Annotated in this window: 52 protein-coding genes and 1 pseudogene (2 of these 53 only partly in view); 18 read left to right on the plus strand and 35 right to left on the minus strand. The window is 72.4% G+C overall.

The window, feature by feature from the left end; genetic code table 11:
- The 4 genes in view from ACZ63E_RS34735 to ACZ63E_RS34750 are tightly spaced (each overlapping or abutting the next) and all read right to left on the minus strand, a layout consistent with a single transcriptional unit that may run on beyond the window.
- Window positions 1–186: the start of an ABC transporter permease gene (locus ACZ63E_RS34735; RefSeq protein WP_465340455.1), read on the minus strand. The gene continues 726 nt to the left of window position 1, outside the view; only the first 186 of its 912 coding nucleotides appear in the window; it begins with the start codon at window positions 184–186; the stop codon falls past the left edge of the window.
- Window positions 183–1127 carry an ABC transporter permease gene (locus ACZ63E_RS34740; protein WP_465340456.1) on the minus strand — a complete coding sequence of 315 codons (945 nt, stop codon included), beginning with the start codon at window positions 1125–1127 and terminating at the stop codon, window positions 183–185. The genes ACZ63E_RS34735 and ACZ63E_RS34740 overlap by 4 nt, the downstream gene beginning before the upstream one ends.
- Window positions 1124–2701, minus strand: a complete 1578-nt coding sequence (locus ACZ63E_RS34745; RefSeq protein WP_465340457.1) for an ABC transporter substrate-binding protein — start codon at window positions 2699–2701, stop codon at window positions 1124–1126. The genes ACZ63E_RS34740 and ACZ63E_RS34745 overlap by 4 nt, the downstream gene beginning before the upstream one ends.
- Window positions 2698–4401: a dipeptide ABC transporter ATP-binding protein gene (locus ACZ63E_RS34750; protein ID WP_465340458.1), complete on the minus strand. Its 1704-nt coding sequence runs from the start codon at window positions 4399–4401 to the stop codon at window positions 2698–2700. The genes ACZ63E_RS34745 and ACZ63E_RS34750 overlap by 4 nt, the downstream gene beginning before the upstream one ends.
- Window positions 4402–4629: 228 nt before the next feature.
- Between ACZ63E_RS34750 and ACZ63E_RS34755 the strand changes: the two genes are divergently transcribed.
- Both ACZ63E_RS34755 and ACZ63E_RS34760 read left to right on the plus strand, forming a co-directional pair.
- Complete coding sequence (locus ACZ63E_RS34755; protein WP_465340459.1) at window positions 4630–5604, plus strand: methyltransferase family protein; 975 nt, start codon at window positions 4630–4632, stop codon at window positions 5602–5604.
- On the plus strand, window positions 5601–6527 hold the full coding sequence (locus ACZ63E_RS34760; protein ID WP_465340461.1) for an alpha/beta hydrolase: 927 nt from the start codon (window positions 5601–5603) through the stop codon (window positions 6525–6527). The genes ACZ63E_RS34755 and ACZ63E_RS34760 overlap by 4 nt, the downstream gene beginning before the upstream one ends.
- Here ACZ63E_RS34760 and ACZ63E_RS34765 read toward each other — a convergent pair.
- The 3 genes from ACZ63E_RS34765 to ACZ63E_RS34775 all read right to left on the minus strand — a co-directional run bounded on the left by ACZ63E_RS34765 (window position 6514) and on the right by ACZ63E_RS34775 (window position 9640).
- Window positions 6514–7101, minus strand: coding sequence for a TetR/AcrR family transcriptional regulator (locus ACZ63E_RS34765; RefSeq protein WP_465340462.1), 588 nt, complete (start codon window positions 7099–7101; stop codon window positions 6514–6516). The two genes, ACZ63E_RS34760 and ACZ63E_RS34765, sit on opposite strands and share 14 nt — an antisense overlap.
- Before the next feature lie 190 nt (window positions 7102–7291).
- Window positions 7292–8902, minus strand: coding sequence for an amidohydrolase (locus ACZ63E_RS34770; RefSeq protein ID WP_465340463.1), 1611 nt, complete (start codon window positions 8900–8902; stop codon window positions 7292–7294).
- Between the two features lie 3 nt (window positions 8903–8905).
- Window positions 8906–9640 carry a MoaF C-terminal domain-containing protein gene (locus ACZ63E_RS34775; RefSeq protein ID WP_465340464.1) on the minus strand — a complete coding sequence of 245 codons (735 nt, stop codon included), beginning with the start codon at window positions 9638–9640 and terminating at the stop codon, window positions 8906–8908.
- A 112-nt stretch (window positions 9641–9752) separates the two neighbouring features.
- Between ACZ63E_RS34775 and ACZ63E_RS34780 the strand changes: the two genes are divergently transcribed.
- On the plus strand, window positions 9753–10451 hold the full coding sequence (locus ACZ63E_RS34780) for an SDR family NAD(P)-dependent oxidoreductase (RefSeq protein WP_465340465.1): 699 nt from the start codon (window positions 9753–9755) through the stop codon (window positions 10449–10451).
- A 13-nt stretch (window positions 10452–10464) separates the two neighbouring features.
- Window positions 10465–11256 (plus strand): SDR family NAD(P)-dependent oxidoreductase, encoded by a 792-nt coding sequence (locus ACZ63E_RS34785; protein ID WP_465340466.1) that lies wholly within the window; start codon window positions 10465–10467, stop codon window positions 11254–11256.
- A 2-nt stretch (window positions 11257–11258) separates the two neighbouring features.
- Here the strand turns inward: ACZ63E_RS34785 and ACZ63E_RS34790 are convergent, their stop codons facing one another.
- From ACZ63E_RS34790 to ACZ63E_RS34820, 7 genes are read right to left on the minus strand one after another with little or no spacing between them, the layout of a single operon-like run.
- Entirely contained in the window at window positions 11259–11951 is a 693-nt protein-coding gene (locus tag ACZ63E_RS34790; RefSeq protein WP_465340467.1) for an ABC transporter ATP-binding protein, read from the minus strand.
- A complete protein-coding gene (locus ACZ63E_RS34795; RefSeq protein ID WP_465340469.1) occupies window positions 11948–13645 on the minus strand; it encodes a branched-chain amino acid ABC transporter ATP-binding protein/permease in 1698 nt (565 codons plus the stop codon). Before ACZ63E_RS34795 ends, ACZ63E_RS34790 begins: the two co-directional genes overlap by 4 nt.
- Window positions 13632–14492: a branched-chain amino acid ABC transporter permease gene (locus tag ACZ63E_RS34800; protein WP_465340470.1), complete on the minus strand. Its 861-nt coding sequence runs from the start codon at window positions 14490–14492 to the stop codon at window positions 13632–13634. Before ACZ63E_RS34800 ends, ACZ63E_RS34795 begins: the two co-directional genes overlap by 14 nt.
- Window positions 14493–14502: 10 nt before the next feature.
- Window positions 14503–15672, minus strand: coding sequence for an ABC transporter substrate-binding protein (locus ACZ63E_RS34805; RefSeq protein ID WP_465340471.1), 1170 nt, complete (start codon window positions 15670–15672; stop codon window positions 14503–14505).
- Window positions 15669–16064 (minus strand): nuclear transport factor 2 family protein, encoded by a 396-nt coding sequence (locus tag ACZ63E_RS34810; protein ID WP_465304533.1) that lies wholly within the window; start codon window positions 16062–16064, stop codon window positions 15669–15671. The genes ACZ63E_RS34805 and ACZ63E_RS34810 overlap by 4 nt, the downstream gene beginning before the upstream one ends.
- A gap of 11 nt (window positions 16065–16075) precedes the next feature.
- The gene (locus ACZ63E_RS34815) at window positions 16076–16837 is read right to left on the minus strand and encodes a MoaF C-terminal domain-containing protein (RefSeq protein WP_465340472.1); all 762 of its coding nucleotides are present in this window, start codon (window positions 16835–16837) and stop codon (window positions 16076–16078) included.
- Window positions 16838–16876: 39 nt separating this feature from the next.
- Window positions 16877–17839: an AraC-like ligand-binding domain-containing protein gene (locus ACZ63E_RS34820; protein WP_465340473.1), complete on the minus strand. Its 963-nt coding sequence runs from the start codon at window positions 17837–17839 to the stop codon at window positions 16877–16879.
- A 113-nt stretch (window positions 17840–17952) separates the two neighbouring features.
- On the opposite strand from ACZ63E_RS34820, the gene ACZ63E_RS34825 reads away from it, so the two are divergent.
- Entirely contained in the window at window positions 17953–20172 is a 2220-nt protein-coding gene (locus tag ACZ63E_RS34825) for an ATP-binding protein (RefSeq protein ID WP_465340475.1), read from the plus strand.
- Between the two features lie 309 nt (window positions 20173–20481).
- Here the strand turns inward: ACZ63E_RS34825 and ACZ63E_RS34830 are convergent, their stop codons facing one another.
- From ACZ63E_RS34830 to ACZ63E_RS34845, 4 genes are read right to left on the minus strand one after another with little or no spacing between them, the layout of a single operon-like run.
- Window positions 20482–20778, minus strand: a complete 297-nt coding sequence (locus ACZ63E_RS34830; protein WP_465340476.1) for a hypothetical protein — start codon at window positions 20776–20778, stop codon at window positions 20482–20484.
- The gene (locus tag ACZ63E_RS34835) at window positions 20775–21170 is read right to left on the minus strand and encodes a class I SAM-dependent methyltransferase (RefSeq protein ID WP_465340477.1); all 396 of its coding nucleotides are present in this window, start codon (window positions 21168–21170) and stop codon (window positions 20775–20777) included. The genes ACZ63E_RS34830 and ACZ63E_RS34835 overlap by 4 nt, the downstream gene beginning before the upstream one ends.
- The gene (locus ACZ63E_RS34840; RefSeq protein WP_465340478.1) at window positions 21098–21673 is read right to left on the minus strand and encodes a hypothetical protein; all 576 of its coding nucleotides are present in this window, start codon (window positions 21671–21673) and stop codon (window positions 21098–21100) included. Before ACZ63E_RS34840 ends, ACZ63E_RS34835 begins: the two co-directional genes overlap by 73 nt.
- Window positions 21622–21885 carry a hypothetical protein gene (locus ACZ63E_RS34845; protein ID WP_465340479.1) on the minus strand — a complete coding sequence of 88 codons (264 nt, stop codon included), beginning with the start codon at window positions 21883–21885 and terminating at the stop codon, window positions 21622–21624. Before ACZ63E_RS34845 ends, ACZ63E_RS34840 begins: the two co-directional genes overlap by 52 nt.
- 283 nt (window positions 21886–22168) lie before the next feature.
- Here ACZ63E_RS34845 and ACZ63E_RS34850 point away from each other — a divergent pair, with 283 nt between their 5' ends.
- Complete coding sequence (locus ACZ63E_RS34850) at window positions 22169–23140, plus strand: magnesium transporter CorA family protein (protein ID WP_465340480.1); 972 nt, start codon at window positions 22169–22171, stop codon at window positions 23138–23140.
- Here ACZ63E_RS34850 and ACZ63E_RS34855 read toward each other — a convergent pair.
- Entirely contained in the window at window positions 23135–24289 is a 1155-nt protein-coding gene (locus tag ACZ63E_RS34855) for an NAD(P)/FAD-dependent oxidoreductase (protein WP_465340481.1), read from the minus strand. The genes ACZ63E_RS34850 and ACZ63E_RS34855 overlap by 6 nt on opposite strands.
- 340 nt (window positions 24290–24629) lie before the next feature.
- Between ACZ63E_RS34855 and ACZ63E_RS34860 the strand changes: the two are divergent.
- The 3 genes and pseudogenes from ACZ63E_RS34860 (at window position 24630) to ACZ63E_RS34870 (ending at window position 31549) form a co-directional block, all read left to right on the plus strand.
- Window positions 24630–29173: pseudogene (locus ACZ63E_RS34860) on the plus strand (HAMP domain-containing protein).
- Window positions 29174–29177: 4 nt separating this feature from the next.
- On the plus strand, window positions 29178–29663 hold the full coding sequence (locus ACZ63E_RS34865) for an ANTAR domain-containing protein (protein WP_465340482.1): 486 nt from the start codon (window positions 29178–29180) through the stop codon (window positions 29661–29663).
- Window positions 29591–31549 carry a PP2C family protein-serine/threonine phosphatase gene (locus ACZ63E_RS34870; protein ID WP_465340483.1) on the plus strand — a complete coding sequence of 653 codons (1959 nt, stop codon included), beginning with the start codon at window positions 29591–29593 and terminating at the stop codon, window positions 31547–31549. The genes ACZ63E_RS34865 and ACZ63E_RS34870 overlap by 73 nt, the downstream gene beginning before the upstream one ends.
- Window positions 31550–31559: 10 nt before the next feature.
- Here the strand turns inward: ACZ63E_RS34870 and ACZ63E_RS34875 are convergent, their stop codons facing one another.
- Genes ACZ63E_RS34875 through ACZ63E_RS34885 form a run of 3 tightly spaced genes read right to left on the minus strand, consistent with a single transcriptional unit; the run spans window position 31560 to window position 34492 of the window.
- On the minus strand, window positions 31560–32444 hold the full coding sequence (locus ACZ63E_RS34875) for a cobalamin-binding protein (RefSeq protein ID WP_465340484.1): 885 nt from the start codon (window positions 32442–32444) through the stop codon (window positions 31560–31562).
- Window positions 32444–33541, minus strand: a complete 1098-nt coding sequence (locus ACZ63E_RS34880; RefSeq protein ID WP_465340485.1) for a calcium:cation antiporter — start codon at window positions 33539–33541, stop codon at window positions 32444–32446. Before ACZ63E_RS34880 ends, ACZ63E_RS34875 begins: the two co-directional genes overlap by 1 nt.
- Window positions 33542–33592: 51 nt before the next feature.
- Window positions 33593–34492: a LysR family transcriptional regulator gene (locus tag ACZ63E_RS34885; RefSeq protein ID WP_465340486.1), complete on the minus strand. Its 900-nt coding sequence runs from the start codon at window positions 34490–34492 to the stop codon at window positions 33593–33595.
- 70 nt (window positions 34493–34562) lie between these two features.
- On the opposite strand from ACZ63E_RS34885, the gene ACZ63E_RS34890 reads away from it, so the two are divergent.
- Entirely contained in the window at window positions 34563–36296 is a 1734-nt protein-coding gene (locus ACZ63E_RS34890) for a pyruvate dehydrogenase (RefSeq protein WP_465340487.1), read from the plus strand.
- Here the strand turns inward: ACZ63E_RS34890 and mftB are convergent.
- The 3 genes from mftB to ACZ63E_RS34905 form a co-directional block, all read right to left on the minus strand.
- Window positions 36293–36556, minus strand: coding sequence for a mycofactocin biosynthesis chaperone MftB (gene mftB, locus ACZ63E_RS34895; protein ID WP_465340488.1), 264 nt, complete (start codon window positions 36554–36556; stop codon window positions 36293–36295). The genes ACZ63E_RS34890 and mftB overlap by 4 nt on opposite strands.
- A gap of 20 nt (window positions 36557–36576) precedes the next feature.
- Window positions 36577–37689, minus strand: coding sequence for an NDMA-dependent alcohol dehydrogenase (locus ACZ63E_RS34900; RefSeq protein ID WP_465340489.1), 1113 nt, complete (start codon window positions 37687–37689; stop codon window positions 36577–36579).
- 85 nt (window positions 37690–37774) lie between these two features.
- Window positions 37775–39388, minus strand: a complete 1614-nt coding sequence (locus ACZ63E_RS34905; RefSeq protein WP_465340490.1) for a sigma-54-dependent Fis family transcriptional regulator — start codon at window positions 39386–39388, stop codon at window positions 37775–37777.
- Between the two features lie 216 nt (window positions 39389–39604).
- Here ACZ63E_RS34905 and mdo point away from each other — a divergent pair, with 216 nt between their 5' ends.
- The 4 genes from mdo to mftM are packed head-to-tail and all read left to right on the plus strand — an operon-like array spanning window position 39605 to window position 44410.
- Window positions 39605–40897 (plus strand): NDMA-dependent methanol dehydrogenase, encoded by a 1293-nt coding sequence (gene mdo / locus ACZ63E_RS34910; RefSeq protein ID WP_465340491.1) that lies wholly within the window; start codon window positions 39605–39607, stop codon window positions 40895–40897.
- 56 nt (window positions 40898–40953) lie between these two features.
- Window positions 40954–42060: an AAA family ATPase gene (locus ACZ63E_RS34915; RefSeq protein WP_465340492.1), complete on the plus strand. Its 1107-nt coding sequence runs from the start codon at window positions 40954–40956 to the stop codon at window positions 42058–42060.
- Between the two features lie 11 nt (window positions 42061–42071).
- Complete coding sequence (locus ACZ63E_RS34920) at window positions 42072–43541, plus strand: VWA domain-containing protein (RefSeq protein ID WP_465340494.1); 1470 nt, start codon at window positions 42072–42074, stop codon at window positions 43539–43541.
- Window positions 43538–44410 carry a mycofactocin oligosaccharide methyltransferase MftM gene (gene mftM, locus ACZ63E_RS34925; protein WP_465340495.1) on the plus strand — a complete coding sequence of 291 codons (873 nt, stop codon included), beginning with the start codon at window positions 43538–43540 and terminating at the stop codon, window positions 44408–44410. The genes ACZ63E_RS34920 and mftM overlap by 4 nt, the downstream gene beginning before the upstream one ends.
- A gap of 1 nt (window position 44411) precedes the next feature.
- Here the strand turns inward: mftM and ACZ63E_RS34930 are convergent, their stop codons facing one another.
- From ACZ63E_RS34930 to ACZ63E_RS34950, 5 genes are read right to left on the minus strand one after another with little or no spacing between them, the layout of a single operon-like run.
- Complete coding sequence (locus ACZ63E_RS34930; RefSeq protein WP_465340496.1) at window positions 44412–44804, minus strand: NUDIX hydrolase; 393 nt, start codon at window positions 44802–44804, stop codon at window positions 44412–44414.
- Window positions 44805–44817: 13 nt separating this feature from the next.
- The gene (locus ACZ63E_RS34935) at window positions 44818–45462 is read right to left on the minus strand and encodes a MadR family response regulator transcription factor (protein WP_465340497.1); all 645 of its coding nucleotides are present in this window, start codon (window positions 45460–45462) and stop codon (window positions 44818–44820) included.
- A complete protein-coding gene (locus ACZ63E_RS34940) occupies window positions 45455–46708 on the minus strand; it encodes a sensor histidine kinase (protein ID WP_465340498.1) in 1254 nt (417 codons plus the stop codon). The genes ACZ63E_RS34935 and ACZ63E_RS34940 overlap by 8 nt, the downstream gene beginning before the upstream one ends.
- The gene (locus ACZ63E_RS34945) at window positions 46705–47979 is read right to left on the minus strand and encodes an iron-containing alcohol dehydrogenase (RefSeq protein ID WP_465340500.1); all 1275 of its coding nucleotides are present in this window, start codon (window positions 47977–47979) and stop codon (window positions 46705–46707) included. The genes ACZ63E_RS34940 and ACZ63E_RS34945 overlap by 4 nt, the downstream gene beginning before the upstream one ends.
- A 41-nt stretch (window positions 47980–48020) precedes the next feature.
- Window positions 48021–48890, minus strand: coding sequence for an urea carboxylase-associated family protein (locus ACZ63E_RS34950; RefSeq protein ID WP_465340501.1), 870 nt, complete (start codon window positions 48888–48890; stop codon window positions 48021–48023).
- Window positions 48891–49053: 163 nt separating this feature from the next.
- Between ACZ63E_RS34950 and ACZ63E_RS34955 the strand changes: the two genes are divergently transcribed.
- Both ACZ63E_RS34955 and ACZ63E_RS34960 read left to right on the plus strand, forming a co-directional pair.
- On the plus strand, window positions 49054–49860 hold the full coding sequence (locus tag ACZ63E_RS34955; RefSeq protein WP_465340502.1) for a hypothetical protein: 807 nt from the start codon (window positions 49054–49056) through the stop codon (window positions 49858–49860).
- Between the two features lie 89 nt (window positions 49861–49949).
- Window positions 49950–50612: a GmrSD restriction endonuclease domain-containing protein gene (locus ACZ63E_RS34960; protein ID WP_465340503.1), complete on the plus strand. Its 663-nt coding sequence runs from the start codon at window positions 49950–49952 to the stop codon at window positions 50610–50612.
- Here the strand turns inward: ACZ63E_RS34960 and ACZ63E_RS34965 are convergent.
- Window positions 50609–51379, minus strand: coding sequence for a fructosamine kinase family protein (locus tag ACZ63E_RS34965; protein WP_465340504.1), 771 nt, complete (start codon window positions 51377–51379; stop codon window positions 50609–50611). The two genes, ACZ63E_RS34960 and ACZ63E_RS34965, sit on opposite strands and share 4 nt — an antisense overlap.
- Here ACZ63E_RS34965 and ACZ63E_RS34970 point away from each other — a divergent pair.
- Window positions 51378–51758, plus strand: coding sequence for an MmcQ/YjbR family DNA-binding protein (locus tag ACZ63E_RS34970; protein WP_465340506.1), 381 nt, complete (start codon window positions 51378–51380; stop codon window positions 51756–51758). The two genes, ACZ63E_RS34965 and ACZ63E_RS34970, sit on opposite strands and share 2 nt — an antisense overlap.
- Here ACZ63E_RS34970 and ACZ63E_RS34975 read toward each other — a convergent pair.
- The 4 genes from ACZ63E_RS34975 to ACZ63E_RS34990 all read right to left on the minus strand — a co-directional run bounded on the left by ACZ63E_RS34975 (window position 51683) and on the right by ACZ63E_RS34990 (window position 56761).
- Window positions 51683–52546: a GNAT family N-acetyltransferase gene (locus tag ACZ63E_RS34975; protein ID WP_465340507.1), complete on the minus strand. Its 864-nt coding sequence runs from the start codon at window positions 52544–52546 to the stop codon at window positions 51683–51685. The genes ACZ63E_RS34970 and ACZ63E_RS34975 overlap by 76 nt on opposite strands.
- 40 nt (window positions 52547–52586) lie before the next feature.
- On the minus strand, window positions 52587–54659 hold the full coding sequence (locus ACZ63E_RS34980) for a putative Ig domain-containing protein (protein ID WP_465340669.1): 2073 nt from the start codon (window positions 54657–54659) through the stop codon (window positions 52587–52589).
- A 107-nt stretch (window positions 54660–54766) separates the two neighbouring features.
- Complete coding sequence (locus tag ACZ63E_RS34985; protein ID WP_465340508.1) at window positions 54767–54988, minus strand: hypothetical protein; 222 nt, start codon at window positions 54986–54988, stop codon at window positions 54767–54769.
- A gap of 201 nt (window positions 54989–55189) precedes the next feature.
- Window positions 55190–56761: an acyl-CoA synthetase gene (locus tag ACZ63E_RS34990; protein WP_465340509.1), complete on the minus strand. Its 1572-nt coding sequence runs from the start codon at window positions 56759–56761 to the stop codon at window positions 55190–55192.
- A gap of 68 nt (window positions 56762–56829) precedes the next feature.
- Between ACZ63E_RS34990 and ACZ63E_RS34995 the strand changes: the two genes are divergently transcribed.
- A protein-coding gene (locus ACZ63E_RS34995; protein WP_465340670.1) for a formylglycine-generating enzyme family protein crosses the window boundary here: on the plus strand, window positions 56830–57024 show its 5' end (the start). 441 nt of this gene lie beyond the right edge of the window; the window shows 195 of its 636 coding nt (coding positions 1–195); it begins with the start codon at window positions 56830–56832; its stop codon lies beyond the right edge, outside the window.

Below are 57024 nucleotides of genomic sequence, written 5' to 3' on the forward strand. Positions count from 1 at the left end.
CCGGTGCACCGGGTCGGTCGCGCTGACGCTCGGCAGGAAGAACGGCAGCACGACCACCGCGAGCACGACCAGCCCGAGCAGCACCGAGCAGATCACCAGGGTCCGGTTCCGCCGGAACACCCGCATCGCGCGCCGCGGCGGGGGAGTGTCCACCACGGACGGCTGGTCGGCGACGGCAAGGCTCATGCGACACGCACCTTCGGGTCGAGCAGCGCATAGGAGAGGTCGACCAGCAGGTTGACCACGACGAACAGCACCGCGACGAACAACGTGACCCCCTGGATCAGCGGGAAGTCGCGAGTGGACACCGCGCCCATGAGGAGGTGCCCGAGCCCCGGCACGACGAAGATCGACTCGATGATCACGATCCCGCCGACCAGCATGGCGAAGTTGCTGCCCAGCTGCGTCACCAGCGGCATCAGCGCGTTCGGCAGGACGTGCTTCAGCATCACCCGTCGCTCGGGCAGGCCCTTGACCCGCGCGGTGCGCAGGTAGGCCAGCGGCAGCTCGCCGAGCACACTCTCGCGCAGGGTCAGCACGAACAACGCCGTCTGCCCGATCACGAGCACGGTCACCGGCAGCACGAGCGCGGGCACCGCGGCGACCGGGTCGGTCAGCAGGTCGTGGTAGCCGCTGGAGGGGAACCACCGCAGGGTCACCGAGAAGATCAGCACGAGCACGAGCGAGATCCAGAAGTCCGGCATCGCCATGCCGAGCGAGGACAGCCGGTCGAGCGTGCGGGCCACCGGGTTGCGCGGTGACACCGCCTGCCACGCCGTGATCGCCACCGAAAGGAAGAAACTGATCACCGTGGACAGCACGGCCAGCGTCAGGGTCGGCACGAGGTGGCTCGCGACGACGTCGAGCACCGGCTGGTGGTAGGTGATCGACGTCCCGAAGTCGCCGCGCAGCACGTGCCCGGCCCAGGTCAGGTACTGCTGCCCGAGCGAGCCGTCGAGGCCCATGCTCGACCGCAGCGCCGCGACGTCGGCCGGGCGCGCGGTCGGGCCGAGGATCGCCTGGGCCGGGTCACCCGGGATCAGCCGGATGACGAAGAACATCATCGTGCCGACGATGACCAGGATGATCACCAGGTCGCGCAGCCGGCGCAGCAGCACGCCGGTCATGCGGCCAGCCAGGCGTTCCAGAACACGCGGTAGAAGTCGCCGTAACCCTTGAGCCGCGGGGTGTAGGCCGCCCAGAGCTTCGACTGGCTGAGCGTGATCACCGACAGCTGCTTCCAGGTGAAGGCCTGCATCTTGTCGATGACGGTTTTGGCCTGCTCCGGTGTGGTCGAGGCGTTGAACTCGGCGAGCAGGCCGTCCATCTCGGCCGACGACGAGCCGTTGAGCGTGCCGAGGGTGAGCGCCGGCATCTGCGCGGGTGAGGTCAGCGACGAGTCGAAGAACAACGTCGTGATGTCCCAGCCGGCCGGGTCCTTGGTGAGCGTGCCGAGCATGGTGGCGAAGTCGTAGGTGTCGATCTTGGTCTTGAGGCCGATCTTGCCCAGCTCGTCCTGGATGAGCACCGCCCACTTGCCGAACTCGGGGTAGGAGTTCGTGGTGACGATGTGGATCGTCGACCCGGCGGGCACCCCGGCCTCGGCGAGCAGCTGCTGGGCGCGGGCCGGGTCGTGCTGCCGGTAGACGTCTTCGCCCGCGGTGGAGTACGACGCCTTGTTGTCCGGCGAGGCGAACGCGCCGGTCTCGATCGTCAGGTCCTTGCTGCCCCCGGTCGCCGCGTTGATCGCGGGCTTGTCGAGCAGCAGGTTCAGCGCCTGGCGGGCCCGCGGGTCGGCGAACTTCGAGCCGGGGGTGAAGTTCGGGATGATGACGTTCTGGTTGCCGCCGGGCAGGTTGCGCACCACCAGGTTCGGATTGGCCTTGAGCGTCTCGTACTGGTCGTTGGCCGGCATCGCGTGGTCCCACTGGCCGGTCTGCAGGCCGTTGACCAGCGCGTCCTGGTCGCCGACGATCTTGTAGGTGACCGTGTCGAGGTAGGCGTGCTTGGCGCCGGCCTGGCCGCCCCAGTCCTCTTCGGACCGTGACTTGTACCCGGCGTAGCGCTCCAGCACGAGCTGCTGGCCGATGTCCCAGCTCTTCAGCCGGTACGGGCCGGTGCCGATCGCCTTGTCCTGGCCGAACCCGGTGGCGGGCAGCCCGGCGAGGTTCTTCGCCTCGTAGATCTCGGTGCCCGCGCCGGCCAGCTCGTCGATCAGCGGGTAGCGCGGCCGCTTGAGGTGGATGGTGACGGTGCCCGGGTCGGGCGCGGTGATCGTGTCGATGTCCGGGGTGACCAGCTGGCCGGTCCGGTGGCTCTTCTGCCAGCGCTGGAGGCTCGCGACGACGTCCCCGCCGGTCAGCGGGTTGCCGTCCTGGAACGTGACCCCCTGGCGGAGCTTGAACGTGTAGGTCAGCCGGTCCGGGCTCGTGGTGAACGTGTCGACCAGCATCGGCCGCGCGACGAAGTGCTGGTCCACTTCGAACAGCTTCTCGTACATCATGTTGCCGATCTGCGCGGTTACCTGGCCGGGGTTGGCGACCATGTCGAGCGACTGCGGATCGGTGGGGACGGCGACGGTGAGGTTGCCGCCGCGGACGGGCGGGCCGTCGGCGGCGGCCGTGGTGCCGGCACTTCCCATGCAGCCGGCGAGCAGCGTGGCCGCGGCGGCGAGGGCGGCGAGCAGGGGAGTTCTCTTCATGGGCGCGTCGATCCTGTGTGGGGGAGGGCGGGCAGGTCGGGGTTGGCGGCGAGCAGCCGCCGGGTGTAGCCGTGACGCGGGGCGAGGCGGATCTCGTCCGGCGTGCCGGTCTCGATCAGCTCGCCCCGGTACATCACGCCGACCCGGTCGGCCACCGACAGCACGAGGCTGAGGTTGTGGGTGATGAACAGCAGGCTGAGCGTGCGGGTGCGGCGCAGGTCCAGCAGCAGGTTCATGACCTGGCCCTGCACCGAGACGTCGAGGGCGGACGTCGGCTCGTCGGCGACGATCAGCTCGGGCCCGGCGGCGATCGCGCGGGCGATGGAAACGCGCTGGCGCTGCCCGCCGGACAGCTGCGAGGGCAGCTTTCCGGCGGTGTCCTTCGGCAGGCCGACTTCGTCGATGAGGTCGGCGACGCGGCGGTCCAGCTCGGCGCCGCGCAGCGGGGTCAGCTCCTTGAGCGATTCGGCGATGATCCGGGCCGCGGTGTGGCGTGGGTCCAGTGAGCTCTGCGGGTCCTGGAAGATCAGCTGGACGCGGCGGCGGAACGCGCGTTCGGCGCCGGCGAGCCCGGCGGGCGTGATCCCGTGCGCGCCGAAGGCGATCGTGCCCGAGGTCGGCGGTTCGAGCGCGCTCACCAGCCGGCCGAGGGTGGACTTCCCGGAGCCGGACTCGCCGACCAGCCCGAAGAACTCGCCGGGCGGGATCTCCAGGGAGACCTCGCGCACGGCGTCGACCCGCCGTCCTTTTCGTCCGTACACTTTGGACACAGCGGTGATCGTGAGCGGAGTGCCTTCGTATGTCTGGTCTGGCCGTAACTTCACCGTCGGCGTTTCGAGGGTCATCGTGGGGGAGATGGTGGGGAAGCCGTCACGGCGGCTGACGCCGAGCTGGGGCACACAGCCGAGCAGCGCCCGGGTGTACGGGTGGCGCGGCCGCGTGAGCACGTCGTCGCGAGAGCCGACCTCGACCAGGCGGCCCCGGTACAGCACCGCGATCCGGTCGGCGACCTGCGCGGCGACCCCCATGTCGTGGGTGATGAACACGCACGCGGTGCCGTGGTCGCGGCGCACCCGGTCGAAGAGGGTGAGGATCTCCGCCTGAGTAGTGACGTCGAGGGCGGTGGTCGGCTCGTCGGCGATGAGCAGGTCGGGGTCGGCCATCAGGGCGAGCGCGATCATGACGCGCTGCTGCATGCCGCCGGACAGCTGGTGCGGGTACTGGCGCAGGATCCGGTCGGTGTCGGTGAGCCCGACCTCGGTCAGCAGCCGGCGGGCCTTGGCCTCGGCCCGCTTCCGCAGCGGGCTGCCGCGGCGGGTCGCCTGGCCGGGCAGGGACCCGGGTTCGCGGTAGGCCTCGACCAGCTGCCCGCCCACCCGGCGGCCGGGGTTGAGCGAGTCGAGGGCCTCCTGGAAGATCATGCCGATCCGCGGGCCGCGGTAGGCGCGCATGGCGTCGGCGGGCAGCTTCGTCACGTCCACGCCGTCGATCGTGATCTCACCGCGGGTGCGGACCGGCGCGACGAACTCGAGCAGCCGGATGATCGACAGCGCGGTGACGGTCTTGCCGCTGCCGGACTCGCCGACGACGCAGAGCGTGCGGCCCTGCGCGAGGTCGAGAGACAGCTCCCGGACGAGTTCGCGCTCGCTGTCCTCGGTGACCACGCCGACGGTGAGATCCCGGATTTCGAGCAGCGTCATGGGTTCCCCTTCCTCGCGCCCGCCGCGAAGGGGCGGGCCGGACTGCCGGGCACCGGCAGGGGTAGTTCTACGCATGTTGACACTCGTCGCCGACCGTGTCAATGGTTTTATTCTACGAACGTAGGAAGTTGAAATACGACAGTTTTTCTTTGCTGCGCGTGGAAAATCGGCACTGGACTCTTTTATCTACGGATGTAGAGTGTCCGGGTCGGACAGAAGGAGGACACCGTGACGAGAACCCCGCCCACGCCGGAACGCATCGTGGACGTCGCCGTGGGGTACATGGCGGCCCAGCAGCTCTTCGTGGCCAACCGGATCGGGCTGTTCCCGGCGCTGGCGGCCGGTCCGCTGAGCGCCGGGGAGCTGGCCGGCCGGACGGGCCGGCCGGAGAAGACCACCCGGATCCTCGGCGACACCCTGGCCGCCCTCGGCCTGCTGTCCCGTGTGGACGGCCGGTACGCGCTCACCACCGACACGGCCGCGTACCTCGGCGGGGAAGGTCTGGACCTCGCGCCGTTCCTGACCTTCCTCGAGACCATCAGCTACCCGCACTGGACGCAGTTCGCGCACACCACCGACACCGGCGAACCCGGCGACCTCGACCTCAGCGGCGATCGCTGGACCACCTTCCTCGGCGGGGTGATGGTGTATAACGCCCTACACGCTCGGCTGCTGGGGCAAGCTTTTGACTTCAGTGGTTACAAAAACCTCTTGGACCTGGGAGGGCTTTCCGCGGCCTTCGCCCTGGAGGCGCTGCAGGCCAACGACGTCCTGCGCGCGACGTTCGTCTACGACCCGCGGTCGGTGCCGTCGGTGACCGAAGCGGTCGCTTCGTTCGCGGACCGCACGAGTGTGGTCGGCTCGGCGACCCCGGACGCCGAACCGGAGGGCGAGTTTGACCTGGTGATGGTGAACCACGTCGTGCACCGGTTCTCTGTCGACGAGAACCGGGCGATCCTGCGGCACGCGCGGGCCGCGGCGGCGCCGGGAGCGCGGCTGCTGCTGCTCGACTTCTTCCTGGACGACGACGCCGAGCCGCGTCCGCTCGACGCGCTGCACGCGGGGGAGTACCTGGTCATCGACGGCACGGTGGTGTACCCGGAGGCCGATGTCCGGGGCTGGCTGTCGGGTGCGGGGTGGCGGCCGGTCGACCGGTTGACGCTGCCCGGTTCGCCGCGTGTGCTCGTCGCGGAAGCGGTGTGAGCATGAGCCTCGACCCCGCGGTGCGCGAGCTGCTCGCCCGCAGTCCCGAAGGACCCGAGCGGCCGATGACCGCCGTTGAGCTGCGGGCCGCGTTCGCGGCTTCGCGGCCGCAGCCCGGCGCGGTGGCGCCGGTCGCGTCGGTGACCGACCACTGGCTCCCCGGCGATCTCCGGGTCCGGCTGTACCTGCCCGAGGCGCCGGGCCCGGTGCCGGTGTTCCTCTGGATCCACGGGGGCGGCTGGACGATCGGCTCGGTCGACGAGAACGAGGTCGCCTCCCGGGCGGTGTGCGCGGCGGCGTCGGTCGCGGTGGCGGCCGTCGAGTACCGGCTGGCGCCCGAAAACCCCTACCCGGCAGCACCTTCGGACTGTTACGCGGTGCTGGAATGGCTGGCCGCGGGCGGTGCGGGTCCCGCGGTGACGCCGTCACGGATCGCGGTCGGCGGGGAGAGCGCGGGCGGCAACCTGTCCACTGTGGTCTCACTGATGACGCGGGACCGCGGCGGGCCGGAGATCGCGGCGCAGGTGCTGATCTGCCCGGTGTTCGGTCACCCCGATGACGGCCAAGAGTCTTATGTGGACTTCGCGACCGGTTATGGGATGACAGCGGATGCGATGCGGTTCTTCTTCGCGCAGTACGCGCCGGATCCGTCCCTTTTGGATGACGCCTACCTGCTGCCTTCGCGCGCGTCCGACCTCTCGGGCCTGCCGCCGGCGCTGGTGATGACGGCGGAGTACGACGTCCTGCGCGATGAGGGGGAGGCGTTCGCCCGGCGGCTGTCCGACGCGGGGGTCGCGGTGGACCTGAGCCGGTACGCGGGGCAGATCCACGGGTTCTACGGGCTGTACACGGACCTGCCCGCGTCGCCGCGGTCGCACGCGGAGGTGGCGGCCTACCTGCGCGGGGTCTTCACGGGCGGGTGAGCCGGTCCAGGAGGGAGCCGAGGTGGCGGTGCTGCAGGTCGACCGTGGAGAACTCGCCCGCCACCAGGCTCATCACGTTCGCGCCGGCGTTGAGCAGGACGATCTCGTCGACGAGCTGCTCGTCCGGGGTCTCGGTGACGATGTCGCCGTCTTCGCGGCCTTCGGTCAGGAAGCGGTGCAGCAGGCCGCGCCACTCGCGGACGTGCTCGAGGTACTTGTCGTGCATGCCGGGGTTGGCCAGCGACATCTGCCAGAAGATCAGCAGCACGCGCCCGGCGGTGATGCGTTCGTCGTCGATCGGCATGGACGACACGCAGAGCTCGCGCAGGGCGGCCAGCCCGCGCAGCCCGTCGAGCTCGACGTGCCGGCGCATCATGTCGAGCGCACGCTCGTAGGTGGCGGCGATGATGTCTTCCTTGCTGGGGAAGTACAGCTTGAGCGCCCCATTGGCAAACCCCGCCGCGGCGGCGATCTCCCGCATGGTGGCGGCCTCGATCCCGCCCCGCACGATCAGGTCCCAGGTGACGTCAACGATGTCACTGCGCCGCTGGTCGTGGTCGATGATCTTGGGCACCGGGCACCTCCCGCACTGGTTTCTCTACCAGTGTAGGAGAAACTACCGGCGAGTACAGCCCCGGGGCACCGAAGGCCACCTTGGGTGCGTTGAGCGCACCGAAGGCCACCTTGGGGCGTTCGGGTCCACGCGCTGCCCCGCGAAGGTCCTCGCGAAGGCGGCGCGCTACTCCACCAATCAGGCCCAGGGGTCAGCGAGCGAACACCCGCCGCCCCGCGAACCACGTCTCCACGACCTCCGTCGCCGCCACCTCCGCCGTTCGGAACGGATCACGGTCGAGCACCACAAAATCCGCCGAGCGCCCCGGGGTCAACGACCCCGTCACGTCATCGAGGCCGCAGGCCCGTGCCCCGCCCAGGGTGAACACCTCGATCGCCTCCGCCAGGGTGATCGCCTGCTCCGGCCACAGCGCCCCCGGGCGGCGGCCGTGCGGATCCTGCCGGGTCACCAGGCCCGCGATCCCCTCCCACACGTTCGGCGACTCGCTCACCGGCCAGTCCGACCCGCCCGCGACCAGCGCGCCGCTGTCCAGCAGCGCGCGGTTCGGCTGCATCCGCGACGCGCGCGGGCCGGGCAGCACCGACGCGATCGCCTCCGGGATGACCCCCGGCACCCACAGGAACGGCGAGATGTCCGCCGCCACCCCCAGCGCCGCGAACCGCGGGAGGTCGTCCGGGTGCACGAACTGGCCGTGCGCCACCTGGAACCGCGTCTCGGTGTACCCCGCCGCCCGCACCTGCGCGACCGCGTCGAGGAACTGCCGCACCGAGGCGTCACCCGTGCAGTGCACCTTCGCCGAGAAGCCCGCCGACGCCGCCTTGAGCAGCCAATCCGTCAGCTCCTCGGGCGGCATCGTGGTCGAGCCGTGGAAACACGCGCCGTGGTCGTCGTCGGGCAGGTACGGCTCGAGGAACGCCGCCGTGCGGGTCGGGGGGACGCCGTCGAGGAAGATCTTCACGAAGTCCGGCCGGTGGTGCTCGGTGCGGTAGCGGCCGGCGACCTCCAGCAGCGGCATGCCGACCGGGTCGAACCCGAATACCGGGTCGTTGACCAGCACCGACGTCACCACCCAGGCGGCCAGCTCGCCGGCGGAGTCCAGCGACCGGAGCGCGCCCAGGATGTCCGTGGACACCCCGGCGTCCTGGAACGCGGTGACGCCGTAGCCGTGCAGGATCTCGATCGCCCGCTGCGACGCGCGCCGGTGCTGCTCCGCTGTCAACCCGCCGGTGACGCGCTCGACCAGCACCCCGGCGGCCTCCAACAGCAGCCCGGCCGGCGAGCCGTCGTCGCGGACGATCACGCCGCCGGGCGGGTCCGGGGTCGCCGCGGTGATCCCGGCGAGCTCCAGGGCTCGGCTGCTCACCCAGCGGTTGTGCCGGCTGTCGTCGGCCAGCGAGACCGGACGGCCGCCCGCGGCGTCGTCCAGCGCGCGCCGGGCCGACGCGGACGACAGCGTCCCGACCAAAGTGGACGCCCACGCCCCGCCGGTCAGCCACTCGTCCGGTCCCAGCGACGCGGCGCGCGCCCGGACGGCGTCGAGGATGTCCTCGAGACCCGCCTCCGCGCCGAAGCCGAGTTCGAACAGCTCCGCGCGCCCGGCCATCGCGTGGTGGTTGTGCACGTCGACCAGTCCCGGCAGGACAACCGCCCCGCCGAGGTCGACGACCTCCGTGTTCGGGCCGCGGCCGACGTCTTCGAGCGCGGCGATCTTCCCGTCGGCGACGGCGAGCGACGACGCCCACGGCCGCGTGGCGTCCACTGTGTACACCACGGCGTTGGTCAGGATCAGGTCGGCGGCCACGGCTCAGGACCCCGCCGGGTCGAGCTCCGCCGGGTGCACGGTGGTGCTCAGCAGCCGGCCGTGCGCGCCGAAGGTGAAGTGAGTCGGACGCCCGTCGCCGTCGAGTCCGAAGAGGACACCGTGGGAGCGCAGCGCCCGGGCGTCGCGGTGGTCGGCGATCGTCACCGACGCGCACGGGATGACCTTCTCCCGCCAGGTGAAGACGTGGATCCCGGGCCGCACCCGGTAGACGGTGTTCTCGTCGGTGTCGGCCAGCCCGCGTTCGGGCCCGGCCAGGCACTGCCACGTGTACCAGTGCGGGCTGAGGTAGACGTGCTCGTAGGCGTGCTGCTCGCTGTAGACCCACAGCACCCGCCGCCCGATCAGCGCCGTGCTCGGCGCCATCGCCTCTCCGCGGACCTCGACGCCGTCGATCGTCGCCGCCCGGAACTCCTGGGTGACCCGCGGGGTGCCCGTGTCGCCGATCCGGGTGGTGATCACGAGCGCGCGGCCGTCGCGTACGTCGAGGACCAGCGAAACGGCTTCGAGGGCGTCCGGAAGGGGCTGGACGTAGTACAAGCCGTCGTCGACGAGAAACGTTTCGCCGCCGTTCCCGGTGAAGACGACGGCGCCGTCGTCGTCACGCAGAACGAACTCACGGCCGTCCAGGTCGGTGGTCACGGGCGCCTTGTTCGCGTCGAAGCCCGGCGCGAGGCCGTCGAGGGGGAGCCAGGTCGAGGTGTCGGAGAGAGTGCTCACCCCGGTCAGTCTCACGCGTCGCCGCGCCGGGCGGAACCGCTCGTGCGGGGGCGGACAACAAGGCTGCGCTCGACGCCAACCACCGGGACGTGCCCGCGGTGAGGATGGGCGCATGCGAACCGAACTGGCCGGGAAGGCGGTGCTGGTGACCGGCGGCGCGTCGGGGATCGGGCTGGCGTGCGTGCAGGCGTTCCGCGAGGCGGGCGCGCGGGTCGGGGTGGTCGACCGGGTGCCGGGCGAGGGGGTGGCCGTCGCGGACGTCACCGACGAGCCCGCCCTGGTCGCGGCCGTCGACACCGTCGCGCGGCGGCTGGGCGGCCTCGACGTCGTCGTCGGGTGCGCCGGGATCTCCGGCCCGGTCGGCAAACCCCTCGCCGAGACGACCGCCGCCGAGGTCGCCGCGGTGCTCGCCGTCAACGTCACCGGGCAGTTCCTGCTGGTCAAACACGCGCTGCCACACCTGAAGGACGGCAGCGCGGTGGTGCTGCTCGGCAGCGACTCGGCGTTCACGGCCGCGCCTGGCATGGTGCCCTACTGCGCGTCGAAGGGTGCGGTCGTCGCCCTGACCCGGGCGCTCGCGGTCGAGATGCCGGTTGTGCGGGTGAACTGCGTCTGCCCGTCGGTCGTGGACACGCCGATGGCGCGCGCGGACCTCGGTGACGTGCTCGACGATCCGGCGTTCCCGGTCCAGGCGGCCGCCGACGTCGCCCGGCAGGTTCTGTTCCTAGCGTCCCCGGCTTCCCGGCCGGTCAACGGCCAAGCCCTGCTCGCCGACTTCGGGATGTCGGCCCGCTCCGCGTTTCCCGCCTAGGAAAGGATCCACAGTGGACACAGTTGTCGCCGTCACCGGCGGAGGCACCGGCATCGGCGCCGCGGTCGCCCGCCGCTACGCGAGCGAGGGCGCGCGCGTGGTGGTGCTCGGACGCCGTCGTGAGCCGCTCGAGAAGGTCGCCGCGGAGACCGGCGCGCACGTCATCACCTGCGACGCGAGTGTGCGGGACGACGCCGAGCGCGCGGTGACCGAGATCGTCGGCCGCTACGGACGGCTGGACGTCGTCGTGGCCAACGCGGGCGGTCACGGGTTCCACTCGGTCGCCGACACCGGCGACGACGAGTGGGAGCTCGCGCTGCGGTCGAACCTGTCGAGCGCGTTCGTGCTCTGCCGCGCCGCACTGCCGTCGCTGGTCGAGACCGGCGGGCAGGTCGTGGTGGTGTCGTCGCTGGCCGGGCTGTTCGCCGGGCCGAATGTCGCCGGCTACACCGTCGCGAAGCACGCGCTGATCGGCCTGACCCGTTCGATCGCCCGCGACTTCGGCCCGCGCGGCGTCCGCGCGAACGCCGTCTGCCCGGGCTGGGTCCGCACGCCGATGGCCGACGCCGAGATGGCCGAGTTCGCCGCCGCGGCCGGCTTCGATGGTGGCCACGACGAGGGGTACCGCCGGGTGACGGCCGAGGTCCCGCTGCGGCGCGCGGCCGAGCCGTCGGAGATCGCGTCGGTGGTGCGGTTCCTGGGCTCACCGGAGTCGTCGTACATCACGGGCGCGGTCCTGGTCGCCGACGGCGGCGCGCACGCGGTGGACCTGCCGACCCTGGCTTTCGAGCGCGCCGGGATGTGATGTCACCGGCCCAGGTAGGCGGCGTGGAGCGTGGCGGGGGCGTCCAGCAGGGTCCGGGCGTCCCCCGCGTACGTGACCCGGCCGGAGGAGACCACCAAGGCGTCCTGGGCCACCCCCAGCGCGGCCTGCGTGAACTGCTCCACCAGCAGGATCGCCGTGCCCTCGGCCGCGAAGCGCGTCACCACGGGGAGCAGGCGGGTGAAGACCACCGGCGCGAGGCCCAGCGACATCTCGTCGATGAGCAGGAACGCCGGCCGCGCCGCGAAGGCCCGCGCCAGCACCACCATCTGCTGCTCGCCGCCCGACAGCAGCGCCGCGGGGGAGTCGCGGCGCTTGTCCAGCTCGGGGAACAGGTCCAGCACGGCCTCGAGCTGCGCCGACGTGCGCGCGGTCAGGCGGAGGTTTTCCAGGACCGTGAGCCCGGGGAACACCGCCCGGCCCTGCTCGATGTGCGCCAGCCCGAGCCGCGCCCGCGCCACCCGTGACTGCCGCGTGACGTCGACGCCGCCCACGTGGACGCGGCCGGCGGCGCACGGCACCACCCCCGACACCGCTTCGAGCAGGCTGGTCTTCCCGGCGCCGTTCGGCCCGACGAGCGCCGTGATGCGGCCGGGCTCGAGGGTGAACCCGACGTCGCGGATCACCGGGCCGGCGCCGCGCTTCACCGTCAGGCCCTCGACTCGCAACACGTTCACAGCAGCTCCGTTTCACCCATGTACGCCTTCAGGACGGCCGGGTCGGCCAGCACGTCCGCCTGCGGCCCGCTCGCCAGCACCTCGCCGAAGTCGAGCACCGTCAGCCGGTCGCACACCGACCGGACGAGGTCGAGGTCGTGCTCGATGAGCAGCACCGACACGCCGAACCGCGCCGGAACCTGACGCAGCCGCCGCCCGAACGCCACGTGCTCCTCGTGCGGCAACCCGGCCGCCGGTTCGTCGAGCAGCAGCACCCGGGGCCGCGCCAGCAGATGCCCGACGACCTCGACGAGCCGCCGCGCGCCGGCGTCCACCCGCGACAACGGCGTCCGCGGTGAAGGGCAGCCGAAGAACTCCAGCGCGTCGGCGACTTCGGTGCCCGGAAGCCGCCGGCGGGCGACGAACCGCACGTAGGCCCCGACGGTGAGGCCCGGCGGGACGCGGTCCTGCTGGAACGTCCGCCGCAGCCCCGCGCGGGCCCGCCGCGTGGGGGAGCCGGTCAGGGGACGGCCGTCGAGCGTCACGGTTCCGGTCGCCCTCGGCAGGAACCCGCTGATGACGTCGACCAAAGTGGACTTCCCGGCGCCGTTGGGCCCGATCACGCCCAGCACGCCGTGTTCCGGCACCGAGATGTCCACTTCGGACAGTGCCTTGACGTGTCCGAACGAGACGCTCAGGCCGCGGACTTCCAGCACCGGGCCGCCCAGCGGCAGCGGCTCGGCTTCGGCGACGTCGGTGAGCCCGAGGCCGGCCGGCCCGCGGGACCGGTGCCAGAGGTTCCGCCAGGCCGTGCCGAGGTTGCCGCGCCCGGTGAGCGCCTGGATCCCGAGCACACCGAAGATCACGAACCCCCAGTCCTGCGGCACACCCCAGCGTTTCAGCAGCTCCGGCACGGCGACCCAGAGCAGCGCGCCGAACACCGCCATGTCGATCAGGTGCGCGCCGGACATGATCGCCAACACGTACAGTGCGAGCGACTGGATCGAGGTGAAGCTCGCCGGGAACGCCAGGCCGACCTGGCCGGTGAGCAGCCCGCCGCTGATCCCGCCGAGCGCGGCGCTGACCGCGAACGCCGTCAGCTTCGACGTCCGGACGCCGGCGCCCACCGCGGCGGTGCCGCGTTCGGAGAAGGCGACCAGGTGCCAGCTGCTGCCCCAGCGGCCACGGCGCAGGAAGTGCACCACGAGCCCGCACGCGACGAGCACCAGCACCGCGAACAGGAAGTAGGACCGGTCGTCGGAGAACGCGTCCGGCCGTTCGACCGAGAGTCCCTCGGTGGCGCCCGGGAACTGGATCTGCACCAGCGTCAGGTCGGCCGCCGCGGCGAGCCCGAGCGTCACGACGGCGAGCGTGATGCCGCGCAGCCGCAGGGCGGGCAGCCCGACGAGCACCCCGGCCAGCGCCGCGGCCAGGCCGCCGAGCGGCAGCCACACGACGAACCCGCCCGGCACGCCCGCGACGTTGCATGCCGAGACGACGAACGCGCCGACCGCGGCGAAGGTCAGCTGGCACAGGGAGATCATCCCGGCGGTGCCGGTGACCACCCCGAGCCCGAGCAGGGCGATCGCCGCGACCACGGCGCTGACGCCGAGGTAGACGAAGTACCCCTCCAGCCCGACGCTCAGGGCGTAGCCCACGCCGATGGCGACGGCCGCGACGAGCAGCGGCAGCCCGAACCGCTCAGCGAGCCGCATCCCACACCTCCTTGCGCTGCGTCCACAGCAGCAGCGCCACGATGACCAGGAACGGGAGGAAGTACCGCAGCACCGACAGCCGGTCGGACTGGGCCACGGCGCCCTGGGCCATGCCCAGCACCAGGCCGCCCGCCACGGCCAGGTCGAGCCGCCGGAACCCGCCGAGCAGCGCCGCCGCGGCCGCCGGCACCACCAGCATCGCCAGCGACGTCGGGTCGTTCGACTGCGACGGCGCGACGATCGACACGGCGAGCGTCGCGATCACCCCGGTCGCCGTCCATACACCGACGGAGAGCGGCCGGGCGGGGATGCCCAGCAGCTCCGCCGTGGTCGGCCGCTCCGACAGCGCCCGCAGCCGGACGCCGAGCGTGGTGCGGGCCAGCACCGCGCGGCAGCCGAGCGCCACGAGCACCGCGAGCGCCACCGTGACCACGGTGACCTGGCTGACGACCACCCCGCCGAGGGTGAACGCCGGCCCGGCCAGCAGCGGGTGGAACGGCTGCGGCTTGTTCCCGAAGAGGATGAACGCCAGCGAGATCAGCAGCAGGAGCACGGCGACGGTCACCGCCGACCGGGTCCCGGTGTCGGCCTCGGCGAGCCAGGTCGAGACGATCCAGCCGAGCACCGCGCTCAGCAGGCCGCCCAGCACGATCCCGGCGAGCGTCGCCAGCCACTCGGGAAGTCCTAAGTGGACGGCGAGGAACACTGCGACGTAACAGCCGAACATCCCGGTGGCGGACTGCGCGAAGTTGACCACCCGCACCAGCCGCGACATGAGCGTCAGGCACACCGCGAGCACCGCGTAGAGGCCGCCGGCGGCCAGCCCGGCCAAAGCGCCCTGGAGCATGAGTGTCCTCCTAGGACCGGGGGATCCGGAGCCAGTCCTGCGCCGCCAGCTCCCACCGGTTGGTCCCGGAAGCCAGCTTGATCGGCCAGCCCGCGGTGTTGTCGTGGTGGGTCGGCGCGGGCCCGAAGACGTACGGCGTCCCGACCATCGGGTCGCTGACCGGTTTCATCTCGCGCAGCGCCTTGGTGACCGACTCGCGGGTGAGGTCACCCTTGATGCCGCGCACGACGTCGAGGAAGTACTTCGCCGCGAGGTACCCGCCTTGGCTGAACGACGTCAGCGGGATCTTGTTCTTCGTCATCAGGTCGCGCCAGTCCTTCGTCTGCGGGCTGCCGGCGTCGGTGAAGGGGTAGAACTCGGCCGGGACGTACACACCCGCGCCGGCGTTCGAGATCGCCTTCGCGTAGTTCTCGCTGTAGACGCTGGTCAGCAGCAGCCACGTGACGTCGGTCCAGCCCTGCGCCTGCGCGGCCTTGAGCTGGCCGATCGAGTCCGGCTCGACCGGGTTGACCGTGATCGCCTTGCAGCCGGCCGACCGCGCCTTGACGACGTAGGAGGTGTAGTCCGAGCCGCCGTAGGGGACGGTCGAGTCGACGTACTTCAGCTTCTTGCCGGTGATCTTCGTCCACTCGTCGATCGCCGCCTGGTACGCCGGGAGCGTGTTGCCCGCGATCTCCAGCAGCGCGCAGATGTCGGTCAGCTTCAGCACTTCCGAGCCGTAGAGCAGGGTGAGCGTCATGTCGTGGAAGGGGCCGACGTTGACCGGCGCGATGTTCGGGCTGGCGAAGCAGGCCGGGTCGACGCCGATGCCCTGCACCGAAAGGATCTTCTGCTGCTCGTAGTACTTCGAGTTGATCTCGCACTCGATGAGGCTCGACGACCCGACGAGCGCGACGGCGTCGTCGCCACCGACCACCTCGCGGGCGGCGGCCGCGGCCGCCGCCGGATCACCCTTGTCGTCGATCGCCTTGTACTCGATCTTCCGGCCGTTGACCCCGCCGGCGGCGTTGGCCGCGTCGAACACGGCTTTCGCCGCCTGCGAGGCCTCGGGGAAGGTGGCGGCGCCGCTCAGCGCGTTCACCGATCCGACGACGATCGGGCCGCCGCCGCCCGCGCCGGACCCGGCGCAGCCCGCGGCGAGCAGGGAGGCGGCCACCAGGACGGGAAGGATCTTTCTCATGAGTTCTCCCGGGCCGCGGCCACGACGGGCGCGGAGTCGACGATCTGCTCGAACGAGAGGACTTCGCCGCCGTCGAAGCGCCACAGGTGCGCGACGCGGGCGGTGAAGGACTTTCCGGTGCCGCGGTGGGTCCCGGTGTAGGTGCCGACGCCGACGACCGTCTCGCCGGCGTCGAGGAGGTCGGCGAGGGTGAAGCGGTAGCCGTCCCAGTCGCGCCCGATCGCTTCGAAGACGTGCTCACGGACTTCTTCGGGGCCGGTGTAGGTGCCCGCGTACGGGAATCCGGCGGCCTCCGTCCACTGTGTCTTCGGGCCGAGCGGGGCGAGCATGCCCGGCAGGTCGCCGCGGTCGCTGGCGGCGTAATGCGCGCGGATGACGTCCAGGTTGGACACTTGCGGCTCCTTCAGACGGGCTGGGCGTCGGGGTAGCCGACCGAGCCGAGCGGGTAGACGTGGCCTCCGGCGCGGGAGTGCTCGGACCGGCCGTCGCCGGTCAGGCCGAGGAAGACGCCGGTGGTGCGCAGGGCGTAACCGAGGTCGTGCAGCCACACGCTCGCCACGGCGATCCGGAACTCCCGGAAGCAGAAGAGGTAGAGGCCGTCGGCGAACTTCCACACGGTCGAGAGGTCCATGTCGCCGTGGCCGCGCTGCACGCCTTCGAGGCACTGCCAGGCGTAGCGCTCCGACGAGACGTAGACGTGCTCGTAGAGGTGGTCGGGGCTGTAGCGGTAGAGGTTGCGCTTCCCGATGAGGTCACGGGAGGGCCCCGGCACGTCCCCGGTGGGCGGCCCGCCGTCGGTGACCCCCGCGGAGAACCGTTGGGAGACCCGGGGAACCACGTCTTCGGCGCCGATCACGGACCGGACGGCGAGCGCGCGATGCGTCGCCGTCGAATACACGACGGTCAGCGCTTCGCCTTCGACGCTGGTGAGCGGCAGGTTCACGAAGAAGACGTCGTCGCGCACGGCGACCGCGTCGTACGGGTCTTCGACACCGTTGTGGACAACGGTTTCCGCGTCTTTGAAGCTCAGTGCGAGAACTTCACCGTCGTCGAGGGTGATCGTGACGTCGCGACCGGAGAGGTCGGCGTTCGGCAGGCGGTAGGTGGCGATCCCGGCGGCGAACTCGTCGTAGGTGCGCCAGCCGTCGGTGGGGGCTTCGGGCATGGGCCCATCGTCGGGTCGGCCCGCCCGCCCGGCGAGCGGTCACGCGCCCGCGGACAACAACCCGTCGCGCACGGTCAACTCGCGCCGCAGCTCGCTCGGCGCGCGGCCGAACGCCGTCTTGAACACCCGGCTGAAGTGCGCGGCGTCGACGAACCCCCAGCGCGCCGCGATGGCCGCGACCGGGCGGCTCGCGTACACCGGGTCGAGCAGGTCGCGGCGGCAGTGCTCGAGCCGCCGGGTGCGGATCCAGCCGGACACGGTGGTGCCCTGCTCCTGGAACAGCCCGTGCAGGTGCCGCGTGGAGATGAAGTGCTCGGCCGCGATCCGCGCCGGGGTGAGGTCGGCGGAGTGCAGGTTCGTGTCGATGTGCGCGCGGATCCGGCGCATCAGCTCGTGGTGCGGATCCGCTTGGGCGTGCGCGAGGTCGAGCTCGGTCGCGACGAGCGTGGAGAGCAGGTCGACGGCGCTGTGCGCGAGCCGCGCGCCCGCCGGGCCGGCCAGCTGCTCGAGGTTGCCGCCGAGCTGGGCGAGGAACGGCACGACGACGTTGCCGACGCCTTCCTTGCCGGACATCCGCACCGCCGTCAGCCGGCCGACGAGCTCGGCGGGCAGGTCGATCAGCCGCTGCGGGAACATCACCACGAGTGTGCGGAAGTCCTCTTCGAACACCAGCGAGTACGGCCGGTGCGTGTCGTAGAGGGCGACGTCGCCGGGGCGCAGCACGGCCTGGCGGTCGTCCTGCACCAGCAGCCCGGTGCCGGCGAGGATCAGGCTCAGCTTGTAGAACCGCCGTTCGCCGCGCGCGATCAGCTCGGGCGTGCGCTCGACGACGTGGGGCGCCGCGGTGACCTCGGAGACCTGCACCTCGTCGGCGCGGGCCGAGCGGATCCGGCCGCGGAACGTGTCGCCACCCGCGGTGACGCGCAGGGGGACGAACGACTGCGAAACCGCGGTGCGGAACTCGGTGAAGTCGCGGGCGATGAGGGTCGTGGGGGCGGACACGGGGTCACCTCGCAGCGTCGAGAGGGGAGCAGTGTCATATACGATAAGCGATACGATCTTCGCCGACAATGCTCCGGGCGCCCCGACGTAGGATCCCTCGCGGGGGGAGGGTGATGGACGCGTTCGGGACACGGTTGCGCCGGCTGCGGCGCGCGGCCGGGCTGACCCAGGAGGCACTGGCCGAAAAGGCGGGGCTCAGCGCGCAGGCCGTCGGCGCGCTCGAACGCGGCGACCGCCGGTTCCCGCACCGCGAAACGCTCGACCGGCTCGCCGGCGCGCTCGACCTCGCCGACGACGACCGGGCCGCCTTCACCGCCGCGGCCGCGCGGCCCGGAACCCCGGCGGGCACGGCCGTCGTCCCGCGGGAGCTGCCCGGCGGGGTGGCCGCGTTCACCGGCCGGGATGCCGAGCTCGAGCGGCTGCTCGGGTTCTTCGAGGCGCCCCGGCAAGGCGTGGTCGTCGCCATCGCGGGGATGGCCGGGATCGGCAAGACGGCGCTGGCGCTGGAAGCCGGGCACCGGCTCGCCCGGCGCTTCCCGGACGGATCGCTGCACCTGGACCTGCGCGGGCACGCCGCCGACCCGCCGGAGCCGCTCGACCTGCTCGACCGGCTGATCCGGGAGCTCGGCGGGGAACCGCCGACACCGTGGTCGCTCGAAGCCGCGTCCGCGCGCTTCCGCACCCTGCTCGCCGGGAAGCGGGTGCTCCTGGTCCTCGACAACGCCAGCGACGCCGGGCACGTCGCGCCGCTGCTGCCCGGGGCGGGCGGCTCGGCGGCGATCGTCACCAGCCGCGTCGCGCTGCCCGACCTGCCGCAGGCGCACCAGGTGCTGCTCGACGTGCTGCCCGAGCCGGACGCGCTGCGCCTGCTGGCCGCGGAGATCGGCGCGGACCGCGTCGCGGCCGAACCCACGGCGGCCCGGGCGGTGGCGCGGCTGTGCGGTCACCTCCCGCTGGCCCTGCACCTGGCCGGCGCGCGGCTGGCCACCCGGCCGCACTGGCCGGTCGCGCACCTCGCGCACCGGCTCGACGACGAACGCCGCCGGCTCGACGAAACGGGCGTCCGGGCCAGCTTCGGGCTGGCGTTCGGCGCGTTGGACCCGGTCGCCGCCCGCGCGTACCCGCTGCTGTCCCTGCTCGACGTCCCGGAGCTGTCGGTGGCGGTCGCGAGCCGGCTGCTCGACGCGCCGGAGCGGGAGACCGAGGAGCTGCTGGAGCGGCTCACCGACTGCCACCTCCTGACCACGCCCGCTCCCGGCTGGTACCGGCTGCACGACCTGCTGCGGCTGTACGCCCGCGAGCACGCGGCGCGGCTGCCCGCGGGCGAACGAGCCGCGGCGGTCACCCGGGTGGTGGAGCTGTGCGCGGCGATGGCGTGGCAGAGCATGGCGCTGGTCTCGGCGGCGTCGCACCGCCACGACTGGGCGGCGGGGCGGTGGACCGGCGCGGGTCCGATGTCGGCGTCGGCGGACGAGGTGTTCGGCTGGCTCGACCGGCACCAGGCGCACCTGGTCACGGTGGTGCGGCAGGCCGCGGCGACACCGGGAGTGCCGCCCGAGACGATCGCCGCCGTCGGGCTGGGCCTGTACGAGTACCACCGGGCGCGGGCGCGCTGGCGTGACGCGATCCAGGTCGACGAGGTGGCGTTACAGCTGGTCGACGGCGTCGACCCGGTGGCGGCCGCGACCCTGCGCAACGACCTCGGCGTCGCCGAAGCCGAGCTCGCCCACGGCGGTGAGGCGGCCGACTTCCGCCGTGCGCACGCCCACCTCCGGCGGAGCCTCGCGGACTGGGAGGCGATCGGCGACGAGCGCCAGCTCGCCGGCGCGCTCAACAACCTGTGTTTTGTGTTCGGCCTCGGCGACGACGTCGAGACGGCGATCGAGTTCGGCGAGCGGAGCCTGGCGCTGAACCGGTCGCTGGGCCAGGCGCACGTCGAGACGTTGAACCTGGTCAACCTCGCGGTGTTGTACGGCCGTCAGGGTGACCGAGGCCGTGAGCTGGCGTACTCCGCCGAAGCCGTCTCGGTCGGCGAGCACACCGGAGACGTAAGAGGGATGGCGTACGGCTGGATGCGCATCGGCATCGTGCACCGCGAAGAGGGGCAGTACGCCTCCGCCGTTTCGGAGCTGAACCGGAGTGTCGCACTCTGGCGCGAGGCCGGCGTCCGGCTGTACGAGGCGATGACGCTCGCCGAGCTGGGCCGCGCTCACCTCGGCGCGGGCGCCCGCGACCGGGCGCGGGAGGTGCTCACGGAAGCGCTGGAGATGCTGGGGGAGTACGGCGGTGAGGCGCACGTGACAGCGGTCCGGGCCGAGCTGGAAGCGTTGTGACGACGGCGGTCAAGTAGGGCCGGGGCCGGTGGGCGGCGTGGCAGCTGATCGTTCCGGCATGCGGCGCGCAGGTGAGGAGCACGGTGTCGCGGACCCGCTCGACGAAGACCAGGTGCGTCGACGGCTCGTCGGCCGCGGCGGGCGTGCCGGTGAGGACGGTCGCCGCGAGGAGCGCGGCCGGAAGCGTCATCCAGGCGGTGGTCACCGGTGCCTTCCTCGTCCGGGAGCTGCGGCCAGCCGATCTTCGCCCGGGTGAGGTGGGGCGCGACAGCGACAACCTTTACGAAGGACCTCTACAACCGTCGTCGCTCAGGCGACCGTGTCCTCGGCCAAGCTCCGCAGCAGCGCGGCAAGGCCGTCCCGTGCCCGGCCGAGGCGGTGCCACAAGTCGTGGTCCTCGCCGGTCGCCCTCGGGCCGAAGCCGCCGACGACGTCGAACGCGTCCGCCCGGACGCCGAGGTTCGCGCCGTAGACCGAGCCGTGGCCCTCTGTCGTGCGTGCGTGGTCCAGGACGTGGTCGTACTGCGAAAGCGCCCGGGCCGACGAGCTGAACGGCGCGGACAGCTCGGCCGTTCCCGCGACGACCACGCCGACCGCCGAGATCACCGGCGCCTCGGCACGTGCAGCAGGAACTGCTCGTCGGTGTGCTCGACCAGCGGCTCGAGCGCCGGGTGGGCGAGCAGCCGGGCGTGCGCGTCCCGGCTGTCGCGCGGCGCCTCGGGGGCCCACGGCAGCCAGTGCACCGCGAGCAGGTGCCCGCCCGGCCGCAGCAGATCGACCGGCCCCGCGGGAATCGCGGCGGGCACCGCTCCCATGTGGACGTCCACATGGGACAGATCGGCGACGGCGGCGCGCGTGCGCTCGGCCGCGGCGGGCACCGGGTCGAACGCGACCAGGTGGCCCGCCCGGTCCGCCAGCTCCCGGGTCAGCGCCCCGACGCCGCAGGCCGGCTCGACGACCTCGGCGTAGTGCTCGTCGGGCAGGCACGCCAGGACCATCGCGCGTTTGCGCCGCTCGTACCACTTCGTGCCCACCGACCACGGGTCCTCGGTGGCGGCGACAGCGACGCGAACCGGCTCACCGGCGCCGACGTGCGCGGCGGCTCGCGGAAGAACACCTCGGCGCCGCCGGAGAAGTGGGCCAGCACCTCCTCCGGCAGGATCGGCTCCTCACCGCGCGGGCCGGGGTTGAGCTGCGAGGTGAACGTCCGGATGGCCGCGGCCTTCGTGTCCCGCTCGGCTTCCGTGAGCCGCAGCGACCGCGCGCGGTCCCAGGGGATCGCCGGGTCGTCGGGACGCAGCCAGTGCCACAACCAGATCGGGTACGACCAGCACTGCGCGGGCACCGGCGCCGCCGCCCGCGCAGCGGCCTGGTGGTCGGGGTGCGGGGCGCCCGGCCCCGGCAGCAGGCATAGGTCGTGGCCAGCGGCGTGCTCACGCAGGACGGCCGTCAGCTCGTCCTCGTGCGCGGCCAGATCGGAGCCCGGGAGACCGGCCCACACCGGCTCGACCCCGGAAAGTCCTTGCGCCCGCAGGGAATCCCACAGCTCGCGCCGCTGTCGGAGGCGTCCATCCCGACGGCCTGCCAGGTGTCCGGGTGCCGCCGCACGCGCGGATCGGCCAGGTCCACCTCGACGAGCCGGTCGCCCGCCGCGACCAGGGCGCGTTCGAGCAGGGACAACCCGGAGCAGAACCGGACCGTGCCGGTCAGCACGTCGTCTTCCAGCGCCGCGCCGGTGCCACCGGACTTCGCCCAGACGCCGTAGAGCGCGCCGGGAACGGGGGAGCGGCCCGCTTCGGCGAGGCGGGCCAGCGTCAGGTCGCGCCGGCCGAACGCCGCCGGCGCGGCCCAGCGCTCCGCCGTCCGCTCGCCGGGCAGTGGCAGATCGAGCGTGCCCGCGGCGTGCGGCGAACGTGCTCACAAGATCGGCGAGTACCCCCGTTCGCGTGTGTTACGCGGGCGTGTGAACGGTTTCCGGGCCGGGCATTCTCGGGACATGACACGAACCCGCGCCTACCGCGACGGCGCGCTGCTGAAGGAAGACTTCCCCGTCGAGGAGGTTTCCGACTTCCTGGCCGAACCGGACACCGCGGTGTGGGTGGACCTCTGCGCACCGTCCGAAGCGGACCTGGCCCAGCTCGCCGAGGAGCTCGGCCTGCACCGGCTGGCCGTCGAAGACGCCGTCCAGGAGCACCAGCGGCCGAAGCTCGACCGCTACGACGGGCACGCCTTCCTGACCGCCTACGCCGTCGACTTCCGGGCGGAGAGCGGGCGCGTCACGACCCACGAGCTCGCCGCGTTCGTCACGCCGTGGGCGCTGGTCACGGTGCGCAAGGACGACGGGTTCGACATCGAGGCGGTCGTGCGCCGCTGGGACGACGGGACCGACCTGGCGAAGGCGGGCGTGCCGTTCCTCCTGCACGGCTTGCTGGACTACGTCGTCGACGGGCACGCCGAGTCCGTCCAGGCCCTCGACGAACAGGTCGAAGCCCTCGAAGACCTCGTCTTCGACGAGCGCCCGGACCAGTCCGAGCTGCAGCGCCGCTCGTTCCGGCTGCGCAAGAGCCTGACCGCGCTGCGCCGGGTCGTGCTGCCGATGCGCGAGGTGGTCAGCTCGCTGATGCGGCCGGACCTGCGGCTGGCCGACGAGCTGACCCGCCCGTACTTCGAGGACGTCCACGACCACGCGCAGCAGGCCGCGGAGCAGACCGAGGCGCTGCGGGAGCTGATCGCGACGGTCCGCGAGACCCAGCTCAACCTGCAGGGCAACCGGCTGAACCTGATCATGAAGAAGGTCACCGGGTGGGCCGCGGTGATCGCGGTGCCCACCGCGGTGACCGGTTTCTACGGCCAGAACGTGCCGTACCCGGGGAACGGGGCGATGAGCGGGTTCTGGACCTCGGCGATCCTCTTGGTGGTGCTGTCGGTGGGGCTGTACGCGCTCTTCAAGAAGAAGGACTGGCTATGACGCGGGCACCGGGGCGCCGCGTCGGATGAGCTCCCGGCCGCGCTCGTGGTCGTCGTCGGCCTCGTGGGTGAGGACGCCGACCGCCGCGCCGTCGCGTTCGTACCAGATCGTGAAACCGCCACCGTCGTGCGCGACCGGGCGGGCGCGGTCGAAGCCGTCACCCCAGGCCGCGTACTTGAGCACGCGGTCGCCGATCACCGACCAGAAGCCCGGCACCTCGTCCCACGACGCGTCCTGGCCGGCCGCGGTCCGGCCGGCCACCTCGCCCATCGCGAGGCCCTCACCCCAGTGCTCGACGGCCAGGGCGCGGCCGGCCGCCGGGTTGTGGGCGAAGGCGACGTCGCCGGCGGCGAGCACGCCGGGCGCGCTGGTGCGCAGGTGCTCGTCGGTGCGGATCCGGCCCTGCTCGATGGCCAGCCCGGCGGCCTCGGCCAGCGCGATCCGCGGCCGGACGCCGGTGGCGAGCACGACCAGTCCCGCGTCGAGGACCGGCACCAGGTCGGTCCGGACCCGGTAGCCGTCCTCGATCGACTGCAGCTTCGTGCCGCGCAGCACGCTCACCCCCTCGGACTTGAGCCACCGCAGGAGGAATTCGCCGGCCTCGTGGCCGAGGCGCCGCTCCTGCGGGACGTCGTCCGGGCACACGACCGTCACCTGGAGCCCGAGGCGGTTCAGGCTCACCGCGGCCTCACAGCCGATGAACCCCGCGCCCACGACGATCGCGCTCCGGACGCCGGATGCGGCCTCGCGCAGTTCGCGGGAGTCGGCGGCCGACCGCAGGATCCGCACGTCCGGGTGACCGGCGCCGGGCACGTCGGGCCGCGCGGGCTCGGCGCCCGTGGCGAGCACACACGTGGTGAACGGGTGCTCGACCCCGGCGGCCGTGCGGACGTGCCCGGTTCCCAGCTCGACCACCGGGTCGCCGACGCTGACGGTGACGTCGCTCCCGGCCAGGAAGTCCTTCTCCAGCAACGAGAGCTCGTCTTCGCCGCGCAGGAACTCCTTGGACAGCGGCGGGCGTTCGTAGGGCGGGTCGGCGTCGGCGGTGAGCAGGTGGACGGCTCCCGTGCCGCCCGCTTCCCGGTAGGCACGGGCGGCGGACACGCCGGCCGGCCCGCTGCCGACGACGACCAGGTTCTCGGCATCCATGCCCGGGGGTACCCGCTGGGCGCGCCGCGCACACCCGCGCCGCCGGCCCTCCACAGTGGAGTGTCCATAGTGGACATAGACGAGGGCCGGCGGCGCGCGCGTCAGCGGAGGTCGTACCGCCGTTCAGCCGAACGGGTCAGTATGGCCGGATGGCCTGGGAGGGAAGGAAAGACTCGCGAGCACCGCCTGGGAAACGTGCGTCGGCGCGGGTGCGGCTGGTTGCTCAACCGTTGCCGCTCAGCTTAGTACGGCTGCACTATGCTGAGCCATCCGGTGTGCACACCGGGGCGGCGCCGGGGCGCCGACAACCGAAGAAACGGGTGGGGCGATGGGTGGGGCGATGGTCGACGGCGGGCGCCCGGGTGCGGGCGCTTCGGGCGTGGGCGAGGCGGGGGAGCAGGAGCTGCGCCGGCTGCTGTCCGGCCTGACCGCGGTGCGCGACGGCGACTTCGGCATCCGGCTGCCCGGCGGCGCCGACGGTCTCCTCGGGGAGATCGCCACGGTGTTCAACGGCATGGCCGACCAGCTGTCGCTGTTCACCTCCGAGGTCACCCGCGTCGCGCGCGAGGTCGGCAGCGAGGGGCAGCTCGGCGGGCAGGCGAAGGTCCCCGGCGTGTCCGGCACGTGGAAGGACCTCACCGACTCGGTCAACGCCATGGCCGGCAACCTCACCACCCAGGTCCGCGACATCGCGCAGGTCGCGACGGCGGTCGCGAAGGGCGACCTGTCGCAGAAGATCGACGTCGACGCGCGTGGCGAGATCCTGGAGCTGAAGGACACCGTCAACACGATGGTGGACCAGCTGTCGTCGTTCGCGGACGAGGTCACCCGGGTGGCGCGCGAGGTCGGCAGCGAAGGCCGCCTCGGCGGCCAGGCCCAGGTGCCCGGCGTCGGCGGCGTGTGGCGCGACCTCACCGACTCGGTGAACTTCATGGCCGGGAACCTCACCGACCAGGTCCGCAACGTCGCCCAGGTGACCACGGCGGTGGCGAAGGGCGACCTCTCGCAGAAGATCACCGTCGACGCCCGGGGTGAGATCCTCGAGCTGAAGAGCACGATCAACACGATGGTGGACCAGCTGTCGTCGTTCGCCGACGAGGTCACGAGAGTGGCGCGCGAGGTCGGCACCGAAGGACGGCTCGGCGGCCAGGCCGACGTCAAGGGCGTCTCGGGCACCTGGCGCGACCTCACCGACTCGGTGAACTTCATGGCGGGCAACCTGACCGACCAGGTCCGCAACATCGCCCAGGTCGCCACCGCGGTCGCGAAGGGCGACCTGTCGCAGAAGATCAACGTGACGGCCCGCGGCGAAGTCCTGGAGCTCAAGGACACGCTGAACACGATGGTGGATCAGCTGTCCGCGTTCGCGGACGAGGTCACCCGGGTGGCGCGTGAGGTCGGCACCGAGGGCCGGCTGGGCGGGCAGGCCGACGTCAAGGGTGTCTCCGGCACCTGGAAGGACCTCACCGAGTCGGTCAACGTCATGGCCGACAACCTCACCGCGCAGGTCCGCTCGATCGCCCAGGTCACCACCGCCGTCGCGCGCGGTGACCTGTCGCAGAAGATCCGGGTCGACGCGCGCGGCGAGATCCTCGAGCTGAAGGACACCATCAACACGATGGTGGATCAGCTGTCCGCGTTCGCGGACGAGGTCACCCGGGTGGCGCGCGAGGTTGGCACCGAGGGCAACCTGGGCGGCCAGGCGACCGTCCGCGGCGTGTCCGGGACCTGGAAGAACCTCACCGACAACGTCAACGTGATGGCGTCCAACCTGACCGGCCAGGTCCGCTCGATCGCCCAGGTCGCCACGGCCGTCGCGCGTGGCGACCTGTCCGGCAAGATCACCGTCGAGGCCAAGGGTGAGGTCGCCGCGCCATCAACACGATGGTGGACACGCTGTCCGCGTTCGCGGACGAGGTCACCCGGGTGGCGCGCGAGGTCGGCACCGAAGGCATGCTCGGCGGCCAGGCCCGCGTGCCGAACGTCGCGGGGACCTGGAAGGACCTCACCGACAACGTCAACTCGATGGCGAACAACCTCACCGGGCAGGTCCGCAACATCGCCCAGGTGACCACCGCCGTCGCCCAGGGCGACCTGACGAAGAAGATCGACGTCGACGCCCGCGGCGAGATCCTCGAGCTCAAGACCACGATCAACACGATGGTCGACCAGCTCTCGGCGTTCGCCGCGGAGGTCACGCGCGTGGCGCGCGAGGTCGGCAGCGAAGGCCGCCTCGGCGGCCAGGCCGAGGTCGAAGGTGTGTCCGGCACGTGGAAGAGGCTCACCGAGAACGTCAACGAGCTGGCCGGGAACCTCACCCGGCAGGTCCGCGCGATCGCCGAGGTCACCAGCGCCGTGGCCGAGGGCGACCTGACCCGCTCGATCACCGTCGACGCCTCCGGTGAGGTTGCCGAGCTGAAGGACAACATCAACTCGATGGTCGAGTCGCTGCGCGAAACCACGCGGGCGAACCAGGAGCAGGACTGGCTCAAGTCCAACCTGGCCACGATCACCGGGCTGATGCAGGGCCGCCGCGACCTCGCCGTCGTCGCGGCCGCGGTGATGGACGAGCTCGTCCCGCTGGTCAACGCCCAGTTCGGCGCGTTCTACCTCGCCGACGACACCGCCGAGGTCCCCGAGCTGCGGCTCGTCGGCGCGTACGGCCACCCGGAATCCGGCGCTGTCGGCGACGGCCCCGCGATCCGGTTCCGGGTCGGCCAGTCGCTGGTCGGGCAGGCCGCGCGCAGCCGCCGCCCGATCGCCGTCGACGACGTCCCGCCCGGCTACGCCACGATCTCCTCCGCGCTCGGCAGCACCGCGCCGGCCAGCCTGATCGTGCTGCCGATCGTCGTCGAGGACCAGGTGCTCGGGGTGCTCGAGCTGGCGTCGGTGCACGGCTTCACCGCGGTGCACCGGGCGTTCCTCGAACTGCTGATGGAGCAGATCGGCGTCAACGTCAACAGTATCGTCGCCAACGCCCGCACCGACGAGCTGCTCGGCGAGTCGCAGCGGCTCACCGCCGAGCTGCAGACGCGGTCCGAGGAGCTGCAGGCGCGCCAGGAGGAGCTCCAGTCGTCCAACGCCGAGCTGGAGGAGAAGGCGGCGCTGCTCGTCACGCAGAACCGCGACATCGAGACGAAGAACCTCGAGATCGAGCAGGCGCGCCAGGAGCTGGAGGCGCGCGCCCAGCAGCTGACGATCGCGTCGAAGTACAAGTCGGAGTTCCTGGCCAACATGAGCCACGAGCTGCGCACCCCGCTCAACAGCCTGCTCATCCTCGCCCAGCTGCTCGCGCAGAACCCCACCCGCAACCTCACGGCCAAGCAGGTCGAGTACGCGGGCATCATCCACTCGGCGGGCTCGGACCTGCTGCAGCTGATCAACGACATCCTCGACCTGTCGAAGGTCGAGGCCGGGAAGATGGACGTCACCCCGGAGCAGGTGCCGCTGCGCGGGCTGCTGGACTACGTCGAGGCGACGTTCCGGCCGATGACCTCGCAGCGCACCCTCGACTTCCGGATCACCGTGGCCCCCGGCTCGCCGTCCGAGCTGCTCACCGACGACTCGCGGCTGCGGCAGGTGCTGCGCAACCTGCTGTCCAACGCGGTCAAGTTCACCGAGGTCGGCGGGATCGAGCTGCACATCGAGCCGGTCGAGCCCGAACGGCTGCCGCGGCCGCTGCGCGCGCACGGCCCGGCCGTCGCGTTCCGGGTGATCGACACCGGCATCGGCATCGCCGAGCACCAGCTGGAGTCGATCTTCGGCGCGTTCCAGCAGGCCGACGGCACCACCAGCCGCAAGTACGGCGGCACCGGGCTCGGCCTGTCGATCAGCCGCGAGATCGCCCAGCTGCTCGGCGGGTTCATCACCGCCGAAAGCACGCCCGGCGAAGGCAGCACGTTCACGTTCTCGCTGCCGGTGGCGCGCCCGGACTTCGCCGCGCTGCCGGCGGGGGAGCACCCCGGCAAGGCCGTCTCGATCGGCGACGCGGGCACCGGGCTCGCGACGTCGGCGCCGCGGGCCCACCGGCGGCTGCTGGTCGTCGAGGAGCGCCAGCACGGCCTGCTGACGCTCGTCGCCGAGAGCGCCGCCGCGGACCTGGCCGACAGCCGGGACATCGGCATCTCTCCAGCCGACGTCGAGGTCGTCACGGCGGTCGGGACGCAGGAAGCCGCGGCCGCGCTCGCCACCGACGCCTACCACTGCGTCGTGCTGGACCTGGACCTGCCGGAGCGGGCCGCGTTCGGCTTCCTCGACGCGATGCAGGGGGACGCCGCGCTGCGGCTGGTGCCGGTCCTCGCGCACAACAGCCGCCGCCTGGACGGTGAGCTGGAGCAGCTGGTGCAGTCCCGCGCGGACGTCCAGTCGCTGGAGGTGCTGTCCGGGCTGGACGAGCTGCGCGAGCGGATCGCGCTGCACCTGTCGGCCGAGGAGCCGGGCGCGGTGCTGCCGCTGGTCCGCCCGGACGAGCCCGCCGCGCCGGTGCTGGCGGCCGACGTCGACACGACGCTGGCCGGGCGCACGGTGCTGATCGTCGACGACGACCCGCGCAACGTCTACGCGCTCACCGGGATCCTGGAGCTGCACGGGATGCAGGTGCTGCACGCCGAGGACGGCCGCAAGGGGGTCGAGACGGTGGCGTCGCACCCCGGCATCGACCTGATCCTGATGGACGTGATGATGCCGGAGATGGACGGCTACACCGCGACCGCCAAGATCCGCGCGATGCCGCGGCACGCGGCGATCCCGATCGTCGCGGTGACGGCGAAGGCGATGCCGGGCGACCGGGAGAAGAGCCTCGCCTCGGGCGCCACGGACTACGTGACCAAGCCGGTCGACGCGGACGACCTGATCGCCCGCATCAAGCGGCACGTGACGGCGTGATCGGGTGACCGCCGAAGAGGAGACGCTCCCGGTGCTCGCGCCGCCCGCCGAGGTCTCCGCCAACCTCGCCCGGCTCGCCGACACCGTCGCGCGCCTGCGCGGCGAGGTCGACCACGCGCACGCCGTCGCCGACGGCCGCGCGCTGATCGAGCTCGCCAAGGGGGTGCTGATGGAACGCCTGCGATGCACCCCCGCCGCGGCCGCGCGGCAGCTGGAGACCCTGGCCGAGCAGGCCGGGATGACCCCGCTGGAGATCGCCGCGGACGTCGTCGGCGAGGCCGCCGAAGACCGCATCAGCGAGGTGGCACAGGAGTTCCTGGCCCGCGCGGACGGCGAGGAGTCGGTCGCGGTGCGGCTGCGCACGGCCGAAAGCGGCGTGCTCGCGGCGGGGGACACCCAGCGCGTCGCGGAGTCCATTTGGAGCACGCGCTGCGCCCGCTCGGCGCGACGGCGGTCGCGGTGTGGCTCGCCGGGCCGGACGGGTCGCTGACCCTGGCCGGATCGGCGGGTTTCTCCGCCGAAGAGGCGGCGCGCTGGCGCTACGTCCCGCCCGGCGTGGCGACCCCCGCCCGCAGCGCGCTGACCGAGCGCGACTTCGTCTGGCTCCCCGCGCTCGGCACCGCCGGGCTGCCCTCGATCGGGCAGCACACGCTCTCCGGCGGCGGCCGCGCCGCGGTGCCCACCGGCACCGGCGGGCGGATCATCGGCGTGGTCGAGATGTGCTGGCCGGACCCGCTGCCCGCCGAACCGGGCCGGCTGCGCCGGCAGCTGGAGGCGCTGGCGGAGCTGTGCGCGCACACGCTCGACACCTGGGACGGCGTCATCGCGCCGGTGGCCGCGGACGGCTCCGGGGATTTCCTCGGCGAGCTGGTGGCCTTCGTCGACGGCCTGCACGACCCGGCCGTGCTGCTCTCGCCGTGCCTCGACGGCGGCCGGCTGAGCGACTTCCGCATCCACCACGCCAACGTCCGGTTCGCCGACCCCGGCGGGCGCCCGCGCAGCCGGATCGTCGGCACCCGGCTGCTGGAGAGCTACCCGCTCGCGGCCGAGGAGAGCGGCCTGCTGGACATGATCCAGCGCGTCTACGCCACCGGCGAGCCGTTCCGCGCCGAAAGCATGGCGATCACCACCCTGGTCGACCAGGTGCCGCTGACCGTGCTCAGCGACGTCAGCGTGACCCGGTTCGCCGGCAACGTGCTGCTGATCCTGCGCATCCAGGACGACGCCGCGAAGCTCGCCGTGCTGCTGCAGCACGCCCAGCGGCTCGGGCGCATCGGCGGGTTCGAAGAGAACGTCGTGACCGGCGCGATCACCTGGAACACCGAGCTGTTCGCGCTCTACGGCCTGCCGCCGAACGCCGCGCCGCTGTCGCTGCACGAACTGGCCGGGCACGCGCACTCCGACGACGCGCCGGCCATCGGCCGGTTCCTGCGCGCGGTGCTGCACCACCAGCGCCCGTCGTCGACGGCGTTCCGGCTGCAGCGCTCGGACGGCGTCGCGCGCTACATCCGCGTGGTCGCCGAGCCGGTCGTCGACGGCCGTGGTGAGCTGGTCGCGGTCCGCGGCGCCTACCAGGACGTCTCGGCGCAGCACTGGACCGAGGTGGCGCTGGCCGCGACGCGCGACAGGCTGGCCGAGACCGAGCAGCAGGCGATCGAGCGCAACCGGCTCACGCTGCAGCTGCAGCACGCGATCATGCCGCCGGCGACCGGCCCGATCGACATGCCGGGCCTGCGTGCCGCGGTCCGCTACCGGCCCGCGGAGAAGGAGCACCTGGTCGGCGGCGACTGGTACGACGCGGTCGCGCTGCCGACCGGCGGCGTGCTGCTGTGCGTCGGCGACGTCGCCGGGCACGGCATCGACGCGGCGACCGGGATGGTGAGCCTGCGCAACGCCCTGCGCGGCCTCGCGGCGACCGGCGCCGGGCCGGCCCAGCTGCTCACCTGGCTCAACCAGGTGGCCTACCACCTGACCGACCACGTGACGGCGACCGCGGTCGCCGCCGTCTACGACCCGGCGACCCGCAAGCTGCGCTGGGCGCGGGCCGGGCACCTGCCGCCGATCGTGCGCCATACCGCCGGCACCGCGACGACGTTGCCGCTGATCCGCGGCTCACTGCTCGGCGCGGTGAGGGACGTGACGTACCAGGAGGAGGAGCTCCAGCTCGACGAGGGCGACATCCTGCTGATCTACACCGACGGCCTGATCGAGCGCCGCGACCGTCCGGTGCAGGAGTCGGTGTCCCGCCTGGTGACCCTGGTGGAAGGCCACGGCGGCGGGTTGGAGCACCAGCTGGACACGCTGTTGACCTACAGCACGGCGGACACCGACGACGACACCTGCGTGGTGGGCATCGAGGTCACGCGGGGCAGGTGAGCCGGTCGCTTCATCGGGTGAAGGGCAGCCGCCGGGCGTCGGCCGGATCGCCGCCGCCGAGAATCTCCGCGAGGATCTCCGCCCCGTGGACCACCCGCGGGCCCGGGCGGTTGAAGTGCGCCGGGCCGTCGAGGATCCAGACCTGCCCGGCCCGCACCGCGGGCAGGTCCGCCCAGCCCGGCAGCTCCGCAAGCTTCGGCGCCTCGGCCACCGTGCGCTCCGGCGCGAACCCGCACGGCATCAGGAGGAGCACGTCCGGCCGGGCTTCGACCACGGCGTCCCACTCGACTGGCCGGGTGTGTTCGCCGGGTTCGGCGAGCAGCGGTTCGCCGCCGGCCAACGCGATCTGCTCGGGCACCCAGTGGCCCGCCGGCCAGAGCGGATCCAGCCACTCCAGCGCGACGACCCGCCGCCGGGGAAACCGGGGATCCAGCGCGTCCAGGCGTGCTCGCAGGGCGGTGATCTCGGCCTCGGCGCGGTCCGGCACGCCGAGCACGTCGCCGACCTGGCGGAGGCAGTCGAGGACACCGTCGAGCGTGGCCGGTTCGAGGCTCACCACGAGCGGTCCGGAGTCGAGTGTGCGGACGGCTTCGGACACCTGGCGGTAGGACACCGCGCAGACCTCGCACAGGTCCTGCGTGAACACGACGTCGGGAGCCAGCCCGGCGAGCCGGGCGCCGTCGAGCGTGTAGAGCCCGGACCCGAGGTGGGTCGCCTCGGAGATTTCCCGGCTGGACAAGGCATCGGGGTCGAACTCGGCCCGCGTCACCACCGGGACGTGCTCGACCTCCCCCGGCGGCCAGTCGCATTCGTGGGTCCGGCCGACCAGGTCGGGCAGCCGTCCGAGCACCGCGACGAGGTCCGTCGCGGCGGGCAGGAGCGAGACGATCCGCATCAGGGGTTGACGGCCAGCACCAGGAACCCGGCCAGCAGCACCAGGTGAACACCGCCCTGCAGCCGCGTCGCCCGGCCGGGCACGACCGTCAGGACACTCACCACCACCGTAAGCGCCAGCAGCACGATCTGCGTCGGACCCAGGCCGAGCAGCAGCTCCGTCGGCAGCCAGATCGACGCCAGCGCGATCGCCGGGATCGTCAGGCCGATGCTCGCGATCGCCGAGCCGTAGGCCAGGTTGAGGCTGATCTGCATCCGGTCGCGCTGGGCCGCGCGGGTGGCCGCCAGGGTCTCCGGGAGCAGCACCAGCAGCGCGATCACCACGCCGACGAACGACTGCGGGAACCCGGCCGCGCGCACGCCCGCCTCGATCGCCGGGGACTCCACCTTCGCCAGCCCGACCACCGCGACCAGCGCCACCAGCAGCAGCGCGAGGCTGCCCAGCGCGGCCTTGTTCGTCGGCGGTTCGGCGTGGTCGTCCTCCTTGACCTCGCCGTCGGCGGCCACCGGGAGGAAGAAGTCGCGGTGGCGCACCGTCTGCGTCAGCACGAACGTCGCGTACAGCGCCAGCGACGCGACGGCGGCGAAGGTCAGCTGCGCCGGCGAGAACGCCGGGCCGGGGGTGCTGGAGGTGAACGTCGGCAGCACCAGGCTCAGCGACGCCAGGGTCGCGACCGTCGCCAGCGCCGCGCCGCTGCCTTCGGAGTTGAACAGGGTGACGCCGTAGCGGCGCGCGCCGACGAGCAGTGAGATGCCGACGATGCCGTTGGTCGTGATCATCACCGCCGCGAACACCGTGTCCCGCGCGAGCGACCCCGCCTCCGGGCCACCCGAAACCATCATCGTGACGATCAGCGCGACCTCGATGACGGTGACCGCGACGGCGAGCACCAGCGACCCGAACGGCTCGCCGACCCGGTGCGCGACGACCTCCGCGTGGTGCACCGCGGCCAGCACGGTCGCCCCCAGCGCGACCGCGACGATCGCCACGAACACCGCGCCGAGGTCGCGGCCCCAGGCGAGCGCCAGCACGAGCACGGCGAGCACCGGCGTGACGGAGGTCCAGGACGTCAGGAAGGATCTCAGCGCGGGCACCATGCCTCCACCCTGTCACACCGGCGGTCACTTTGCGTGGTCGTACGGCGATTCTCACATTTCCGACACAGTCCCTTGTGGACGGTCGAACGCGCCGAGGACGTGCCGCCGGAAGGTTTCGCTCAACGGCGGGAGAGTCCGGCCCGCCGCCCACGCGAGCCCGATGTCGCGCGCGGCGTCCACATCGGTCAGCTCCAGGTGTGGCGCCGGGACCAGGCCTGTGTGCGGCAACGGCAGCAGGGAGACGCCGAGCCCGGCGGTGACGAGGCCGCGCAACGTCTCGACCTCGTCACCCTCGAACCCGATGCGCGGGGTGAACCCGGCTTCGGCGCACAGGCGCTCGGTGGTTTCGCGCAGCGCGTAACCCGGGCGCAGGAGGATGAACGTCTCGTCCGCGAGCTCGGTGAGCCGGACGCGGTCGCGCCGGGCCAGCCGGTGCTGCGGCGGCACCGCGAGCCGCAGCGGCTCGACGAGCAGGCGTGTCCAGCGCAGCTGCGGGTGCCCGGGGTCGTCACTGGTGAGCACCAGGTCCGCGGTGCCGTCCAGCAGCTCGGCCTCGAGGCCGGCCTCGCCGTGCTGGCGCAGCTCGAACCGGGCGCCGGGGTAGTCGCGCAGGAAGCCCCGCAGGATCTCGGGCACGAGCCAGGTGCCGAAGGTGTGCAGGAAGGCCAGCGGCACCACGCCGGTGCCCGGCGCGACGATCTCGCCGACCTCGCGCAGCCCCTGGTCGAGCTGGTCGAGCACCAGGTCGACGTGCCGCTTGAACGCGTGCCCGGCCGGGGTCAGCCGCAGCACGCGCCCGGACCGGCGGAACAACTCGGCGCCGGCGTCGTGCTCCAGCCGGCGCAGGGCGCGGGAGAGCGCGGGCTGGGTGAGGTGCCCGCGCGCCGCCGTCTCCGTGACGGTCGCGCCCGCGGCGACCTCGCGGAACAGCCGGAGCGTCTGGACGTCCATGTCCCCAGTGTATGGATTTTCATCCCATCAGGCATTGGACGCATCGATCGGGACGGGCCACGCTGGAGGTATGGCAACCGTGGCAGAACAGCTGGTCAGGACCCTGCGGGACGCGGGTGTCGAGCGCATCTACGGCATCGTCGGCGACAGCCTCAACCCGATCGTCGACGCGGTCCGCCGCACCGGCGGCATCGAGTGGGTGCACGTCCGCCACGAAGAGACCGCCGCCTTCGCCGCGGCCGCCGAAGCGCAGGTCACCGGCAAGCTCGCCGTCTGCGCGGGCAGCTGCGGGCCCGGCAACCTGCACCTGATCAACGGCCTGTTCGACGCGCACCGCTCCGGCGCGCCGGTGCTCGCGATCGCGTCGCACATCCCGTCGAACGAGATCGGCACCGGCTTCTTCCAGGAGACCCACCCGGACCGGCTCTTCGCCGAATGCAGCCACTTCAGCGAGGTCGTGGCGGACCCGGCGCAGCTCCCGCGGCTGCTGCGGATCGCCACCCAGGCCGCCGTCGGCAAGGGCGGTGTCGCCGTGCTGACCATCCCCGGCGACCTCGCCGACCGCAAGGCGACCGGCCCGCTGACCGAGCGCCTGCCGCTCGTGACGCCGTCACCCGCGGTGCCGTCGCCGGAGACGGTCGCCGAGCTGGCCCAGCTGCTGAACAACGGCGAGAAGGTCATGTTGTTCGCCGGCGCGGGGGTGCGGGGCGCGCACGCCGAGGTGATGGCGCTGGCCGAGAAGCTCGCGGCGCCGGTCGGGCACTCGCTCGGCGGCAAGGAGTGGATCCAGTACGACAACCCGTTCGACGTCGGCATGAGCGGCCTGCTCGGCTACGGCGCCTGCTACGACGCGATGCACGAAGCCGACCGGATCGTGTTGCTGGGCACCGACTTCCCGTACGACAAGTTCCTCCCGCAGGCGCGCACGATCCAGATCGACCACGACGCGTCGCGCCTCGGCCGCCGGACCCCGCTGGACCTGGCCGTGCACGGCGACGTCAAGGAGACGCTGCGGGCCCTCCTGCCGCTGCTGCGCCCGCGCACCGACCGGACCTACCTCGGGCGGATGCTGCGCGAGCACGTGCGGAAGCTGGAGAAGGTCGTCGGCGCGTACACGACGAAGATCGAGAACCGCCGGCCGGTCCACCCCGAGTACGTCGCTTCGGTGCTCGACGAGGTCGCCGCGGACGACGCGGTGTTCACCGTCGACACCGGCATGGGCAACGTCTGGGCCGCGCGGTACCTGACCCCGAACGGCCGCCGGCGTGTGCTCGGCTCGTTCCGGCACGGCAGCATGGCGAACGCGCTGCCGCACGCGATCGGCGCGCAGCTCGCCCAGCCCGGCCGCCAGGTCGTGTCGCTCTCCGGCGACGGCGGGCTCGCGATGCTGATGGGCGACCTGCTGACGCTGCCCGCCTACGACGTCCCGGTGAAGGTCGTGGTGTTCAACAACGCGACGCTGGGCATGGTGAAGCTGGAGATGCTCGTCGACGGCCTCCCGGACTTCGGCACCGACCACCCGCCGGTGAACTTCGCGGCCATCGCGGCGGCGTGCGGGATCTTCGCCGAACGCGTCGAGGACCCGGCCGACGTCCGCGGCGCGCTGGAGAAGGCCTTCGCCCACAACGGCCCGGCGGTGGTCGAGGTGGTGACCGACCCGAACGCGCTGTCGATCCCGCCGCGGATCACCGGCGAGATGGTCCGCGGGTTCGCCTTGGGCGCCACGAAGACCGTGCTCAACGGCGGTGTCGGCAAGATGGTCGACCTGGCGCGCACCAACCTGCGCAACGCGCCGCGGCCCTAGGGGTCGGCGACGATGACCCCGGTGTCGGCCAGGGTTTCCAGCGCGGCGAGGATCCGCGCCCGGCGGGTGCCGCCCAGCTCCGCGGCGTCGAGCGCGTCGCGGAGCGAGGCGTGCATCGCCAGCGCGCGGACGAACCGCACCAGCTCCGGGCACGTCAGGTAGGACAGTTCGCGGCTGCCCGTGTGGTAGGCGAGCGCCCCGAACGGCTCGGGGCGCAACGCCACCAGCGGGTTCAGCCGGTACGCGGTGTCGAGGTCCATTGTGGACTTCGGCGCACCGGCTATGCGGAGTGGACGATGACGCCGCGGATGTTCTTGCCGTCGCGCAGATCCTGGTAACCCTCGTTGACCTGGTCGAGGGTGTATTTGCGGGTCACCAGCTCGTCCAGCTTGAGCTTCCCGGCGTCGTAGAGCCGCAGCAGCCGGACGATGTCGTACTGCGGGTTCGCCGAGCCGAACAGCGTGCCCTTGATCGTCTTCTCGAACAGCGTCATCACGCCGCCGGAGACGTGCACGGTGAGCTTCTCGGGGTTGGCGAGCCCGGTGATGACCACGGTGCCGCCCTTGCCGACCACGTCGAACGCCTGGCTGACGACGTCCTCCTCGACGGTGCCGACGGTGATCAGCGCCTGGTCGGCCAGCTGGCCCCAGGTCAGCTCGTTGACCTTCTCGGCGGCTTCGGCGGCGGTGGCGAACGCGTGGGTGGCGCCGAACTTGAGCGCGGCCTCCCGCTTGAACTCGACGGGATCGACGGCGACGACGTACTTGGCGCCGGCGTGCGCGGCGCCCTGCACGGCGTTGATGCCGATGCCGCCGATTCCGTAGACGACGGTGGTGTCCCCGGCCCGGACACCGCCGGCGTAGTTGGCGGTGGCCCACCCGGTCGGGACGCCGCAGCCGACGAGCACGGCGGTCTCCAGCGGCAGCCAGTCGTCGACCTTGACGACCGAGTGCTGCGAGATGGTGGCGCGCTCGGAGAACGTGCCGAGCATGCACATGGCGCCGAAGTCCTGGCCGCCGCCGTGGAAGCGGAAGGTGCCGTCCGGCAGGTGGCCTTCGAGGATGGTGGCGCCCATGTCGCAGAGGTTCTGGCGGCCGGTGGAGCAGTAGCGGCAGGTGCCGCAGTTGGGGATGAAGCTGCAGACGACGTGGTCACCGGGCTGCACCTTGGTGACGCCCGGGCCGACGTCCTCGATGATCCCGGCGCCTTCGTGGCCGCCGATGATCGGGAAGCGCGGCACGAGGTCGTTGTCGATGAGGTGCAGGTCCGAGTGGCACAACCCGGCGGCGGTGTACTTGATGAGCACCTCGCCCGGGCCGGGCCCGTCCAGGTCCAGCTCCATGATCTCGAACGGCTTACCGGCATCGAACAGTACGGCGGCCTTGGTCTTCACGGCGTCTCCTCCACGTGCGGCGGTGGTGCCCTCGATTGTGTTGACCCGGCGGACCGGTGAAGTGTCCGAATCCCGGACACCCCGGTCAGCGGACCCGCAGCGCGCGCATCCGGTTGTAGAGCGTCGACCGGCTGATGCCCAGCTGTTTCGCCGCCCGCACCTTGTTGCCGTCGCACGCTCGCAGCGTCCGGACGATCACGTCGTACTCCGCCTGCTCCCAGCCGCTCAGGGCCGCTCCCGGCGCCGTCTCCAGGCCGCCCGGGGCGAGGTCGGCCGCCGTCAGGTCGCCCGCCGACCGGCGGTCCGCCGCGCCCGCCAGTACTCCCGCCAGCTCGCGGAGGTTGCCCGGCCAGTGCTGGGACGCCAGCAGCTCCAGCGCGCCCGGGGTCAGGCGCAGCGAGCCGCCGAGACCGCGCAGCAGCTCCCGGGCGATCGACGGGATCTCGGCGCGGCGTTCGCGCAACGGCGGCAGTTCGATGCGCCGGTGGACCCGGGCGGCGAGCGTCGCCTGCTCCCCGTGCAGCTCCGACGGCGGCCCGCTGACCAGGGCGAACCACGCCGAGGTCGTGTCCAGCACACGGGCCAGGCGGACCGCGGCCAGCGGGGGCAGCAGCTGGATCCCGTCGACCACCAGTAGCTCCGGCCCGCCGGCGGCCGCCTCCACGCGGGCGCACCACTCCGCTTCGCCCGAGACGACGTCGGAGACGTCGAACACCTGCACCGGCGCGTCACCGGCGACGACCCGGGCCGCCGTGCTGCGGCCGGCTCCGGGCTCGCCGGAGATCAGCACCCGCCGCCGGGCGCGGCCCGCGCCGCGGAGCCGCTCGTCGATCTGCGCCGGGAACAGGCCGGGCGCACCCGGCGGACGGGACACGACCGGGCTCGCCGGGCGCACCGGCGCCAGCTCGAACAGCAGCCCGGCGTTCGCCGACACCGCCTCGACCCGCACCTCCACCGGCGTGCCCGACGTCAGCCGGAGCCGGCGCAGCCCGCGCTGGGTGCGGCCCAGCTCCTGCAGCAGCCGGTGGTCGGCGGTGTCGACCAGCTCGGTCGCCGCGGTGTTGGCCAGCACGACGTCGTGGCCGAGCGCCAGCACCGCGCACGCCCGGTGCTGCACGGACTGGAACGCGGCGAGCAGCTGCTGCTCGGCCAGCTTCGCGCCGTCGAGCAGCCGCCGTTCGATGTCGGCGACCGCGCGCCGCAGGAACGGCCCGAGCAGCGGGTTCGCGTCGCCGGCCGGGCCGGTGATGTCGAGGACGCCGGCGAGCCGTCGGGTCGCCGGGTGCACCACCGGGTGGCCGTAACAGGTGAACTGCTTCATCGCTTCGAGGAAGTGCTCGTCGCCGTCGACCGCGACCCCGCGGCGGGTCTCGAACGGCGTCGCGAGCGCGTTCGTGCCGGTGCGCTCCTCGAGGAACTGGCAGCCGGGCACGGCGCTGATGTCCTCCAGCGCCAGCTCCACCGACCGCTCGCTGAACCGCCGCGCGACGATCCGGCACTCGGCGTCGGCGAGGATGACGCAGAACCGCGTGTCCGCCAGCTGCCGCGCCAGCTCGTCGAGCACCGGTGACGCCGCGCGCAGCAGGCGGCTGCGGCTGTCGACGTCGGCGAAGTCCAGGCGCTCGACGGACGACGCCGGGGAGAGCCCGGACAGCTCCGCCCGTCGCCACGACTGCGCGATCTCGGTCCGCAGGTCCACTCGCACTCCTCGTCGAGCCGCTCGGTGTCCCCGGACTTCCATCATCACACGGGACGCAAGCGTGGTGGGCCCGTCCGATCGGGCAGGTGCCCGCCCGCTCCGGCCGGACGGTTCTCCGGCGCCGCCCGGACGGTTTCCGGGGTGAGCTGTTTCGCAGGCGCCGCACCGCAAATAGCGTCGGCCGCACGCCAAGCCCGTTCGTGAAAGGGATGCCTCATGCAGGTCGACGAACTGATCAAGCCGTTCCCGCTCAAGGAGTTCCACCCGATGCCGCGGGCGCTGCTCGGCCCGGGCGCGCACGAGATGATCGGCCCGGAGGCCCTGAAGATGGGCATGAAGCGGCCGCTGGTCATGACGTCGGGCCTGCGCGGCACGGACATCGTGCACAAGCTCTTCGAGTCGCTGAAGTACCACGGCCTCGACCCGGTGCTCTACGACCAGGTCGAGTCCAACCCCAAGGACTACAACGTGATGGACTCCGTCGCGCTGTACCAGGAGAACAACTGCGACGGTTTCGTCTCGATCGGCGGCGGCTCCTCGCACGACGCCTGCAAGGGCGCGCGGATCTCGGTCGCGCACGACGGCCGCAACATCAACGAGTTCGAAGGGTTCAACAAGAGCGAGAACCCGAAGAACCCGCCGCACATCGCCGTCTCGACGACGGCAGGCACCGGCTCCGAGACGTCGTGGGCCTACGTCATCACCGACACCACGACCGACCCGGACAACCCGCACAAGTACGTCGCGTTCGACGACGCGTCCGTCGTCACCCTCGCGGTGGACGACCCGGTGCTCTACTACGACTGCCCGTCGCACTTCACCGCGCAGTGCGGCTTCGACGTGCTCGCCCACGCGTCCGAGCCCTACGTCTCCCGGCTGAACTTCACGCCTTCGCTGGGCAACGCGCTGTACTCGGCCGAGCTCGTCGGGCAGCACCTGCGGGCCGCGACCTGGCACGGCGACAACCTCGAAGCCCGCGAAGGGATGATGTACGCGCAGTACACCGCCGGGCAGGCGTTCAACTCCGGCGGCCTCGGGGTCATCCACTCGGTTTCGCACGCGGTCAGCGCTTTCTACGACACCCACCACGGCCTCAACAACGCCATCGCGCTCCCGCGGGTGTGGGCGTGGAACCTGCCGGTCGCCTACAAGCGCTACGCGAAGCTCGCCGGCGCACTCGGCGTCGACACGGCCGGCATGACCGACGTCAAGGCCGCCGACGCCGCCGTCGCGGCCGCGATCCGGCTGCTGCGCGACGTCGGCATCCCGGAGAAGTTCACCGACGTCACCCAGGACACCCACCCGAAGAACCGCCTGGGCACCGGCCCGTCGAAGTACTACGAGCAGGCGAACGTGATCAAGGGGGACGCCGAAGACGTCGACCGCGTGTCGAACCACATCCTCGGCGACTCGTGCACCCCCGGGAACCCGAAGGAGACGACCTTCGAAACCGTCCGCCCGGTGGTCGACCACTGCTTCAACGGCGACCTGGACGACTTCCTCTCCTGAAACCCCGGCCCGCGGGTGCCCCGGCACCCGCGGGCCCCGCCTGCGAAGGGGCATCCGTGACGAGTTTCGCTTCGGTCGACGACGTCGCCGCGCGGCTGGCCGAGGTCGGCTACCTCGCCGACCGGCGGCTGGCCACCACCGTGTTCCTGCAGGCCGAGCTGGGCAAGCCGGTGCTGCTCGAAGGACCCGCCGGCGTCGGCAAGACCGAGCTGGCGAAGTCCCTGGCGGCCGCGACCGGACGGCGGCTGCTGCGCCTGCAGTGTTACGAGGGCCAGGACGAGACGAAGGCGCTCTACGACTGGGACTACGGCAAGCAGATGCTCTACACGCAGCTGCTGCGGGAGAAGATCGGCGCGATCGTCGAGGACGCGGCCGACCTGCGCGAGGCCGTCGACCGGATCAGCGCGCAGGACAGCGTCTTCTTCTCGGAGCGGTTCCTCGCCGCCCGGCCGCTGCTGGAAGCCGTGCGGTCGCCGGAGCCGGTGGTGCTGCTCGTCGACGAGGTCGACCGGGCCGACGAAGCGCTGGAAGCCGTGCTGCTGGAGATGCTCGCCGAGCAGCAGGTGTCGGTGCCCGAGCTGGGGACGTTCGTCGCCGAGCACCCGCCGTACGTCGTGCTCACGTCCAACAACACGCGTGACCTCTCGGCCGCGCTGAAACGCCGTTGCCTGCACCTGTTCCTCGACTACCCGTCGGCGGCGCGGGAGCTGGACATCATCCGCAGCAAGAAGACCGGGCTGCCGGACGCGCTGGCCGAGCACCTCGTCGACGTCGTCCGCGGGCTGCGAGCCCTCGGCCTGCGCAAGCCGCCGAGCATCTCCGAGACGATCGACTGGGCCCGCACGCTCACCGTGCTCGGCGCCACCGAGCTGGAGCCGGGCCTGCTCGAAGACACGATCTCCGTGGTCGCGAAGTACGACAAGGACGTCGAACGCGCGACCGCCGCCCTGCCGAAGCTCCTGGCCGGCGAAGAGGTGGCGGCGGAGAACGAAGGCGCCGCGCTGCGGGGCGACCGCGACCGGCCCGGCCGGCACGGGCCCGGCTACTACGGCGAGAAGCAGCAGCCCGCGCCCGGCGACGAACAGGGCCGGGTGCGGCAGGTCAGCACCAGCCAGGGGGCGCGGTCGTTCACCGCCAACCTCGGCCGGCACCGGCGGGCCTGATGGAGGCGACCGTGCACCGCTTCGCGCGGCTGCTGCGGGCGAGCGGCGTCCGGGTGTCGGTGTCCGAGACGCTCGACGCGCTCGCCGGCGCCGCCGCGCCCGGGATCCTCGCCGACCGCGGCCTCTTCCGCGAGGTGCTGCGCGCGGCGCTGGTGAAGGACCACCGCGACGACGACCGGTTCGACGAGCTCTTCGACGCCTTCTTCGCCCTCGTCCGGTTCCCCGGTGAGCGGTCCCGGCGCCGGGCGCGGGACCTCGACGAGTTCACGATCGCCGACGAGCTGGGCCAGCGGCCGCCGCGGGCGGACATGGAGAGCCCGGACGCCGAGGTCGGCGACCTGTTCGACCGGTCCAAGCTGGTCGAGCGGTACAGCCCGCACCCCGAGCTGAACCCGATCGTCCTGGACAGCGAGACCACCGACGAAGTGGTGTTCTCGCAGCAGGAAGTCGGCTCGCTGGAGGACTCGAACTCCGTCCGGCTCGACGTCGACCGCACGCACGGCGCCGACCCGGGCGCGCTCAGCGCCGCGCCGGGCACCCGGCTGGACACCGAGCTGAGCCTCACCGAGCAGGACGCGCTGCTCGGCTGGCTCGACGACACCGCCGACCCGGGCGGCGACGAGGAGGACGCGGCGGCGATGCGGGTGCGGCTCGCGGGTGTGCTCAACGGGCTGCCGGAGGCGTTGAAGCGGCACCTCGAGTACCTGATGTCGCTGCAGCACACGGTGGAAGGCCGCCGCGTCGCGCCGGTGGGGGAGCTGGGCGGCCGCGAACAGGACCAGCTGGAAGCCGCGGTGCGGCGCCTGGTGCAGAGCCTGCGCGGCGCGCCGACGCACCGGAAGCGCGAGGCGGCGCGCGGGCGGGTCGACTCGGCGCGGACGATGCGGCGGAACATGCGCTACGACGGCGTCCCGTTCCGGCCGGTGACGATCGCGAAGGCGGAGGACAAGCCGCGGCTGGTCGTGCTCGCCGACGTCAGCCTGTCGGTGCGCGCGACCGCGCGGTTCACGCTGCACCTGGTGCACCGGCTGCAGGGGATGTTCGGGCAGGTGCGGACCTTCGCGTTCGTCGCGGAGCCGGCCGAGATCACCGGGCTGTTCGGGCGTTACCACGTCGAGGAGGCCCTCGGGCTGGTGTTCGGCGGCGACGTCCTGGACATCGACGCGAACTCCGACTACGGCCGGGTGTTCGGGACGTTCCTGTCCGAATTCGGGTCCGCGGTGACGCGCCGCACGACGGTGCTGGTGCTCGGCGACGGGCGCGGCAACGGCGCCGACCCGAACCTGCCCGCGTTCGAAGAGCTGACCCGCCGGGCCCGCGAGACGATCTGGCTGACGCAGGAGCCGCGCTACTCGTGGGGGCTCGGGCCGTGTGACCTGCCGGCGTACGCGGAGTTCTGCGACCGCGTCCGCGTCGTCCGCGACCTGTCCGGTTTGGACAGTGCGGCGGCGGACCTGGCCACGGCGAGGACCGGCCGGTGACGGCGGTCCTGGACCCGCTCGCGCCGGGCCACCGCGGCTGGTGGGAGTGCGGCGAGGTGCTGGTGTGCCACGAGGACGGCGTCGCGGTGCCGAACGCCTTGACCGCCCGGCTGGCGCCTTCGCGCGTGACTGCGCATTTCCGGGTGTACTCGCTGGGGCGGCGGACACTGGTCTCGCACCGTTACCGGGGTGACGAGCTGGACGACGACTTAGCGGGCCATCTCGCTTCGGAGCTGGACTTTCTCGCGGGGCACTTCGAGGAGCTGTTCACCGGCGTGGTCCGCACGACGGTGCACGACCCGCTGCTGGCGTGGACGGTGTTCTACGCCAACACTTTGGCAGCGCTGCGGCGTCCAGGTCCCGCGGGCACGATCGCGTCGTTCGCTCCGGTGCATTCGCGGGCGTTGGAGCTGGTGCAGGGGCGGTCGGTGCTGGATCTGGGGTCCTGCTTCGGGTTCTTGCCGCTGCAGATGGTTTCGCGCGGGTTGCGCCCGATCGCGTCGGACCTCTCGCCGGCGACCATGGGGCTGCTGTCCCGGGTGTCGTCGTGGTTCGGAACCCCGGTCCCGGTCCTGACCTGCGACGCGGCGGCGGTGCCGCTGGCCGCCCGGAGCGTCGACACGGTGACGGCGATCCATCTGCTGGAGCACCTGCCGGCCGCGCACGGAACGGCGGCGCTGCGGGAGATGCTGCGCGTGGCCCGGCGCCGGGTGGTGGTGGCGGTCCCGTTCGAGGAGACGCCGAACCCGGCGTTCGGGCACGTGCGGTGTTTCGACTTCGCGGCGCTGCGCGAGTGGGGGAGGGTGTCGGGGGTGCCGTTCACGGTGTTCGAGCACCACGGCGGCTGGCTGGTCCTCGACGTGGAGTGAGCTAGTGGACCGGGTGGCCGTCTTCGCAAAGGAGTAGTTCGCCGGACCGGGCGGCAGCCACCGCGGCGGCCACCCGGCGGGCGAGGACCGGTTCGAGGCCGGGCTCGGCTTCGGCGAGCGGCAGCAGGGTCGCGGCGACGATCTCGGGGTCGGTGAAGGTCAGACGCGCGACGTCGTCCTCGGTCACCAGGCCGCCGTCGAAGATGAAGTTGATGCCCTCCGGCAGCTTCGCCGCCGGCTGGTGGTCGATGACCAGCAGCCGGCCGGGCGCCCGGTCGAGCCCCAGCTCTTCGCGCAGTTCGCGGCGATCGGCTTCGTCGCGGAAGAGCACACCCGCGGCCGTGCGCTTGCGGTCCAGGGAGCGGGCGTACTCGTCGAAGGGGAGTAATTCCACCCGCCGACCGTACCTAGATCAACGCCCGCTTCGAAGCCGCGTACACCGCTTCCGCCCGGCTCCCCGCCTCCAGCTTCCGCATGATGTTCCCGACGTGGAACTTCGCCGTCGTCGGCGAAATGAACAGCTCCGCCCCGATCGCCTGGTTCGACAGCCCCTGCGCCAGCAGCTTCAGCACCGTCAGCTCCCGGTCCGTCAACCGCTGCGCGTCCGGCTGGGTGCGGCCCGACAGCGTCCGGACCACCGACGTCACACTCCGCGAGTCGAACGCGCTTTCCCCGCGCGACACCGCCTTGATCGCGTCGGCCAGCGCCGTCGTGTCGACGTCCTTGACCACGTAACCCCGCGCGCCCGCCTGGACCGCCTCCATCACCAGGTGGTCCTCGAGGAACGTCGTCAGCACCAGAACCGCCAGCGTGGGATACGCCGCCGTCAGCGAGCGGCACAGTGCCAGGCCCTCCGAGTCGGACGACGTCGAGAGCTTCAGGTCCAGCAGCACCACCGCGGGCCGGTGGGCGGCCACCACCGCCTGGGCCTCTGCCGCCGTCGACGCCTCGCCGACGATGCTGAACAACGGATCCCGCTCCAGGACCGAACGCAAGCCTTGGCGCAGGATCGCGTGGTCGTCGACCAGGACGATCGTGATCGGGTCAGTCAAGGGGCACCCCCACCACGATCTTGACGCCGCCGATCCGGGAGCGGCGCACCGAGAACGTGCCGCCGAGCTCGCGGGCGCGGGCGTCCATGTTGGCCAGGCCGCGGTGGGCGCCGTCGAGGTCGTGGCCGCCGGCGACGCGCAGCACGCGGCGCAGCACCTCGGGCTCGCCGCAGCCGTCGTCGGACACCGCCAGCACCACCTCGTCGAGGCGGTAGCTCAGCCGGATCAGCGCGCGCCGGGCGTGGCCGTGGACCGCGCTGTTGAACAGGGCCTCGCCGCAGATGCGGAACAGCGAGTGCTCGGCCTCGGCGGGCAGCTCGACCGGCTTGCCGCCGATCCGCAGCTCCACCGCCAGCTCCGTCGGCAGGTGCACAGTGGTCAGCTGCTCCAACAGCTCGGGCAGACCGGCGTGCGAGCGCTCGCGGTCGTGGCTGAGCGCGTGGATCACCGAGCGCAGCTGGTCGACCGCGCCGCGGGTGAGGTCCTTGGCCACGGCGAGCCGGTCCGCCGACTCGCCGCTCGCCTCGGCCCGGCACAGCTCGACCTGCATCCCCGCCGACAGCACGGACTGCGTGACGCTGTCGTGCAGCTCCCGCGCGATCCGGTGCCGCTCCGAGTCGATCACCTCGCGCTGGCGGGCGGCCAGCAGCTCCTGCTGGGCCCGCTCGCTGCGGCGGTGCAGCGAAGAGTTGTGCAGCGCCACCACACTCTGGCTGGCCAGGATCCGCAGCACGGCCTCGTCGGTCGTGTCGATCTTGCGCCCGCGCGGCGCCCACAGCAGCAGCCCGCCGACGACCTCGCACGCCAGCGTCACCGGCACCCGCAGGTGCCGGCCGGGCTGGTCGTCGGCGGTGTCGAAGCCGAGCTGCCCGGCGAGCGTCCGGGTCAGGCAGCTGCGCACGTAGCCCGGCATCGGGTCCACAGTGGACAGCTGACGGCCGCCGGGCCCGATGATCGTGCACCGCGGCTCGGCCTCCGGCAGCACCGAGTCGGCGACGGCGAACAGCGCGTACTCCGCGTCGACGTGCTCCGCGGCGGTGCGCACGGTCGCGCGCAGCAGGTCGTCCTGCTGCTCCACCGTGCGCACGAGCGTCCGGGAAATCCGGTCCAGGGCGTGGATCACGCCTTCGAGGCGCTCGATCGACGTCACGTACGCCGGGTAGAACGACCGTTTGCTCGACCGGACCCCGGTCAGCTCGGCCAGGTAACCGGGCCGGTCGTGGTCGTCGAGCGGCGCGCGGGTCACAGGGCGGCCCGGAACAGCGCTTCGATCTCCGCGGCGTCGGCGGTGCGCGGGTTGGTGGCCAGGCACGCGTCGTGCAGGGTGTTGCGCGCCAGCACCGGCAGGTGTGCCACGGTGACGCCGAGCTCGCCCAGCCCCTTCGGCACGCCGACGTCGTCCGCGAGCGCCCGCACCTGCTCGGCGACGGCGAGCCCGGCGTCCGCCGCCGGGGTGTCGGCCGTGGCGAGCCCGAGGGCCCGCGCGATCGGCACGTACCGGTCCGGGTGCGCGCGGGCGTTGAACCGGACGACGTGGGGGAGCAGCACCCCGTTGATCACGCCGTGCGGCAGGTCGAGCAGCCCGCCGACCTGGTGGCTCATCGCGTGGGCCGCGCCGAGGATCGCGTTGGTGAACGCCAGCCCCGCCTCCAGGCTCGCCTGCGCCATCAGCAACCGCGGCGACCGCTCGGCCGGGCGGTCGATGCTGCGCACCAGGTTCCCGTTGACCAGCGCGATCGAGTTTAGCGCGTGGTGGTCGGTGAGCGGGTTGTGCGCCTTGGACACGAACGCCTCGATGCCGTGGGTCAGCGCGTCGAGCCCGGTCGCCGCGGCCAGCCAGTCCGGCATCGTGGTGAGCAGCCGCGGGTCGGTCACCGAGACGTCCGGCACCAGGGTGCGGCCGATGATGGTGATCTTGGTGTTGTGCGTGGTGTCGGTGACGATGCAGAACTGCGAGACGTCGGCGCCGGTGCCCGCGGTCGACGGGATCATCACCATCGGCGGGATCGGCTGGCCGCTGCGGTCGACGCCCTCGAAGTCGAGGATGTCCCCGCCGTTGGCGGCCAGGAGCGCGACGCCTTTGCCCGCGTCGATCACCGATCCGCCGCCGAGACCCATGATGACGTCGCAGCCGGCTTCGACGTACCGCTCGTGCCCGGCGGTGATCTCGTGGTCCTTGGGGTTCGGTGTCGGGTCGGCCCACACCGTCGGGGCCAGGCCCTCGGCGCGCAGGTGCGCGAGCAGCTCGTCCACCCACGGCGTCGCGAGCAGCCCGGCGTCGGTGACGACCAGCGGCCGCCGCGCGCCCAGCCGCGCGGCGACGTGCCCGGCCTCGGCGAGCGCGCCCTCGCCGAACATGATCTCGGGCGCGTGGAACTTGGCGATGGTGAGGCCTTCGGGCCCGGCCGGCGCGGCCGCGGCGCCGTACAGGCCGGCCGGCTGGGTGAGCACCGTGGCCGGCCAGGTTCCGCCGTCGTCGGCCACCCGGGAGGGCGAGGGCCGGCGAGTGAGGACCACGGGCACTCCCGATGCTGCGTCGGCGTTGACTTCCGGCCAGGCTACCCCGGCGCTCCGCCGGTCCGACCCGTCCGATCGGGTAGGTCGGCCCACTCCGGCAGCCGGACGCCGTGCTGGCCGCGGTAGGCCGCGCGCGGCGGTGACGACCAGCCTTCCAGCAGGTCAGCGCGGGGTTTGAGGACCTCGACGCCGATCGGGTGGCAGACGTCGATCGGGTCGCGGGCGTCCGGTCCCCAGAGCGGGACGGACAGGTCGCCGCCGGGGCAGGTGGACAGGGCGCACACCAGGTCGACTTCGGCGAAGAACTCGAAGTGGTCGCCGGGGCGGGCCGGGCAGGCCTTCATGAAGTACCGGTCTTCGTCGTTGAGACCGGTGCACTGGAAGACGTTCAGGACGTCGTGCACGTCGAACTCGGTGAGCCCGAACGGCGCGACGGCGCGCACGAGGTTCGAGTGGCAGTGGAAGTCGAAGTCCTCGCCGGTGAGCAGCCGGTTGACGTACGGGTCGCAGCGGGTGCCGAGCAGGTCGTGGACCCGGCCGCCGTCGCCGTCCCGGCCGTGGTTTTCGAGCGTGTCGGCGGTGATCGTGGCCAGCGGGCGCAGGAACGGCAGCGTCGACCAGAGCCGGTCGAACGTGCTGACGTGGGCGCGGTGCAGCTGGCGGGTGCGGGCCGCCCAGAACCGTTCGCGCGGGTCGTCGGCGTTCCACAGGTTGAGGTCGCCGACCTGCGGGCCCTCGACGGTCACGAGCCGGCAGAGGTGCCCGCGCGGGACTCGCCACGCGCGCCCGGAGCGGATCGGCACTGCGAAGGCGTCGATGAGCTCGCGGCCGTCGGCGGTGGCGAGCCGCCGGTAGAAGGGCCGGTCGACGTCGAGCGCGGCGCCGCGGTAGGCGGCCGGGGGTGAAGCCATCGGTGGTCTCCCTGATCGGTGGGCGGGTGCCGGTCCAGGATGCCCCGGGGGCGCGGCTACGCACCGTGGTGTTCGATCACTCGTTCGGCTGCTGGGGCGCCGGGCGGTCCGCTCCTACCGTCGAGGGAGTGCTCGCCGTCTCGTCGTGGGAGGTGTGACCGGCGTGCTCGTGGCACTCCAGCGTTCCGGTGAAGACCAGGACCTGCCCGCCGCCGGGAACTACCTCGTGCGGCTGCTCCGGTCGTGGGGCCCCGGCCCCGACCACCTGACGGGACTCGCGTTGGCCGGCATCAGCCTGCCCAGCCGGCGCGGCCCGCTGTTCGTCGACGCGCTCGTGTTCACGCGCTACGGCGTGGTGGTGATCGCGGCGCACGAGGCCGGCCCGGCGCCGTGGCCCGGCCCGGGCGAGCGGGCCGGCGCCGGCGTCGCGGCGGCGAAGGGCGCGCTCGCCGGCCACGATGGCGGCCGGTTCGTGACGGGCCTGGTCGCGGTGGTGACCGGCTCGCCCGTGCAGGCGGACTGGCAGCTGCCCGGCACGGTGCCCGGGGTGGCGGTCGTGCTCGCCGACCCGCGCGGGCTGCGGCGGATCATCGGCCAGCACAACCGCTGGCGGACCGTCTGGTCGGCCGACGACGTCCTCGACGCGTGTTACGCCCTCTCCCTGGCCCACCTCGCGCCGCCGCGGGCGGTGCTGCTGGCCGACGGGTTCCCCGCGCGGCTCCCGGCGGCGTCACCCTTGCCGGAGCTGCCCGCGGTGATCGAGGTGCCGCCGGATCCGCCGCCACCACCTCCGGCGCCGGCCCCCGAAGAGCCCGGCCCCCGGCTGTCGCGCGGGCCGGGGATCGCCGTGTTCCCGCGGCAGCGGCCCATCCGGCAGGTTCCGTGGGGCCTGGTGGTGGTGCTGCTGTTCCTCGTCACGGTGGGCGTGGTGGCCGCGGTGTTCGTCGCGGACGTCTTCCACGGCTCGTGACTCGATCAGTTCGCGCCAACTAGGCCATCTGCACCGTTTCCCCGGCGCGTCTCCTGGGCATCTCCCGGTAGACGTGAAAGGGGTTCACCATGCCGCGCGCGCTGTCCGTCGTCCTGCTGGCCGTGCTCACCGGGGCCGCCCTGGCCGGCTGCAAGCTCACCGACGACCTGGCCGCCGGGTCCGGCGCGCAGCCCACCGGGACGGCCGCCGCCCCGCCGATCTCCCCGGCCCAGGCGAAGACCGAGCTGGCCGCGCTCCAGGTCGCCGTCCGCGGCACGATGGACGGCTACAGCCGCGAGAAGTTCCCGCACTGGGACAAGGTCGAGGGCGCCTGCGACACGCGCGAACAGGTGCTCAAGCGCGACGGCAAGAACGTGACCACGAACGCCGACTGCGCGCCGAAGTCCGGCACCTGGGTGAGCCCGTACGACGGCGAGACCTGGCAGAAGGCGTCCGATGTGGACATCGACCACATGGTGCCGCTCGGGCAGGCCTGGGTCAGCGGCGCCAAGTCCTGGCCGCAGGAACGCCGCGAGCAGTTCGCGAACGACCTGGTCCGCCCACAGCTGCACGCGGTGACGGACAACCTCAACGAGCAGAAGAGCGACAAGGCCCCGGACCAGTGGAAGCCGCCGCTGGTGTCGTACTGGTGCACCTACGCGGTCGACTGGATCGACGTGAAGCGCAACTACGGGCTGACGATCACGGTCCCGGAGAAGACGGCGCTGGAGACCATGCTGGGCCACTGCTAACCCAGCGACCGCGCCGCGGCGAGCGCCTGCCCGGCATAGGACTGTCCGAACAGGACGGTGTGCACCAGCAGCGGGAACAGCTGGTGCAGCCCGATCCGGTCCCGCCAGCCCTCGGCGAGTGGTGCGGTCTCGTCGTACGCGGCCACGATCCGGTCCAGGTGCGGGCAGCCGAACAGGCGCAGCATGGCCAGGTCCGTCTCGCGGTGCCCGCCGTGGGCCGCCGGGTCGATGAGCCACGCCTCGGCGCCGTCCCACAGGACGTTGCCGTTCCACAGGTCGCCGTGCAGCCGGGCGGGCGGCTCGGGCGGGCCCGCGACGGCTTCCATCCGCTCGCAGGCGCGCTCGAACGGCGCGGCTTCGAGCGTCCCTTCGTCGACGGCCAGACGCACGTACGGCAGCACCCGATGCGTGGCGTACCACGAAGGCCAGTCCTCACCCGGGACGTTCGCCATCGGCGCCAGGCCGATCCACGCGTCGGCCGGGCCGCCCGGGGGAGCGGCGCCGAACGCCGGCGCCCCGGCCGCGTGCAGGCGTGCCAGTCCGCGCCCGAACCGGTCCGCGGCCGCCGCGTCCGGACGGCCGGCCGGGATCCGGTCGAGGACGAGCCGGTCGTCGTCTTCGCTGTGCACTTGGGGCACCGGCACGGTCCCCGCCTCGGCCAGCCAGCGCAGGCCCGCCGCTTCGGCCGCCGTCGCCCGTGGTCCGGCGCCGTGCTTGACCACGACGGCCCGGCCGTCGGCCAGCACGGTCTCGGTCACCTCACCCATGACCCGCACGGTACCGGCGCGCTACCGTGAACCGGTGCAGGACTTCGAACGGGTGCTCGGCGCGCTGGCGGACGTCGACCGGTCCGAGGCGCGCGACTACTCGTCGTTCAGCGTGCGCGGCAAGCGGTTCGGGTACTACTGGCCGCGGACGCGGACCCTCGGCCTCAAGCAGACGATCTCCGAACAGCTCGCCCTGGTCTCCGAACGCCCCGACGTCTTCGAGGTGCAGTTCACCGCGGGCGGCTTCGGCTGGGTCGTGGTCCACCTCGACGGCGTCGAGCCGGACGAGGTCGCCGAGCTGATCTACGAGGCCTGGCGGCTCTCGGCCCCGGAAGAGCTGGTCGCCGCGGTGCCCTTCACCAGGATCGCCCGCGCGTAGAGCAGGTCGAACCCCTGCCGCTGGACGTTCTGCTGCGACTTGGACCCCGGCTGGGTCGTGACGACGGCGATGTCGCACCCGGCCGCCGTGGCCGCGGTGAGCCGGGCCCGCAGCAGCGCGCTCTGCACCCCGCGACGGCGGTGCGCGGGCGCGGTGGCCGCGCCGGTGAACTGGGCGATCCCGTCGGTGACGCGGAAACTCGCGCCCCCGGCGAACTCGCCGTCCCGCTCCGCGACGTAGCGCCGCACCCCGGACATGTCGCGCAGGGCGCGGATCAGCGTCTCCCGCGGGAAGTCCTCGTGCGCGGGCAGCCCTTCGGTGTCGGCGACCGCGGTGGCGTCGGCGACCATCACCAGCCACGCCGCCAGCTCGTCGTCGCGGATCAGCCGGACGTCGGCGGGCTCGCCGGTGTCGCCCAGCCGCCGCCCGAGCACGTTCTCGAACGACTCCAGCCGGTACCCGCGCTCGGTGAAGAACGCGCCGGTCCCGGCGGCGGCCAGCGGGCTCAGCTCGACCTGCACCGGCGCGTTCAGCTCGGCGAACGAGGCTTCGACCTCGGCCAGTTCGGCCTCCGACGGCGGTCCGTCGAAGCCGAGCCCGATGACCTTGTTGAACGGCGAGTCCGCCTCGGCGAAGCTGGCGACCCCACCGGCGAACGGCCGCGCGAACCCCGGGGAGTCCCCGCGCCGCACCCGCGCGGCGTCGCTGCTCTCGGCCGTGAGCCGCGCCTCGGCCCGGTCGATCCGCGCCGCCAGCGCCGTGTCGCAGAAGAGCCGTTCCCCGTCCATGCGCCCACAGTGCCGGACGCACGGACGGGGAACCAACCGGTTATCCCTCGACGCGGTGGGTGGCCCAGAACGACGTCAGGTCGGTCGACCCGGCCGCCGCCTGCGCCGCGGCCTTGAACTCGGCCGTCGTCGAGACGCCGTACCAGTGCGACTGCGCGTACGACTTCAGCAGGTTCGCCATCGCCGTGTCGCCGAGCAGCCGCCGCAGGTCGTGCAGCGTGCACTTGCCGTAGTTGTAGACCACCGTCGAGTACCGGGACGAATGCGCGTCCCAGTACGCCATCGAGTTGGTCAGCTTCTCCGCGCTCGACTGCCAGGTGATGCCGCAGCCGCTGCCGGTGACCCCGCGGTAGAGGTCGGTGGCGTAGTCGGTGAAGCTCTCGTCCAGCCACGGCGAGTTGTACTCGTCGTCGCCGACGATCCCGTAGAACCACTGGTGCGCCAGCTCGTGCGGCAGCGCGGTGGTGGACACGAGGTCGAGCACGAAGCCCGGGTACTCCATGCCGCCGAACCAGAAGTTGTTGTCCAGCACCACGTCCACCTCGCCGTACGGGTAGTCGCCGAAGCGGCCCGAGTGGACGTCGATCGAGTCGGCGGCCAGGCTCAGCATCTGGTTGGCGCTGCTGGTGGAGATCCCGCTGACCGAGTAGACGTTCACCCGCACGCCCTTGCCGGACGTCGTGGTGATCTTCGCGAACGGCCCGGCGGCCCAGGCGAAGTCACGCACCTTCGCCGCGGTCGCGTGGGTCGTGGTCGTGCTGCCGCTGGTCGTCTCGGTCGACGTGCCCGTGGCCGGGGTGAGCAGCGCCGTCGGGTGCACCAGCGTGACGTCGAAGTTGCTGATCACGGTGTAGAACGACTCGCCGTTGTTGGTGTAGGGGTCGAGGTGCCAGCCCGCGCCGTCGCGGACCGCGAGCACGGGCAGCGCGTTGCCGATCATGTTGTACGCGCCGTCGTGGCCGAACCGGTCCGCGCCGCTGGGAACGACGATGCTCAGGTCGAAGCCGATGGTCGCCGACTGGCCCTGGGATAGGGGGCTCGGGAGCGTGATCTTCATGGCCGTGCAGTTGACGCTCAGCGCGGACGCGGTGCCGCCGGTGACGTTGGTGACCGTGATCGGCGTCGACGGGCAGCTGCCGTGGTAGTTGTCCCACAGCCGCAGGTAGACCTCGGGCAGCGCGCTCGCGGCCCCGTTGGTGAAGCTGACGGACTGGTGCCCGGTCCACGTCGTGCCGGCGGCGTTCGAGGTCAGGTTGACGGTGTAGGCCGGGTTGATCGGCGTGCGTGTCGAGTCGGCGGGCGCCGCGGTGATCGTCCAAGCGAAGGTGGCGCTGCCGCTGTTGCCGGCCGGGTCCTTCGCCGTCACGGTCACCGAGGAAGTACCGGCGGTGGTCGGCGTGCCGGTGATCTTGCCCGTGCTCGCGCCGATCGCCAGCCCGGCGGGCAGGCCGGTCGCGCTGTAGGTGAGCGCGTCGTTCTGCGGGTCGGTGGCCTGGACCTGCAGCGACACGGCCTGGCCGACGGCGCTCGACTGGGCGCCCGGCGAGGTGACGACCGGCGACTGCGGGTTGCTCGTCCCGGTCGTGGTCAGCGAGAAGTCGTCGAGGAGGAAGTTGGTCGCCAGGCTCGAGTCCTCGGTGCCGGTGATCTTCAGCGTCACGGTCTGCCCGAGGTAGCGCGACACGTCGACGGTGCGCTGGACGTACCCGGTGTTCTTGTCGAGGTTCGAGTAGCTCGCGAGGGTGTCGGTGCCCGCCTGCACCACGAGCTTGTCGTAGGCGGTGCCGGTGGTCGTCTCCTGGGTGTCGATGTGCGACCACCAGGACAGCGTCGCCGAGGCGCAGCCGGCGGGCAGCGTCAGCGGCTGGGACAGGGTGTCGGTGTGCGTGCGGCCGGTGCCGTCCAGCCAGGCGTCCATCGTCCCGCCGTGCGCGGGTTCCGCCGCGGTGGCGGCGGAGATCACGCCGGCGGTCTGGGTCCACGGCGTGGTGCCGCTCTCGAACCCGCCGTTGCCGACGACCTGGTCACCGCAGGCCGCGGCGGCGTGGGCCGGCGCGGCGACGACAACCGTGCCCAGCAGGCCCGCGGCCACACCGAGCGCAGCAGAAAGCACCCTCGATCTCATGGGGGGCGTCCTTTCCCGGCCCCGTCCGTCGGGGCCAGGGGAAAGCGTGCGCTGCCGCCGGGGCGGCAACAACCCGCCATGAGTCGGGTTCCGCGTCAGGCCTGCTGGAGCACGTTCAGCAGGATGAAGAGCAGGACGAGGGCCCCGGCGACGGCGACGAGCGCGGAGACGGCGGACCGGATCATCTCCCCGAACCCCTTGGCGGTGCGGGCCCGGTAGGCGGAGTAGTTGGAGCGGGCTTCGCGGGCGCTGTGGACACGGCTGCCGACCAGCAGCCCGGCGCCCAAGGCGAGCAGGACGGCGACGAAAACGGACACGGGTGGATCCTTCCGGGGTTCGGGAACGAGGAACGGCCTCATTACTAGACCCGACGGACGCCGCGCGCCATGGCTTCCCGGCAACTCGTTTCCGGGCCGGTCGGCCCTGGTGGGACGGACGTCCCGCGTTCCTCGGAAAACGGTGGCGGGGAGCCGACGGTATCCGCGGTCTTCCCTGGCGCGCAAGGAGTTTTCGGTGGCTCAGCGCTCGGCCGCGAGTCCTTTGTGTCGTTCCCGCAATTCGCGCTTGACGATCTTCCCGCTCGGATTCTTGGGAAGACGATCCGCGAACACCACGTACTTGGGACATTTGTAACCGGCGAGGTGTGACTTGGCGTGGTCGACCACTTGCGTTTCGGTGAGAACAACGCCGTCACGCGGGACGACGACCGCGGTCACCGCTTCGATCCAGTGTGGATGGCCGATGCCGAACACGGCGACTTCGGCGACGCCGTCCAGCAGGTACAGCGCTTCTTCGACCTCGCGGCTCGCGACGTTCTCCCCGCCGGTCTTGATCATGTCCTTCTTGCGGTCCACGACGGACAGGTAGCCGGCCTCGTCGAGCACCCCGAGGTCGCCGGAGTGGAACCAGCCCGCGCGGAACGCGGCGGCGGTCTTGTCCTCGTCGCGGTAGTAGCCGAGAGTGGCGTGCGGGCTGCGGTGCACGATCTCGCCGACCACGCCCGGCGCGACCGGCCGGTCCAGCTCGTCGACGATCCGGGTCTCGACGTTGAGCGACGCCCGCCCGGCCGAGCCGGCGCGCTCGAGCTGTTCGTGCGGGCGCAGGATCGTGGCCAGCGGCGCCATCTCCGTCTGGCCGTAGAAGTTCCACAGCTCGACCTCGGGCAGCCGGCGGCGCAGCTCGCGCAGCACCTCGACCGGCATCGCGGACGCGCCGTAGTAACCCTTTCGCAGACTGGACAGGTCGGTGCGGTCGAAGTTTTCGTGGCGCAGCAAGGAGATCCACACCGTCGGCGGGGCGAACAGCTTCGTCGCCCGCTCCCGCTCGACGGCGGCGAGCACGGCGGCCGGGTCCGGGCCGGGCAGGATCACGCTGGTCGCGCCGAGGTAGACGTCGACGGAGAAGAAGCAGTCGAGCTGCGCGCAGTGGTACAGCGGCAGCGAGTGGACCTCGACGTCGTCGGCGCTCATGCCGCCGTCGATCACACACGAGACGTACTGCGCGATCAGCGACCGGCTCGACAGCAGCACGCCCTTCGGCCGCGACTCGGTGCCGGAGGTGTACATGATCCGCAGCGGGTCGTCGTCGGCGACGAAGACGTCCGGCGCGGTCGTGTCCCCTTCGGACAGCCAGGTTTCGACGTCTTCCCACGTGCCGCGGCCGCTCCTGGTGATGCGGCCGCGGACGACGTCGCGGAGGCCGGCCAGCTCGAGCGCCGTGGCGGCGGTCGGTTCGAGCGCGTCCTCGGCGACGAACGCCTTGACCTCGGCGTGCCGGAGGATGTAGGCGATCTCGTCGGGGCCGAGCATGAAGTTGACCGGCACGAGCAGCACCCCGAGCTTCGCGGTGGCGAAGGCGAGCACGCCGAACTGGCGGCAGTTGTGGCTCAGCAGCGCCAGCCGGTCGCCCTTGCGCAGGCCGCGGGCGGCGAGCGCGTGGGCACAGCGGTTGGCGGCGGCTTCGAACTGCGCGAAGGTGAGCTTTTCGCCGCCGTCGACAACGGCGAGCTTGTCCGGCAGCCGCAGCGCGGTGCGGCGGAGGAGGTCACCCAGCGCGTGCTGCCGGGCGCGGTCGACGAGCGGCTGATCCATGCCCGCAGTCTCGGCCGGGGCGCCGGAACTCGCAAGCGTGGGCGCGGGGGAGTCGGCTAGGTTCGGTGATCGTGACGAGCTGGGTCGAGGTGCCCGCGGGGGAGATCGTCCTGCGCGACGAGGGGACGCGGACCGAATGGCCGGTCGCGGTCGCCGCGTTCCGCCTGGCCGCGTTCCCGGTGCTGGTGCCCGGCACGCGGATGCCGGTGACGGAGACGTCCTGGCTCGACGCGGTCGGGCTCTGCAACCGGTTCTCGGCCGAG

It is taken from the genome of Amycolatopsis sp. NPDC104819 (genome assembly GCF_055583145.1).

Coding starts and splice junctions, on each gene's coding strand:
- ACZ63E_RS34740 (WP_465340456.1), bottom strand. CDS start 1,127: ATGACCGGCGTGCTGCTGCGCCGGCTGCGCGACCTGGTGATCATCCTG.
- ACZ63E_RS34745 (WP_465340457.1), bottom strand. CDS start 2,701: ATGAAGAGAACTCCCCTGCTCGCCGCCCTCGCCGCCGCGGCCACGCTG.
- ACZ63E_RS34750 (WP_465340458.1), bottom strand. CDS start 4,401: ATGACGCTGCTCGAAATCCGGGATCTCACCGTCGGCGTGGTCACCGAG.
- ACZ63E_RS34780 (WP_465340465.1), top strand. CDS start 9,753: ATGCGAACCGAACTGGCCGGGAAGGCGGTGCTGGTGACCGGCGGCGCG.
- ACZ63E_RS34795 (WP_465340469.1), bottom strand. CDS start 13,645: ATGCGGCTCGCTGAGCGGTTCGGGCTGCCGCTGCTCGTCGCGGCCGTC.
- ACZ63E_RS34800 (WP_465340470.1), bottom strand. CDS start 14,492: ATGCTCCAGGGCGCTTTGGCCGGGCTGGCCGCCGGCGGCCTCTACGCG.
- ACZ63E_RS34805 (WP_465340471.1), bottom strand. CDS start 15,672: ATGAGAAAGATCCTTCCCGTCCTGGTGGCCGCCTCCCTGCTCGCCGCG.
- ACZ63E_RS34815 (WP_465340472.1), bottom strand. CDS start 16,837: ATGCCCGAAGCCCCCACCGACGGCTGGCGCACCTACGACGAGTTCGCC.
- ACZ63E_RS34825 (WP_465340475.1), top strand. CDS start 17,953: ATGGACGCGTTCGGGACACGGTTGCGCCGGCTGCGGCGCGCGGCCGGG.
- ACZ63E_RS34835 (WP_465340477.1), bottom strand. CDS start 21,170: ATGGTCCTGGCGTGCCTGCCCGACGAGCACTACGCCGAGGTCGTCGAG.
- ACZ63E_RS34850 (WP_465340480.1), top strand. CDS start 22,169: ATGACACGAACCCGCGCCTACCGCGACGGCGCGCTGCTGAAGGAAGAC.
- ACZ63E_RS34855 (WP_465340481.1), bottom strand. CDS start 24,289: ATGGATGCCGAGAACCTGGTCGTCGTCGGCAGCGGGCCGGCCGGCGTG.
- ACZ63E_RS34875 (WP_465340484.1), bottom strand. CDS start 32,444: ATGCGGATCGTCTCGCTCCTGCCCGCCGCGACGGACCTCGTCGCGGTG.
- ACZ63E_RS34880 (WP_465340485.1), bottom strand. CDS start 33,541: ATGGTGCCCGCGCTGAGATCCTTCCTGACGTCCTGGACCTCCGTCACG.
- ACZ63E_RS34885 (WP_465340486.1), bottom strand. CDS start 34,492: ATGGACGTCCAGACGCTCCGGCTGTTCCGCGAGGTCGCCGCGGGCGCG.
- ACZ63E_RS34890 (WP_465340487.1), top strand. CDS start 34,563: ATGGCAACCGTGGCAGAACAGCTGGTCAGGACCCTGCGGGACGCGGGT.
- mftB (WP_465340488.1), bottom strand. CDS start 36,556: ATGGACCTCGACACCGCGTACCGGCTGAACCCGCTGGTGGCGTTGCGC.
- mdo (WP_465340491.1), top strand. CDS start 39,605: ATGCAGGTCGACGAACTGATCAAGCCGTTCCCGCTCAAGGAGTTCCAC.
- ACZ63E_RS34950 (WP_465340501.1), bottom strand. CDS start 48,890: ATGGCTTCACCCCCGGCCGCCTACCGCGGCGCCGCGCTCGACGTCGAC.
- ACZ63E_RS34960 (WP_465340503.1), top strand. CDS start 49,950: ATGCCGCGCGCGCTGTCCGTCGTCCTGCTGGCCGTGCTCACCGGGGCC.
- ACZ63E_RS34970 (WP_465340506.1), top strand. CDS start 51,378: ATGACCCGCACGGTACCGGCGCGCTACCGTGAACCGGTGCAGGACTTC.
- ACZ63E_RS34965 (WP_465340504.1), bottom strand. CDS start 51,379: ATGGGTGAGGTGACCGAGACCGTGCTGGCCGACGGCCGGGCCGTCGTG.
- ACZ63E_RS34975 (WP_465340507.1), bottom strand. CDS start 52,546: ATGGACGGGGAACGGCTCTTCTGCGACACGGCGCTGGCGGCGCGGATC.
- ACZ63E_RS34990 (WP_465340509.1), bottom strand. CDS start 56,761: ATGGATCAGCCGCTCGTCGACCGCGCCCGGCAGCACGCGCTGGGTGAC.